The sequence below is a fragment of the Gordonia sp. CPCC 205333 genome (assembly GCF_048537885.1).
Taxonomy (GTDB): Bacteria; Actinomycetota; Actinomycetes; order Mycobacteriales; family Mycobacteriaceae; genus Gordonia.
Map to the genome: position 1 here is coordinate 633929 of NZ_JBCLVI010000004.1, position 56306 is coordinate 690234.

60 protein-coding genes, 3 tRNA genes and 1 riboswitch (2 of these 64 running past the window's edge) are annotated in these 56306 nt (G+C 62.9%); of the genes, 28 read left to right on the forward strand and 35 right to left on the reverse strand.

All coding sequences use genetic code 11. The annotated features are described in order from the left end of the window. Window positions 1–520: the 5' end (the start) of a citrate synthase gene (locus AAFP29_RS17475; RefSeq protein WP_419218660.1), read on the reverse strand. It extends 803 nt beyond the left edge of the window; 520 of the gene's 1323 nt are visible here — the first part of the coding sequence; its start codon is at window positions 518–520; its stop codon lies off the left edge, out of view. Between the two features lie 159 nt (window positions 521–679). Here AAFP29_RS17475 and AAFP29_RS17480 point away from each other — a divergent pair, with 159 nt between their 5' ends. The 3 genes from AAFP29_RS17480 to AAFP29_RS17490 all read left to right on the forward strand — a co-directional run bounded on the left by AAFP29_RS17480 (window position 680) and on the right by AAFP29_RS17490 (window position 3354). Further along, window positions 680–1321 carry a 5-oxoprolinase subunit B family protein gene (locus AAFP29_RS17480; RefSeq protein ID WP_419218661.1) on the forward strand — a complete coding sequence of 214 codons (642 nt, stop codon included), beginning with the start codon at window positions 680–682 and terminating at the stop codon, window positions 1319–1321. Then, on the forward strand, window positions 1318–2181 hold the full coding sequence (locus AAFP29_RS17485) for a biotin-dependent carboxyltransferase family protein (RefSeq protein ID WP_419218662.1): 864 nt from the start codon (window positions 1318–1320) through the stop codon (window positions 2179–2181). The genes AAFP29_RS17480 and AAFP29_RS17485 overlap by 4 nt, the downstream gene beginning before the upstream one ends. Window positions 2182–2307: 126 nt before the next feature. Beyond that, the gene (locus tag AAFP29_RS17490; protein WP_419218663.1) at window positions 2308–3354 is read left to right on the forward strand and encodes an oxygenase MpaB family protein; all 1047 of its coding nucleotides are present in this window, start codon (window positions 2308–2310) and stop codon (window positions 3352–3354) included. A gap of 36 nt (window positions 3355–3390) precedes the next feature. Here the strand turns inward: AAFP29_RS17490 and AAFP29_RS17495 are convergent, their stop codons facing one another. Both AAFP29_RS17495 and pdxH read right to left on the reverse strand, forming a co-directional pair. After that, window positions 3391–4665 carry an MFS transporter gene (locus AAFP29_RS17495; RefSeq protein ID WP_419218767.1) on the reverse strand — a complete coding sequence of 425 codons (1275 nt, stop codon included), beginning with the start codon at window positions 4663–4665 and terminating at the stop codon, window positions 3391–3393. Between the two features lie 7 nt (window positions 4666–4672). After that, window positions 4673–5395, reverse strand: a complete 723-nt coding sequence (gene pdxH, locus AAFP29_RS17500; protein ID WP_419218768.1) for a pyridoxamine 5'-phosphate oxidase — start codon at window positions 5393–5395, stop codon at window positions 4673–4675. Window positions 5396–5512: 117 nt separating this feature from the next. Between pdxH and AAFP29_RS17505 the strand changes: the two genes are divergently transcribed. From AAFP29_RS17505 to AAFP29_RS17535, 7 genes are all read left to right on the forward strand, one after another. Then, entirely contained in the window at window positions 5513–6631 is a 1119-nt protein-coding gene (locus tag AAFP29_RS17505) for a citrate synthase 2 (protein ID WP_419218664.1), read from the forward strand. A 35-nt stretch (window positions 6632–6666) separates the two neighbouring features. Continuing rightward, window positions 6667–6999: a DUF6054 family protein gene (locus AAFP29_RS17510; RefSeq protein WP_419218665.1), complete on the forward strand. Its 333-nt coding sequence runs from the start codon at window positions 6667–6669 to the stop codon at window positions 6997–6999. A gap of 276 nt (window positions 7000–7275) precedes the next feature. Continuing rightward, the gene (locus AAFP29_RS17515; RefSeq protein WP_419218666.1) at window positions 7276–7797 is read left to right on the forward strand and encodes a hypothetical protein; all 522 of its coding nucleotides are present in this window, start codon (window positions 7276–7278) and stop codon (window positions 7795–7797) included. Between the two features lie 4 nt (window positions 7798–7801). After that, a complete protein-coding gene (locus AAFP29_RS17520; RefSeq protein WP_419218667.1) occupies window positions 7802–8197 on the forward strand; it encodes a hypothetical protein in 396 nt (131 codons plus the stop codon). Window positions 8198–8233: 36 nt separating this feature from the next. Then, window positions 8234–9364 carry a phosphoserine transaminase gene (gene serC, locus AAFP29_RS17525; protein WP_419218668.1) on the forward strand — a complete coding sequence of 377 codons (1131 nt, stop codon included), beginning with the start codon at window positions 8234–8236 and terminating at the stop codon, window positions 9362–9364. A gap of 134 nt (window positions 9365–9498) precedes the next feature. After that, on the forward strand, window positions 9499–10506 hold the full coding sequence (gene sepH / locus AAFP29_RS17530) for a septation protein SepH (protein WP_419218669.1): 1008 nt from the start codon (window positions 9499–9501) through the stop codon (window positions 10504–10506). A gap of 11 nt (window positions 10507–10517) precedes the next feature. After that, window positions 10518–11357, forward strand: coding sequence for a DUF6928 family protein (locus tag AAFP29_RS17535; RefSeq protein WP_419218670.1), 840 nt, complete (start codon window positions 10518–10520; stop codon window positions 11355–11357). 6 nt (window positions 11358–11363) lie between these two features. Here AAFP29_RS17535 and AAFP29_RS17540 read toward each other — a convergent pair whose 3' ends face one another. From AAFP29_RS17540 to AAFP29_RS17555, 4 genes are all read right to left on the reverse strand, one after another. After that, entirely contained in the window at window positions 11364–12128 is a 765-nt protein-coding gene (locus AAFP29_RS17540) for an amino acid ABC transporter ATP-binding protein (protein ID WP_419218671.1), read from the reverse strand. A gap of 4 nt (window positions 12129–12132) precedes the next feature. Beyond that, window positions 12133–13956, reverse strand: coding sequence for an ABC transporter substrate-binding protein/permease (locus tag AAFP29_RS17545; RefSeq protein ID WP_419218672.1), 1824 nt, complete (start codon window positions 13954–13956; stop codon window positions 12133–12135). 45 nt (window positions 13957–14001) lie between these two features. After that, the gene (locus AAFP29_RS17550; protein ID WP_419218673.1) at window positions 14002–14304 is read right to left on the reverse strand and encodes a DUF2537 domain-containing protein; all 303 of its coding nucleotides are present in this window, start codon (window positions 14302–14304) and stop codon (window positions 14002–14004) included. 92 nt (window positions 14305–14396) lie between these two features. Further along, window positions 14397–15269: a TrmH family RNA methyltransferase gene (locus tag AAFP29_RS17555; protein WP_419218674.1), complete on the reverse strand. Its 873-nt coding sequence runs from the start codon at window positions 15267–15269 to the stop codon at window positions 14397–14399. A 55-nt stretch (window positions 15270–15324) separates the two neighbouring features. On the opposite strand from AAFP29_RS17555, the gene AAFP29_RS17560 reads away from it, so the two are divergent. Continuing rightward, window positions 15325–16536: a GNAT family N-acetyltransferase gene (locus AAFP29_RS17560; RefSeq protein ID WP_419218675.1), complete on the forward strand. Its 1212-nt coding sequence runs from the start codon at window positions 15325–15327 to the stop codon at window positions 16534–16536. 14 nt (window positions 16537–16550) lie between these two features. On the opposite strand, the gene AAFP29_RS17565 is transcribed toward AAFP29_RS17560, so the two are convergent. Both AAFP29_RS17565 and AAFP29_RS17570 read right to left on the reverse strand, forming a co-directional pair. Further along, a complete protein-coding gene (locus AAFP29_RS17565; protein ID WP_419218676.1) occupies window positions 16551–17060 on the reverse strand; it encodes a MarR family winged helix-turn-helix transcriptional regulator in 510 nt (169 codons plus the stop codon). 87 nt (window positions 17061–17147) lie between these two features. Then, on the reverse strand, window positions 17148–18632 hold the full coding sequence (locus AAFP29_RS17570) for an NCS2 family permease (protein WP_419218677.1): 1485 nt from the start codon (window positions 18630–18632) through the stop codon (window positions 17148–17150). 22 nt (window positions 18633–18654) lie between these two features. Between AAFP29_RS17570 and AAFP29_RS17575 the strand changes: the two genes are divergently transcribed. Next, entirely contained in the window at window positions 18655–18906 is a 252-nt protein-coding gene (locus AAFP29_RS17575) for a DUF2530 domain-containing protein (RefSeq protein WP_419218678.1), read from the forward strand. A 3-nt stretch (window positions 18907–18909) separates the two neighbouring features. On the opposite strand, the gene AAFP29_RS17580 is transcribed toward AAFP29_RS17575, so the two are convergent. The 4 genes from AAFP29_RS17580 to AAFP29_RS17595 are packed head-to-tail and all read right to left on the reverse strand — an operon-like array spanning window position 18910 to window position 24275. Beyond that, window positions 18910–19485 (reverse strand): phosphatase PAP2 family protein, encoded by a 576-nt coding sequence (locus tag AAFP29_RS17580; RefSeq protein ID WP_419218679.1) that lies wholly within the window; start codon window positions 19483–19485, stop codon window positions 18910–18912. 12 nt (window positions 19486–19497) lie between these two features. Continuing rightward, window positions 19498–20643 (reverse strand): acyl-CoA dehydrogenase family protein, encoded by a 1146-nt coding sequence (locus AAFP29_RS17585; protein ID WP_419218680.1) that lies wholly within the window; start codon window positions 20641–20643, stop codon window positions 19498–19500. A 26-nt stretch (window positions 20644–20669) separates the two neighbouring features. Next, window positions 20670–23495 carry a sacsin N-terminal ATP-binding-like domain-containing protein gene (locus AAFP29_RS17590; protein ID WP_419218681.1) on the reverse strand — a complete coding sequence of 942 codons (2826 nt, stop codon included), beginning with the start codon at window positions 23493–23495 and terminating at the stop codon, window positions 20670–20672. A gap of 9 nt (window positions 23496–23504) precedes the next feature. After that, on the reverse strand, window positions 23505–24275 hold the full coding sequence (locus tag AAFP29_RS17595; protein ID WP_419218769.1) for a DUF3027 domain-containing protein: 771 nt from the start codon (window positions 24273–24275) through the stop codon (window positions 23505–23507). A gap of 123 nt (window positions 24276–24398) precedes the next feature. Here AAFP29_RS17595 and AAFP29_RS17600 point away from each other — a divergent pair, with 123 nt between their 5' ends. Both AAFP29_RS17600 and AAFP29_RS17605 read left to right on the forward strand, forming a co-directional pair. Then, window positions 24399–26318 carry an MFS transporter gene (locus tag AAFP29_RS17600; protein ID WP_419218682.1) on the forward strand — a complete coding sequence of 640 codons (1920 nt, stop codon included), beginning with the start codon at window positions 24399–24401 and terminating at the stop codon, window positions 26316–26318. Next, window positions 26315–26848, forward strand: a complete 534-nt coding sequence (locus AAFP29_RS17605; RefSeq protein WP_419218683.1) for a DUF2771 family protein — start codon at window positions 26315–26317, stop codon at window positions 26846–26848. Before AAFP29_RS17600 ends, AAFP29_RS17605 begins: the two co-directional genes overlap by 4 nt. Window positions 26849–26883: 35 nt before the next feature. On the opposite strand, the gene AAFP29_RS17610 is transcribed toward AAFP29_RS17605, so the two are convergent. After that, a complete protein-coding gene (locus AAFP29_RS17610; RefSeq protein ID WP_419218770.1) occupies window positions 26884–27303 on the reverse strand; it encodes a cold-shock protein in 420 nt (139 codons plus the stop codon). Between the two features lie 211 nt (window positions 27304–27514). Between AAFP29_RS17610 and AAFP29_RS17615 the strand changes: the two genes are divergently transcribed. The 3 genes from AAFP29_RS17615 (at window position 27515) to AAFP29_RS17625 (ending at window position 29387) form a co-directional block, all read left to right on the forward strand. Further along, window positions 27515–27751: a hypothetical protein gene (locus tag AAFP29_RS17615; protein WP_419218684.1), complete on the forward strand. Its 237-nt coding sequence runs from the start codon at window positions 27515–27517 to the stop codon at window positions 27749–27751. Continuing rightward, window positions 27748–28281: a flavin reductase family protein gene (locus AAFP29_RS17620; protein ID WP_419218685.1), complete on the forward strand. Its 534-nt coding sequence runs from the start codon at window positions 27748–27750 to the stop codon at window positions 28279–28281. Before AAFP29_RS17615 ends, AAFP29_RS17620 begins: the two co-directional genes overlap by 4 nt. 237 nt (window positions 28282–28518) lie before the next feature. Beyond that, window positions 28519–28731, forward strand: a riboswitch (cyclic di-AMP (ydaO/yuaA leader). 5 nt (window positions 28732–28736) lie between these two features. Further along, window positions 28737–29387 (forward strand): transglycosylase family protein, encoded by a 651-nt coding sequence (locus AAFP29_RS17625; RefSeq protein ID WP_419218686.1) that lies wholly within the window; start codon window positions 28737–28739, stop codon window positions 29385–29387. A 72-nt stretch (window positions 29388–29459) separates the two neighbouring features. Here the strand turns inward: AAFP29_RS17625 and AAFP29_RS17630 are convergent, their stop codons facing one another. Then, the gene (locus tag AAFP29_RS17630) at window positions 29460–29660 is read right to left on the reverse strand and encodes a hypothetical protein (RefSeq protein ID WP_419218687.1); all 201 of its coding nucleotides are present in this window, start codon (window positions 29658–29660) and stop codon (window positions 29460–29462) included. A 74-nt stretch (window positions 29661–29734) separates the two neighbouring features. Between AAFP29_RS17630 and AAFP29_RS17635 the strand changes: the two genes are divergently transcribed. Both AAFP29_RS17635 and AAFP29_RS17640 read left to right on the forward strand, forming a co-directional pair. Next, window positions 29735–32026 carry a helicase-associated domain-containing protein gene (locus AAFP29_RS17635; RefSeq protein WP_419218688.1) on the forward strand — a complete coding sequence of 764 codons (2292 nt, stop codon included), beginning with the start codon at window positions 29735–29737 and terminating at the stop codon, window positions 32024–32026. 76 nt (window positions 32027–32102) lie between these two features. Further along, window positions 32103–33764, forward strand: coding sequence for a DNA repair helicase XPB (locus AAFP29_RS17640; protein WP_419218689.1), 1662 nt, complete (start codon window positions 32103–32105; stop codon window positions 33762–33764). A gap of 3 nt (window positions 33765–33767) precedes the next feature. On the opposite strand, the gene AAFP29_RS17645 is transcribed toward AAFP29_RS17640, so the two are convergent. Then, on the reverse strand, window positions 33768–34316 hold the full coding sequence (locus tag AAFP29_RS17645; RefSeq protein ID WP_419218690.1) for a hypothetical protein: 549 nt from the start codon (window positions 34314–34316) through the stop codon (window positions 33768–33770). Between the two features lie 69 nt (window positions 34317–34385). Further along, window positions 34386–35597 carry an alpha/beta hydrolase family protein gene (locus AAFP29_RS17650; protein WP_419218691.1) on the reverse strand — a complete coding sequence of 404 codons (1212 nt, stop codon included), beginning with the start codon at window positions 35595–35597 and terminating at the stop codon, window positions 34386–34388. 70 nt (window positions 35598–35667) lie between these two features. On the opposite strand from AAFP29_RS17650, the gene AAFP29_RS17655 reads away from it, so the two are divergent. The 3 genes from AAFP29_RS17655 (at window position 35668) to AAFP29_RS17665 (ending at window position 38093) form a co-directional block, all read left to right on the forward strand. Continuing rightward, window positions 35668–36819 carry a pyridoxal phosphate-dependent aminotransferase gene (locus AAFP29_RS17655; protein WP_419218692.1) on the forward strand — a complete coding sequence of 384 codons (1152 nt, stop codon included), beginning with the start codon at window positions 35668–35670 and terminating at the stop codon, window positions 36817–36819. A gap of 53 nt (window positions 36820–36872) precedes the next feature. Beyond that, a complete protein-coding gene (locus AAFP29_RS17660; RefSeq protein ID WP_419218693.1) occupies window positions 36873–37502 on the forward strand; it encodes an alpha-ketoglutarate-dependent dioxygenase AlkB in 630 nt (209 codons plus the stop codon). A gap of 93 nt (window positions 37503–37595) precedes the next feature. Then, window positions 37596–38093 (forward strand): hypothetical protein, encoded by a 498-nt coding sequence (locus AAFP29_RS17665; protein WP_419218694.1) that lies wholly within the window; start codon window positions 37596–37598, stop codon window positions 38091–38093. Between the two features lie 36 nt (window positions 38094–38129). On the opposite strand, the gene AAFP29_RS17670 is transcribed toward AAFP29_RS17665, so the two are convergent. From AAFP29_RS17670 to AAFP29_RS17695, 6 genes are all read right to left on the reverse strand, one after another. Then, a complete protein-coding gene (locus AAFP29_RS17670; RefSeq protein WP_419218695.1) occupies window positions 38130–38996 on the reverse strand; it encodes an oxidoreductase in 867 nt (288 codons plus the stop codon). 30 nt (window positions 38997–39026) lie between these two features. Continuing rightward, a complete protein-coding gene (locus tag AAFP29_RS17675; RefSeq protein ID WP_419218696.1) occupies window positions 39027–40157 on the reverse strand; it encodes an acyl-CoA dehydrogenase family protein in 1131 nt (376 codons plus the stop codon). A 4-nt stretch (window positions 40158–40161) separates the two neighbouring features. Continuing rightward, window positions 40162–41394 (reverse strand): acyl-CoA dehydrogenase family protein, encoded by a 1233-nt coding sequence (locus AAFP29_RS17680; protein ID WP_419218697.1) that lies wholly within the window; start codon window positions 41392–41394, stop codon window positions 40162–40164. A 144-nt stretch (window positions 41395–41538) separates the two neighbouring features. Further along, on the reverse strand, window positions 41539–43230 hold the full coding sequence (locus AAFP29_RS17685) for an adenylate/guanylate cyclase domain-containing protein (protein WP_419218698.1): 1692 nt from the start codon (window positions 43228–43230) through the stop codon (window positions 41539–41541). 161 nt (window positions 43231–43391) lie between these two features. Continuing rightward, window positions 43392–43943 (reverse strand): YceI family protein, encoded by a 552-nt coding sequence (locus AAFP29_RS17690; RefSeq protein ID WP_419218699.1) that lies wholly within the window; start codon window positions 43941–43943, stop codon window positions 43392–43394. Window positions 43944–44053: 110 nt separating this feature from the next. Then, complete coding sequence (locus AAFP29_RS17695; RefSeq protein WP_419218700.1) at window positions 44054–44662, reverse strand: NUDIX hydrolase; 609 nt, start codon at window positions 44660–44662, stop codon at window positions 44054–44056. A 171-nt stretch (window positions 44663–44833) separates the two neighbouring features. Between AAFP29_RS17695 and AAFP29_RS17700 the strand changes: the two genes are divergently transcribed. Continuing rightward, window positions 44834–45415 (forward strand): TetR/AcrR family transcriptional regulator, encoded by a 582-nt coding sequence (locus AAFP29_RS17700; protein ID WP_419218771.1) that lies wholly within the window; start codon window positions 44834–44836, stop codon window positions 45413–45415. 12 nt (window positions 45416–45427) lie between these two features. On the opposite strand, the gene AAFP29_RS17705 is transcribed toward AAFP29_RS17700, so the two are convergent. The 7 genes from AAFP29_RS17705 to AAFP29_RS17735 form a co-directional block, all read right to left on the reverse strand. Next, window positions 45428–45772, reverse strand: a complete 345-nt coding sequence (locus AAFP29_RS17705; RefSeq protein WP_419218701.1) for a nitroreductase/quinone reductase family protein — start codon at window positions 45770–45772, stop codon at window positions 45428–45430. Window positions 45773–45850: 78 nt separating this feature from the next. Then, window positions 45851–45924, reverse strand: a tRNA-Phe gene (locus AAFP29_RS17710). Window positions 45925–45979: 55 nt separating this feature from the next. Next, window positions 45980–46056, reverse strand: a tRNA-Asp gene (locus AAFP29_RS17715). A gap of 37 nt (window positions 46057–46093) precedes the next feature. Further along, window positions 46094–46166, reverse strand: a tRNA-Glu gene (locus AAFP29_RS17720). Window positions 46167–46252: 86 nt separating this feature from the next. Next, entirely contained in the window at window positions 46253–47455 is a 1203-nt protein-coding gene (locus AAFP29_RS17725; RefSeq protein ID WP_419218702.1) for a lipase family protein, read from the reverse strand. 243 nt (window positions 47456–47698) lie between these two features. Next, window positions 47699–48058: an ANTAR domain-containing protein gene (locus AAFP29_RS17730; RefSeq protein WP_419218703.1), complete on the reverse strand. Its 360-nt coding sequence runs from the start codon at window positions 48056–48058 to the stop codon at window positions 47699–47701. A gap of 50 nt (window positions 48059–48108) precedes the next feature. Beyond that, entirely contained in the window at window positions 48109–48381 is a 273-nt protein-coding gene (locus AAFP29_RS17735; RefSeq protein ID WP_419218704.1) for a GlsB/YeaQ/YmgE family stress response membrane protein, read from the reverse strand. A 99-nt stretch (window positions 48382–48480) separates the two neighbouring features. Here AAFP29_RS17735 and AAFP29_RS17740 point away from each other — a divergent pair, with 99 nt between their 5' ends. Genes AAFP29_RS17740 through AAFP29_RS17755 form a run of 4 tightly spaced genes read left to right on the forward strand, consistent with a single transcriptional unit; the run spans window position 48481 to window position 51175 of the window. Next, window positions 48481–49143 carry a DNA-binding response regulator gene (locus tag AAFP29_RS17740; protein ID WP_419218705.1) on the forward strand — a complete coding sequence of 221 codons (663 nt, stop codon included), beginning with the start codon at window positions 48481–48483 and terminating at the stop codon, window positions 49141–49143. A gap of 52 nt (window positions 49144–49195) precedes the next feature. Then, on the forward strand, window positions 49196–49465 hold the full coding sequence (locus tag AAFP29_RS17745) for an ArsR/SmtB family transcription factor (protein WP_419218706.1): 270 nt from the start codon (window positions 49196–49198) through the stop codon (window positions 49463–49465). Window positions 49466–49478: 13 nt separating this feature from the next. After that, window positions 49479–49874, forward strand: coding sequence for a VOC family protein (locus AAFP29_RS17750; protein WP_419218707.1), 396 nt, complete (start codon window positions 49479–49481; stop codon window positions 49872–49874). After that, on the forward strand, window positions 49871–51175 hold the full coding sequence (locus AAFP29_RS17755) for an amino acid deaminase (protein ID WP_419218708.1): 1305 nt from the start codon (window positions 49871–49873) through the stop codon (window positions 51173–51175). The genes AAFP29_RS17750 and AAFP29_RS17755 overlap by 4 nt, the downstream gene beginning before the upstream one ends. Here AAFP29_RS17755 and AAFP29_RS17760 read toward each other — a convergent pair. Both AAFP29_RS17760 and AAFP29_RS17765 read right to left on the reverse strand, forming a co-directional pair. Continuing rightward, window positions 51139–51963: an alpha/beta fold hydrolase gene (locus AAFP29_RS17760; protein WP_419218772.1), complete on the reverse strand. Its 825-nt coding sequence runs from the start codon at window positions 51961–51963 to the stop codon at window positions 51139–51141. The genes AAFP29_RS17755 and AAFP29_RS17760 overlap by 37 nt on opposite strands. 178 nt (window positions 51964–52141) lie before the next feature. Beyond that, window positions 52142–52642, reverse strand: a complete 501-nt coding sequence (locus AAFP29_RS17765; RefSeq protein WP_419218709.1) for an alpha/beta hydrolase — start codon at window positions 52640–52642, stop codon at window positions 52142–52144. Between the two features lie 419 nt (window positions 52643–53061). Here AAFP29_RS17765 and AAFP29_RS17770 point away from each other — a divergent pair, with 419 nt between their 5' ends. Further along, window positions 53062–53934, forward strand: a complete 873-nt coding sequence (locus tag AAFP29_RS17770; RefSeq protein ID WP_419218710.1) for a tyrosine-type recombinase/integrase — start codon at window positions 53062–53064, stop codon at window positions 53932–53934. Window positions 53935–54005: 71 nt separating this feature from the next. Here the strand turns inward: AAFP29_RS17770 and AAFP29_RS17775 are convergent, their stop codons facing one another. From AAFP29_RS17775 to AAFP29_RS17785, 3 genes are all read right to left on the reverse strand, one after another. After that, window positions 54006–54551, reverse strand: a complete 546-nt coding sequence (locus tag AAFP29_RS17775; protein WP_419218711.1) for a hypothetical protein — start codon at window positions 54549–54551, stop codon at window positions 54006–54008. Further along, the gene (locus tag AAFP29_RS17780) at window positions 54548–55597 is read right to left on the reverse strand and encodes a Tox-REase-5 domain-containing protein (protein ID WP_419218712.1); all 1050 of its coding nucleotides are present in this window, start codon (window positions 55595–55597) and stop codon (window positions 54548–54550) included. Before AAFP29_RS17780 ends, AAFP29_RS17775 begins: the two co-directional genes overlap by 4 nt. A gap of 515 nt (window positions 55598–56112) precedes the next feature. Beyond that, on the reverse strand, window positions 56113–56306 hold the 3' portion of the coding sequence (locus AAFP29_RS17785) for a hypothetical protein (RefSeq protein ID WP_419218713.1). The gene runs 115 nt beyond the window's last position; the window shows 194 of its 309 coding nt (coding positions 116–309); its start codon lies beyond the right edge, outside the window; its stop codon occupies window positions 56113–56115.

Below are 56306 nucleotides of genomic sequence, written 5' to 3' on the forward strand. Positions count from 1 at the left end.
TCGTCGACAGCTCGACCTGCTCGGGAACCTTCGGATCAAGCGAATCCTGATAATAGGCGCTCAGCGCGTTGACCGCGCTCGACAGCACCGGCATCGGATGCGCGTTACGCGGGAAGCCGTCGAAGAACCGCTTAAGGTCCTCGTGCAGCAGCGTATGCCGCTGGATCCGCTCGGTGAAGTCGTCGAGCTCGGACTGCGACGGCAGCTCACCGTAGATCAGCAGGTAGCTGACCTCGATGAACGTCGACTTGCCCGCGAGCTGGTCGATGGGGATCCCGCGATAACGCAGAATGCCAGCATCGCCGTCGATATAGGTAATAGCCGACTTCGTCGCCGCGGTGTTGACGAACCCGCCATCGAAGGTCGTCAGACCGGTCTTCGCCAGCAGGTTACCCAGCGCGACCGAATCACTGCCTTCGGTTGCTTCCAGAATCGGCAGTTCCAGCTGTCCACCGGGGTAGGTGAACGTCGCGGAGGGACTGTCGGACGCCTGGTCGGCTGGGACTGTTTCAGCAGACACACGAACCCCTTTACTCAGGTGAGAGTTGCAAGATACAAAGTAGCCTTTCACCGGATTCGCAGCGGAGACAGGGTCGCCCGTGTAACCTCCGCGTAATAGACGCGGCGGCTTGACCTGGAGTTACTCGATTCTCGACGTGACACTAAGTAGGTTAAAGGCGTGCGTGAGCGTCCCGCCGGTCCCGACGCGGTCCTTCTCGATTTCACCGGCCAGCCCACCCCGCTCGACGCCGTGACCGCCGCCGCCGACGCGATCAACCATGCCGTTGCCGCCGGCCTGTTACCCGACGTCACCGACGTCGTGCCCACGTCTTCGACGCTGCTCGTGCAGGCCAGCGCACCCATCGACTCGCTGGGCGTGCGCCGCGTCTTGCGCACCGCCACTATTCCCGATGACGACGAGCCCCGCGCCAGTTCGAGTATCGAGATTCCAGTCCATTACGACGGACCCGACGTCGACGAAATCGCCACACTTCTGCGACTCTCCCGGCGTGGTGTGATCGACGCCCACGCATCGACGCGATGGCGGGTCGCCTTCATGGGATTCGCACCGGGCTTCGGGTATTTGGTACCCGAGGGCGACAACCCGCTGTCCACTTTGTCGCGTCGAGACGAGTCTCGCCCGAGAGTCGCCGCGGGGTCGGTTGCGGTCGCGGCGGGATACAGCGCCGTCTATCCGACTGATAGCCCGGGCGGATGGTACCTGTTGGGACACACCGACTTTGACTTGTGGAATGTTACCCGCACTCCCCCGGCCCGGCTGGCTCCGGGCACCTGGGTCCGGTTTGTGACCGCACGATGACCGCCGTCGAAATTCTTACGCCGGGCCCATTCGCTACAGTGCAGGATCTCGGCCGGCCGGGCTATGCCTATCTGGGCGTGCCTCGGTCGGGGGCGGCCGACCGTGGGGCGTTACGACTGGCAAATCGCTTGGTGGGCAACGCCGAAGGCGCCGCCTGTATCGAGACGACGCTGGGCGGGCTGCGACTGCGCGCGGTCGGCGATGTGGTTGCCGCGGTGAGCGGCGCGATGGCTGACGTCGCCCGCAACGGCGTCGCCTACGGTCGCAACGCATCGATGCCATTGACCGACGGAGACGAGTTATCCATCGGCACAACAACTTCCGGGCTGCGCAACTACGTCGCCATCCGGGGCGGCATAGATATCGAGCCAACCCTCGGGTCGCGGTCGACCGATACTCTCGCCACGCTCGGACCGGCCACGCTGACCGCTGGGGCACACTTGCCGATCGGTCCGCACGACAATTCCTGGCCGGCGATAGGCGCGGCCCCCGTCGATGATCGACTGCCCGACGTCGTAGTGCTCGACGCAACCGACGGGCCGCGGGCCGACCGCGTCGACAACCTAGCGGACCTATTCACCGCGACCTGGGTGGTCAACGCGGCCAGCAATCGCGTCGGGGTGCGGCTGGATTGTCGCGACGGCGCTGCCGTTCGGCACCGTAGCGGTTTGAGCGAGTTGTCGTCAGAGGGAATCGCCCACGGGTCGATCCAGCTCCCGCCAAGTGGGCAACCGGTGATCTTCCTGGCCGATCATCCGGTTACCGGTGGCTATCCGGTGGTCGCGGTACTGTCCGCGCGGTCGCTGGACCGGGCCGGCCAGTTGGCGCCGGGGAATGTCGTGCGACTGCGGCGTGGGTAGCTGATGCCCGACCAAAACCTGCGGCGTCGGCGTCGCAGAGGGAGCATCTCCCTCGTGATATCCACATCGGCAGATTCCAGCCAACTTCATTGACACCAGCGTGAGACGAACATAGAGTTTCGTCTCATGACCCAGGTGCTGCCCGACCCGTCACTCAACAGCGGCGAACTGCCCCATGCTGTCGACTCCCCCGCCGTCGACTCCCCTGCCGACAAATCTCCCGACGTCACACCACTCGGCCCCGACTCAGCGACCTGGCGCTATTTCGGTGACTGGCGAGGCATGCTGATGGGCCTGTGGTCGGGGTCGATGCAGAACATGCACCCGAAACTCGCCGCCGGTGTCTGGGATCATTCCGACTTCTTCGGCGAACGCTGGCAGCGACTACTCCGGTCGATCTATCCGATCGGCGGCGTCGTCTTCGACCTGACCCCCGACACCGGCCACCAGGTACGCGACTACCACCGCGATATCAAGGGCACGATGGACGACGGCGGGCGCTACCACGCACTCGACCCAGATGTCTTCTACTGGGCGCACACCACCTTCTGGTACGGCAATGTCCGCTGCGCGGAGATCTTCGGACCGCCAATCGACGAGGCGACCAAACGGCAACTCTTCGAGGAGTCGCGCACCTGGTATGCCATGTACGGCGTGAGCATGCGCCCCTGCCCGGACACCTACGAAGATTTCCAAAAATACTGGGATCACATGTGCCGCAATGTATTACGTGACCACGCGGCAGTCCGCACGGTACTCGACATTTCCCAGCTCCCGCCGCCGCCGTGGATGTCGTGGATGCCGATGCCGCTGTGGAGGTTGCAGGTCGGGCAGGTTCAGAAGATGTTCATGTGGATCACCACCGGCCTCTACGACGCACCGGTCCGCGAGATGATGGGGCTGTCCTGGTCTGACCGCGACGAACGACGACTACGACTGTTCGGCAAAGCGGTCAACGCCGCGATGCACCTCGTTCCGACCCGCTACCGCCGCCACCCCCGCGCCCGCGACGCCGACGACCGAGTGAGCGGCCGAGTCCCGATCGATGCCCCCATCCTCGAAACCCCACAGCGCAATATGCCGTCGGATGCGCAACGGGACAACCCTATGCATTACTGCCCGGTGAATGCCCAGCGTCGGGCGAATCTGCCCTGGCAGGCTAACGAGGTCTAAATAGTCACTGCGGCGACGCGGGGTCACCGCAGCGACTTATCCGCGCATCCCTACGCGGTAGCGCACGAATGCCGGCACTGCCAGCGCGGCGATCACTGTTCCAGCAATGACCGCGATGCCGCCACCGGCGGTCGCGGCCGCGGTACCCACGGCCGCTGCCGCCACACCGTGCCCGACGTCCGCGATACGCGGCCCGCCCGCCACGACGACGATAAACACCCCTTGCAGTCGCCCGCGAACGTCATCACTCGCCGCTGCCTGCAACATCGACATCCGGAATGCGGCCGACGCCATGTCGGCGGCACCGCCGACCATCAAGGCCACCACCACAATCGGCAGGATAGGCAGAGTCGTGCCATGTGCGAAAAACAATGCGCCGCCGGCAACTGCGATTGATCCGCCCCACAACACGATGCAGACAATCACCGCCAGCCCCTGCCGCGATACCCGCGACACCCAACCCGAGAACACGCCGCCAATCACCGCACCGATGGGAATGGCGGCGAACAACAGCGCGTAGGCAAGGCCTCCTTCGGGTTTGTCACCGAAACTCTCATGCGCCATCTGTGGGAACAAGGCGCGCGGCATACCGAAAATCATCGCGATGAGGTCGACGACGAAAGACATCAGCAACACCGGATGCCCACCCAGATAGACGAATCCGTCGAGGACCGACCGCAACCCGACTGTCTTCCGGCCGCCGCCACCGTCACTCAACGGCTTCAACGACGGAAGGCTGATGACCGCCCACAGCGTCGTGAGCAGAGAGATCGTGTCGAAGAAGTACAGCAACGAATAGCCGAGGATGGGGATAAGGATGCCGCCGACCAACGGTCCGGCAATCGCACCCGCCTGCATCACCGTCATATTGAGCGAATTGGCAGCCGGCAACTCTTTGGCCGACAGCAGTCTGGGCAGCACCGCTGACCTCGTCGGCTGATTGACGGCGAAGAATGCCTGCTGCAACGAGAAGATCGCGAGCAAGATCCATACGTTGTTGAGCCCCAGAACAGCCTGCGCCCAGAACAGCGCACTACAACCGATCAGGCCGACGGTGGTAACCAGCAAGATGACGCGACGGTCGAAGGCATCGGCGAGAGCGCCACCCCACAGGCCGAAGACGATCAGCGGCACCAAACCGAAAACCCCGGTTAGTCCGACGTAGGCCGAGCTTCCGGTGATTTGATAAATCTGCGAGGGAACCGCGACCACGGTGAGTTGCGCACCGATGACGGTGACGATATTCGCCACCCACAAACGACGGAAGAAGTCGTTGCGAAGTGGCGCGGTATCCGCGAGGAATTGAGCCATCGCCGCGTCAGGGCTGCAATCGTTCGACGTGCCAACTGTCGTCGACCACCACCGCACGCACGCGATTATGCAGACGATCGGCACGCCCCTGCCAGAATTCGACGACCTGCGGATCGATCCGGTAACCACCCCAGGTCAGTGGGACCGGAACCGGCTGCGTGCCGTCGATGCCGCCGAACTGGTCGGCGATCGCCGCTGCTCGCGCCTCCAAGTCCTCTCGAGATCCGATCGGTTCCGACTGCGCCGATGCATAGGCCGACAGTTGCGAACCGCGCGGTCGCGAGTCCCAGTAGGCCTGCGTTTCGGCGGCGCTGACCTTGCTCACCGGCCCGCGAAAATGTACCTGACGTTCCAGGCCGATCCACGGGAATGTCGCGGACGCATAGGGATTCGCTTGGAGCGCTTGCCCTTTCGCGGAGTCGTAGCTGGTGAAGAACACCACGCCCGCCGCATCAACACCCTTACACAATACGGTTCGGGTCTGTGGATGGCCGTTGGCGTCAACGGTGCCGAGCACCATCGCATTCGCCTCGATATACGCCATCCCCCGCGGCTGCGCGGGTGTCGAGAATTCCGTACCACCGCCGCCCCGGATGACATCAGTGATCCAGCGGTTGAACAGCGACAGCCACGGCGGGTCGCCGACAAGCCACGTCACATCGAGATGAGCGGCCAGGCCGTCCGCGCCGGTCGACTGCTCATCGGCGCGGGCACCGTATCCGACCCGCATACCCGCGAGGTCGATCGAATCATCGGATGACTTAGGTGGCACCGTGCGTAATCTACTCGCATCACTCCAATGCCCGACGTCGGCTGCCAGTTGTCTTGATCCCATACAATCCGAGCCATGACCAACTCGGTACCGCAAGACTTCGTGCCCGGCCTTGAGGGCGTCGTCGCCTTCACCACCGAAATCGCCGAACCCGATAAGAACGGCGGCAACCTCCGGTTCCGCGGTGTCGACATCGAAGACCTGGTGGAGAACAAGGTGACCTTCGCCGATGTCTGGGCACTACTCGTCGACGGCAAGTTCGGCGACGGTCTGCCCCCGGCTGAGCCATTCCCGCTGCCGATCCACACCGGCGACGTGCGCGTCGATGTACAAGCCGCCTTGGCGATGCTCGCCCCCATCTGGGGTTACGAACCGCTACTCGATATCGACGACGCCACCGCACGGGAGAACCTCGCGCGGGCATCGGTCATGGCTCTATCCTATGTGGCGCAGTCCGCTCGCGGCATTCACCAGCCAGCGGTGCCGCAGCATGTTGTCGACGAATGCGACACGGTCACAGCACGTTTCATGACGCGCTGGAAGGGTGATCCCGATCCAAAACATGTCGCCGCGATTGACGCCTACTGGGTGAGTGCCGCCGAGCATGGACTTAACGCCTCGACGTTCACCGCGCGCGTCATCGCCTCGACCGGCGCCGACGTCGCCGCCGCACTGTCCGGGGCGATCGGCGCGATGTCGGGCCCACTGCATGGCGGCGCACCCGCGCGCGTACTGCCGATGATCGAAGAGGTGGAACGCACCGACGATCCGCGCGCCTTGGTGAAAGGCATCCTCGACCGTAAAGAGAAACTGATGGGCTTCGGCCACCGGGTCTATCGAGCCGAGGATCCACGTGCACGCGTATTGCGCCGCACCGCAAAGGAACTCGACGTCCCTCGCTACGAGGCCGCGGCCGCCCTGGAACAGGCCGCGCTCACCGAATTGCGCGAACGCCGGCCCGATCGCGCCATCGAGACCAATGTCGAATTCTGGGCTGCGGTCATTCTCGACTTCGCCGAGGTGCCCCCGCATATGATGCCGGCGATGTTCACCTGTGGCCGCACCGCGGGCTGGTGCGCTCACATTCTGGAGCAGAAACGGCTGGGCAAACTGGTGCGCCCCGCCGCCCTCTACACCGGCCCCGCGCCGCGGCGTCCCGAGGATGTCGAAGGCTGGGGTTTGATCAACGGATAGGTAAAAGACCGAACAGCAACTAGCCGGGGGAACCGATGGCCAAATACGAGAAGCTGATCCACGGCGACTTCGAGCGGGTGCTCAATGCCGTACACGACGGAATCCGGGCCGGTAGCTCGTCGGCAAGTTATGAGGATGGCAGCGACTTCGAGGCCAACGGGATCCGTTGTGCGGTAAGGGTTTACGAGCGCTACTCGATGGCCGGCAGCAATCGGGTCAGCATGAGCGTCACCCTGGTCGGGCATGGCGAGGATCTATTCCTCTCCGCGATAACCGCCGGCGGCAGCCAAGCGGTGTTCTTCAAGATGAACACGATGGGTGAGGAGGCGTTCCTGCGCCGACTTGTCGATGTCGTGGAACGGCTCTGAGCACGGCCTCACCCATTGGCCCACCCACTGAAATCTCGTCCCCCTCAACACACTCCGAGGGCATATTGCCCTCGCGTCCCACTGGCGGGGACGAGAATTCGCCCATTGCACTAGACGTCCCCCGGGGGCGCGCCCGCACCGGACGGCACGCGCCGACGAGGAAACTGATCGAAGTACATCGCATGCCGTTCACACCACATCAAGGGCGCAAACCCACTCGCGACCTCCGCTAGACTTACGGCGAAGCTGACTATCGCAAACATTGGGGGCGCCCGTATGACCGGTCCGAATCCGTACGAGTTGAACAAAGACGACCAACCCGCGACGAACACTCCGGGGCAACCCCACTGGCCGGCCGATCCGAATGTCGGCTACCAGCAACCCGGCTATAACAATCTCGTTCCCGGCCAGCCTTTGCCGGTGGACAAACGGCCCGGGGCGGTTATCGGAGCGGCCATCGTGCTTATCGCATTCGGCGTGATCGCCGGATTGCTTCGCGTGGTTGCCTTCGCCGTCACGACGGCCGACTACGGCACCGGCGCCGAAGCCGCTGGCGGCGCTATCGCCAGCATTGTCGGATTACTTGCCTCCCTCTTTGCGATCGTCGGCGGCATCATGCTGCTGACCAGTCGATCGAAGGCCGCGGCTATTACCGCAACCGTCGCCTCGGCACTGCTCATCTTCACGTGTATCGGCATTGTCGCCACCATCGCCGTGCCGATTCTGCTGTGGACTCAGGACTCGGCGAAGGCCTGGTTCGCACAGCAGCCGCAGGTGCCGCCGCCGTATCTGGGCTGAGCCGATGACTGAGCCGGATTCGGGTGAAGTCGCCGCTGCCAACATGCCTCCGGGCTCGGTGCTCGCGGCTGGCACAGTGCTCGTCGTCATCGGCGTTGTCGGTGGCGTTCTGCGGATGCTCACGACCGATCCCGCCGCCACCACCAGTTACGGTGCGCGTGCGGGAGCTCTCGTTGGGGTGGTCGCCGCGCTTCTGGCGGTCATCGCCGGGGCCATGCTGCTGCGCAGCCGGTGGCGGGGCTACGCCATTTTCGCGACCGTCGCGGCCACCCTGCTCATCCTCACCGGCATCGGCATCATCGCCACCATCGCGGTCCCGATCCTGCTGTGGACCCGGGACTCGGCGAAAACCTGGTTCGCGCCGGAACCGCCTATCGGGTTGTCACCGCGACCGCAGTGACAAGTGGCCCGCCGCACAGCACTAGACTTTGTAATCATGACCGACGCGATCACTATCCCCGCCGACCTCCTGCCCGCCGATGGTCGTTTTGGCTGTGGCCCATCGAAAGTCCGCCCGGAACAACTGCAATCGCTAGTCGATACCGGCGCATCGGTTTTCGGCACCAGTCATCGCCAGGCACCGGTCAAGAACGTCGTCGGCGACATCCGGTCCGGGCTCGCCGATCTGTTCTCGCTACCCGACGGTTACGAGGTCGTACTGTCCAACGGCGGCACCACCGCCTTCTGGGATGCCGCGGCATTCGGTCTTATCAAAGAACGCTCGCTGCACCTGACCTACGGCGAGTTCTCGTCGAAGTTCGCGAGTGTCGCCAAGAAGGCGCCGTTCCTCGGTGACCCCACCGTCATCTCCACCGATCCGGGCACCGCGCCCGACCCCGCTTCGATCACCGCTGAGCAGGCCGCCGACGTCGACCTGATCGGCTGGGCACACAACGAGACTTCGACTGGTGCCGCGGTTCCGGTCGTACGCCCCGCAGCCGCCGGTGACGCATTGGTCGCCATCGACGCGACGTCGGGCGCCGGCGGTCTGCCGGTCAACATCGCCGACGCTGACGTCTACTACTTCGCGCCGCAGAAATGCTTCGCGTCCGACGGCGGCATCTGGGTCGCGTTGATGAGCCCCAAGGCTTTGGCTCGCGTCGAAGAGGTCGCGGCCACCGGCCGTTGGTGCCCCGAGTTCCTCTCACTGCCGACCGCCGTCGACAACAGCAGCAAGAACCAGACCTACAACACCCCGGCCGTCGCGTCACTGTTGCTCTTCGCGAACCAGATCCAGTGGATGAACGGCAATGGTGGCCTCGACTGGTGCACCGCACGGACCGCGGACTCCAGCTCGCGCCTGTACAGCTGGGCTCAGGCGAGCGAATTCGCGACGCCGTTCGTCGACGAGGCGCACCGCAGTCAGGTCGTTGGCACCATCGACTTCTCCGAAGATGTCGATGCCGCCGCGGTGGCAAAGGTGTTGCGCGCCAACGGCGTGGTCGACACCGAGCCGTATCGCAAGCTCGGTCGCAATCAGTTGCGCATCGGCATGTTCCCGGCGATCGAGCCCGACGACATCAGCGCGCTCACGGCCAGCATCGACTACGTCGTCGGTCAGCTGTAACTCGCGTATCATTGGGAACTTCCGTCACCGACTAGGCCTGAACTGCGGTTTTCCGCGTGTCGGCATCGTGGTGCGCGACGGATGTGCACTACCGTGGACGGCAATGCGTCATCCGAAACCGTCAGGAGGAGCAGATGCGTGAACTTCGCGTCATCAGCGTTGAAGCCGACGGCGGTCACGTCGTGGTACAAGACGATGAGACGAAAGAGAAGTTCCGCATTCGTGCCGACGACCGCCTTCGAGCCGCCGCACGCGGCGATCTTTCCCGGCTCGGACAGATTCAGATAGAGATGGAATCGACGCTGCGCCCCCGCGAGATTCAGGCTCGCATCCGCGCCGGGGCTACCGTCGAAGAAGTCGCCGCGATCGCCGGGGTCTCACCGGATCGCGTCGAACGTTTCGCTCACCCAGTCCTGCTCGAACGCGCCCGGGCCGCCGAACTGGCCTCGCTGGCTCATCCGATTCGTGAAGACGGACCTGCGGTTGCGTCCCTCGGCGAGGTAGTGGATACCGCCCTGGCGGCACGCGGTCACAGTGCCGTCGCCACCGAATGGGACGCCTGGAAGGGCGACGACGGGTTCTGGGTGGTCCAGGTGCGATGGCAGGTTGGTCGCACCGATAACTATGCGCATTGGCGTTTTCATCCGGGCGCGCACGGCGGCACTGCCGACCCGCTCGATGACCTCGCCGACGAGCTGACCGACCCCGAAGCCGTTGCGGTTCAACGACGTCGACTCGCACCCGTCTCGGTGCCGCAGATGTCCCGGCCCGCGCATTCCCGAACGGTTGCCGAGTCGGTGACCGTCGATGCGGGCGCTGTTGTCGGGCGGCATCACGGCGAGGATGACACTGGCGAGTCCGTAGATGTCATCGATGCGCAGGTTGTCGACGACGTAGACGAGGTTCCCGAGTCCGCCGACGACCCATCCCCTGAGTTCGGCGGATCAACCGAGGAGACGTTGCAGCTCGGCTTCAGCGTTGTCGGTGAGAAGGCCGATCATCGGACCACCGACTCGGCGCAGGCCGACACAGGCACCGAATCCGCCGACGAGGCCAAGCCGCGGCGTCGGAAGCAGCGCAAACCGTCCGTCCCGGCTTGGGAAGACGTACTTCTCGGAGTCCGCAGTAACCCGAACAGCTAAGGTCATTGTCTGTGTCTAACCGCGCCCTGACCCTATGGCTAATCGACGATGACGATCCCGCCGCGCTGCTGCGGGGGCCGCTTCATAACGACGTCGCGCAGGCGCGCGAACTTGCCGCCCGTATATACGGTGACTCCGTTACGCTCGTCCCGCTCGCGGCGACCAACCTCGCCGCCGCGATGGCCGGAGACGATTCGCATGCCTTCGTCGGGTCGTTCGGATCCGCGTCGGTGATCGCGAGTCCATTATTCGCCACTCGGCAACCGTCGACACTAACCAAGACGGTGGCGTCGGTCGCACCGGCGAAGGTTGCGACGTTGCTACACACCGATCCGGTCGAATCCATCGGCGTCTTCGCACGCTGGGAGGACGGCGTTCTGCGCCGCAGCTTCTCGGCGAATCCCATTGACATATATGAGGATTCGGGGCTCCCGTTCGTGTTCGAGTCACCGTTCTGGGGCGGTGAATATCCACTGCAGTACGCCGAAGGCGTTGCGCCCCAACCCCTCGCACTGCCATTTCATCCCGCGCAGCTCGCCGAGCACGCCAATCGGGAATGGCTCGGGTTCCGGTTCACTCCGCCCGCGGTCGCCGATGACGTCGATCCGGCGCGAATTCCGGTGACCGCGTTCGCTATTCATCCGGCCGGCTACCAGCCGTCTGGCGACGACGAGCGTGCGTACGCGGCTAGTCTCGCGGCCACTCCAGCCACGGCCGCGCCGACGTCGGCGCCCCCGAACCAGTTGGCGACCGCATTCCACGGTGCCGACGGCGGCGACCCGGAAACCTCGGGAGAGGCCCCAAAGGGCGGCCGAGTCCGACGCTACTTCGGGTTCGGTTCCAAAGACTAGTAGCGCCTACAACACCTGCGACAGGAACTGCTGGAGCCGTTCACTGCTCGCATCGTCGAAGATCTTCTCCGGGGTACCAGATTCGACGACCTGGCCGTGGTCCATAAACACGACGTCGTCGGAAACAGTTCGGGCGAAACCCATTTCGTGGGTGACCACGATCATCGACATTCCACCGGATGCCAAGTCGGCCATCAACGCGAGGACACCCTTGACCAATTCCGGGTCGAGCGCCGACGTTGCCTCGTCGAAGAACATTACCTGTGGCGCCATTGCCAGTGCCCGCGCGATCGCGACGCGCTGCTGCTGACCGCCGGAAAGATTCCCCGGCCGCGAATCTGCCTTGGCGGCAAGGCCAACGGTCTCGAGCTGCTCAATGGCGAGTGCTCGCGCCTCATCCTTGGACAACCCGCGCAGTTTGCGCGGACCGAGCGCGATATTCTCCGCGACGGTGCGATGCGGGAACAAGTTGAAGTGCTGGAACACCATTCCGATCCGCTGACGCAATTCGTCCGGATTGTCGTTGAGTACCGAACGGCCATCGACGACGATGTCGCCCTGTTGCGGCTCATGCAACCTATTGAGCACTCGCAGCAAAGTCGACTTACCCGATCCCGACGGGCCGATTACCGTGGTGGTCTTGCCGGCATCAACGTTGATGTCCACGCCCCGTAACACCTTATTCGGGCCGAATGCCAGGTGAAGGCCGGTGCCCTGCAATGACACTGACTCTTTGGCGACTGTTGCCTTCTTCTTCTGATCGGTAGGCACTGCGTCATCCCTTCTCGACGACGAGGTCGGCTTCGACGGGGGCTAGCGTCTCCTGCTTGCCCGTTCGCAACCGTTTGTCGATGTAGTTGACGAGGTGTGTCAACGGAATCGTGAGGACCAGATAGACCAGACCGGCGGCGACCAGCGGCGAGAGGTTTCCGGTCTGCGCGTTGAGGTCCCGGCCGACGGCGAATAGTTCTCGCTGGGTGACCAGCAGACCGAGGAAGTAGATCAACGACGAATCCTTGATCAGCGCGATGAACTGATTCATCAACGCCGGCAGTACACGTCGTACGCCCTGCGGGATCACGACCAATGCCATCGACTGGCGGTAGCTGAAGCCGATGGCCCGCGATGCCTCCAGTTGGCCCGACTCAACGCTCTGAATACCGGACCGGAATATCTCGCCGATATATGCGGCGGCCATCAGCGCAAGTGCAACCGCGCCAAGCCAATACGGGTTGTTGTCGGTGAATCCGCTGACGATCGGTCCGACGCCCAGACCGACGATCAAGATGATGACCACCGCGGGCAGGCCGCGGAAGATGTCGGTGTAGATACGTGCCGGCCACCGCAACCATCGTGTCCGCGAGATGCCAGCTACCGCGAGCAGCATGCCCAGGACTGTTCCCAGCACCCCGGACACCAGCGCAAGAATCAGCGTATTGGGCAAGCCGGTCTTGAACAGATCGGGCAACGCCTTGCGATAGAGCTCCCAGTTGAAGAAGGTGTCGCCGAGTTGCTCGAACGTCGACTTGGGCGCGGCGGCCTCCTCAGTCGTGTTCTGCGCGTTGGTTTTCGCGATCGCCGCGAAGTCGGGAAGTTTCGGCGCGGGCGCCGCCTTAGACCCTGGTTTCCAGCCCTCGGGCAGTACCCGCGGAACCCAATCCGAGTACAGCTTCGCGTACGTGCCGTCGGCGATGACGGCGTCGAGTCCGGAGTTGAGCGCGTCAGTCAACGCTCGATTGTCCTTGTTCACGGCCCAGCCGACGAAGTTGTTGACGCTGAACGTATTTTGCACGATCGAGGTGGGATCGCCGGGCTTGATCGCCCCCTCTGCCTGCTGCGATGGGGCGACCCACGCATCAATCTGGCCGCTCTTGAGATTCGCGTACGCGGTGGCGTAGTCGGGGAATTTGACCGCCGACAAGTGCAACGTGTTCTGCACATAGTCGTCTTGGACCGTGCCCTGGACGACGCCGATCCGCACATCGGGCTTGAGGTCGCCGAAACCCTTGATATTTCCGCCATTCGGCGCGACCAGTGAGAAATAGCCGAAGTCATAGCCGTTGGTGAAACCGACCGTCTTTCGGCGATCGTCGGTGGTGGTGATCGACGACGATCCGACGTCGAATCGCTTGTTGGCGACCTGGGAAAGCAGTCCCGCGAACTCGGTGCCGGAGAATTCAACCTGCAGACCAAGTTTGGCACCAACGGCTTTGAGCAATTCATTGTCGAAGCCGGTGAATTGTCCAGAGGAGTCGACGCAGATACTCGGCGGCGCGTCCGACAGGGTGCCAACTGACAGTTTGCCCGACGTCAGTAGTCCAAGTGCGTTCTTGTCGATCTGATCCAGCGGCTTGGTCGTTGGGGTGGTGTATTTATCTTCGGCCGCATTTCCCGACGCCGCGTCCAAATTGGTCGGAGCCGAAGCCGCCGAGCCGACGCCGGGGGGCGCGCAGAGATCGGTCGATGCCGCATCATCACTCGACCCGCAACCGGCGAGTAGCACCGCGAAAAACGAGACGATTACGGCAAGGACTGCGAGTCGACGAGCCCGATGAGAACGGGGCGTCGCAGGGCCTGCTGGAGGCACACGGGTAGCCATAGGTAGTGACCCTAACGGGGCGCGACACTTTAAGCCGACTTTCGCTCAGCCGTGCATAAAAGCCAAAACCGCCGCAGAACCGAACCCGGCGAGCAACCCGAGCAGTGTGCCCCACGCGATCCACCGCCAGACCGCTTTGACTCGGAGCTCCCATAGGGTGCTCGCCAAACCGATTGCGACGATCGCGATCACTGCGACTGCGGCGAGTTCACTGATCGAATCGACGAGTTCGAAGATGCCGAGTAATACTCCCGCAGAGAAAACGAGCATGACGGCCGCGACGGTGAGCCCCAGCACCCAGGGTGTGGGTTCGCGTCTTGTTGATTCCCGCGCGAGTTCCAGGCTCACGTGTGCGAGTGTGCCCTAGTTCACGCCAATGGAGCAGGAACGAAACGCGATTGTCGCCAGATCGTTGTGACCTCGATCACCCACTATGCCGCCTATCCTCGGCCGACGACGCGCACTCGCTCATAAAACGAGATCGCCGCCGCCGTCGCGACATTCAGCGAGTCGGTACCCCGACTCATCGGGATGCGGGCCCGAATGTCACTGGCGCGCATAGCCGTTTCGCTGAGTCCAGGACCTTCCGCGCCGACGAGAAAGGCTACCCGATCGGCGTCGACCGCCTGCGCCAGCGGCACCGCCACCGGATCGGGTGTTAGCGATATGGTCTGAAATCCGTTGTCACGCAGTAGTTCAAGCTCCCGCGGCCACTCCGGCAACATCGCGAACGGCACCAGCAAGACATGTCCCATCGACACCCGCACGCTTCGCCGATAGAGCGGGTCGGCGGTGCCGGCACCGAATAGCACCGCGTCAACACCCAGGCCCGCGCCGTTACGGAAGATACTGCCGATATTCTCATGGTCGTTAACCCCCTCGAGCACCGCGATTGTGCGGGCCCGGCCGATGATCTCGGCCGGATCGAGCGGTTCGGGGCGTCGGGCGACACCGAGTACCCCGCGATTGAGATGAAACCCGACGATCGTTGCCATCACCTCGGCATTCGCCCGATAGAAGGGGATAGCGTCGGGGTCGTCGGTGATCACGAGGCCGCCGTCGAGAGCGCATAACTCGCGCAGTCGCTTGTCGACTCCCAGAAATCCATGCGGCGTGAACCTCGACGCGATCATGCGCTGCGCGACTAACACCCCCTCGGCGATGACAAGTCCCTTGCCGATCCGACCGCCGGGCAGAACTGGCAGATCTGGGCGACGATCGACGGAGTTGAGGTCACGGAAGTCGTCGACGCGTGGATCGTCGGAGTCGGTGACGTCAACGACGGTGACCGCCAGTCGAGGCGAAGTACTCATGGGATGAGAATAATTGGTTGGCATGCGGGCGAAGTGAGGCAATACTCTGGGTTATATGCCTGAGCTAACTATGCGTCCCGCGACCGATGGCGACTGGGAAGACATCTTAGTCGCCGACGCTCGCGCATTCGCGATGACAACACCTATCGATGATGCTGCGCGAGAAGAGCTTTCGAAACTTCTGACTAATGACACCATGCGGGTGGTGCGCGACGGTTCACTTCCGGGTGCTCCGCTAGTCGGGTTCAGTACCTACTTCCGGATGCAGATCACCCCGCCGGGCGGCACGCCGACACCCGCCGCAGGACTGACTTGGGTGTCGGTCGCCGCGACGCACCGACGGCAAGGAATCCTGCGGATGATGCTCACCGACCTGACCAAGCAATGGCGTACCGAGGGATATCCGTTCGCGATCCTCACCGCGACCGAGGCAACGATCTACGAACGTTTCGGGTTTGGTGTGGCAGCGACCATCGATCACGTGAAAGTGCCGACCGGAGCGGGCTGGCGAGGCGAAGACACCTCCCGGGGCAGCACCTTCTACGGCACGACCGAGCAAGCCGCCCAACTGATTCCAGAGATCCATCGTCGCTGGGCGGCGCAGCACCCAGGGGCGATCACGCGGGTATCCGGCTGGTGGACACCGATTTTCGCCGACCGCCCGGCCGAACGTCGGCCCGACCACACGCAAATGTTCTATCTCATGCACGCCGACGGCTATGCGATGTACCGCCTACACCGGGGTGACGGTATTCCTGAAGTCGAGGTCATTGAGATTGTCACCGTGACCGACGACGCCCACACCGCCCTATGGCGAGTGCTGACGAACCTGGACCGCACCAGCACGGTGAACGTCGACTTGGTGACCGACGATCCGCTTCCCTGGAAGCTCAGTGATTTTCGATCTGTCCGAACGGTCGCACGCGATGACACCGTCTGGGTACATATTCTCGATGTCATCGCCGCGTTGAGCGGCCGACGCTACGCCGCCGACCTTAGTCTGATCCTCGAAGTGACCGATGAATTCGGTTCGGCCGGCGGACGATTCGCCGTTGCCGTCGACGGCGGCAAAGCTACCGTCACGCGGTCGGACGCCAGCGCCGATGTCACGTTGTCATTGCCGACTCTCGGCAGCCTCTATTTCGGCGGCTACCGCGCGGCGGATTTCGCACGGGCCGGACGGATCCGCGGAAGCATCGACGCGATTCGGTCGCTCGATGCCGCGTTCGCCACCGAGCGCATCCCGTCAACCGGGACCTTCTTCTAGAGCATATGCCCCGGCTAGATACCCGACCGGTGGGTGGCAGGTTGGCGCACCGCCCGCACCGGGCCCTGATTGTCCTCGCCGGTGATGATGGTGCCGATAATCCCGACGGCTTTGCGCAAAGTTTCGCGGTCGGCGGGGTTCAGCTCGTCGAGGCGATCGCTGAGCCATTCTTTACGAGCGGCGAACTCCGCGGCGACAACCTCGACGCCGTCGGGCGAGACGTTGACGATCGCCTGCCGGCCGTCGGACGGGTGGGGCTGACGTTCGACCATGCCGAGATCGGCTAGCGAGGCGATGACACGCGTCATCGACGGTGGCTGCACCCGTTCGGCGGCTGCCAACGCACCCGGCGACATCGGGCCTTCTTGATACAGCGTCGCCAGCGCCGACAGTTGCGTCAGCGATACCAATCCGCTCGTTCGACGTCCTCGCAACCGACGTGCGAACCGAACAACTGCGAGCGACAAGTCGCCGGCGAGGCTTCCATCGGGAATGGCGTCGACACTGCTCAATGCTTCGTTCACTTGCTTAGCCTAGATCAAGTTTTGGCAAACTTACGATATTTCATGAGACTGCCAGTCCCAATTTGGTCCAAACGAACTACACTGGCGTTAGTTTAGTAAATCTGAAATTGGCCCTCGCACAAAATACAGCACGAAGATCAATGCGACTCCCCAGAGCAGCGGATGCACCGTCCGCCACTTGCCCTTGGCCGTCGCGAGCACCACCCAGGCGATGAAACCCAGGCCGATTCCGTTGGCGATCGAATAGGTGAACGGCATCGCCACAATCGTCAGGAACGACGGCAGCGCATACTCAAATTTCGTGAAGTCGATGCTTCTGACCTGCCCGATCATCAACGCGCCGACGATCACGAGCGCTGGCGAGACTGCCTCGAGCGGAACGATCTCGTATAGCGGCGTGAAGAACATCGCGATCAGGAACAGCACCCCGGTCACCACATTGGCCAGACCCGTCCGCGCCCCTTCGGCGATACCCGCGGCCGATTCCACGAAGACGGTATTCGACGATGCCGACCCCACACCACCGGCAATCGCGCCGGTTCCCTCAACCACCAGAGCCTTTCCGATACCCGGCAGGTTGCCCTTCTCGTCGGCCAGGCCACCCTCCTTACCCAAACCGGTCATCGTGCCCATCGCATCGAAGAAATTCGACAGCACCAGCGCGAAGACCAACACCGAAGCCGATAACATACCAATCCGCGTAAACGCGCCGAATAGATCAACGTCGCCGACCAAGCTCAGATTCGGCAAACTGCCCAACGAACTCGGCAATTCGGGAACCGACAGGTTCCATCCGTGCGGATTCTTGGCGCCCGATCCGAGTCCGGTAGTCGCCTCGATGATGATCGAGATGACCGTGGTGATCACAATCCCGATCAACAGGCCGCCGGGCACCTTCCGCACCACCAGCACACCCATCAACAAGACGCCGATACAGAAAATCAACGTCGGGTAGGTCGCGATTGAATTGTCGATCCCCAACTGGACGGGCACCGTGGTCTTCGCGGCGTCCGGAATCCGCTTGACGAATCCGGCGTCGACGAACCCGATGAATGCGATAAAGCAGCCGATGCCGGCGGCGATGGCCGCTTTGAGTTCATCGGGGACCGCGTTGAACACCGCGGTCCGGAATCCAGTAACCGCCAACAGCACTATGATGATGCCGTCGACGACCACCAAACCCATTGCCTCGGGCCAAGTCACCTGTGGCGCAATCGAAACCGCCAGCAGACTGTTGATGCCCAGACCGGTCGCGATGGCGAAGGGATAGCGCGCGACCAAGCCGAAGACGATCGTCATCACCCCGGCGACCAACGCCGTGACCGCCGCGACCTGGGCCAGCGGCAGCACATTGCCCAACACGTCGGCGTTCTTGGATTCGCCGGGGATACCACCGATGATGATCGGGTTGAGCACCACGATATAGGCCATCGTGAAGAAGGTGACGACGCCGCCGCGCGCTTCACGGGCGAGTGTCGAACCTCGCTCGGTGATCTTGAAATAGCGGTCGACCGCTCCGACCGATTGCGTCCCTGATGTGTCCGGCTGCTCGCCTGGCTGCTGATCTGCCACGAAGAGAAGTTAACCTGATGCGATGAGCGACGCAGCGGATCAGGTACCTCAACTCCCGGCATCGTTGCGCGCGCCGGAGCCGGTGATCATCTTCGGAATGGTCGGTTGGCTGGTCGCGACTATCGTCGTATGGGTGACCGGCATCGGTGACGAGCGACTGTTACGGGTCTGCTGGGTTGGCCTGGCGGTTGGCGTTCTCGGCACGACGATCTTCGTCGTTCAGCGCGCTGGAGCACGTCGCGGCTCGAAAGGCGCCCAGGAAGGCCTGGAGTAGCCCCTAAACCGGTTCGGCTTCACCGCCGGGCAGCCTCGACCGCCACCATCTCCAGATCACCAGACACAGCGCCACCCAGAGTGCGCCGATGCCCCAGCCCGCCAGCACATCGGTCAGCCAATGGACACCGAGATAGATGCGACTGACACCGATCAACACCGCGAGCGCCGGCGCGGTGCCGATGATCCACCGATGTTCGCGCACCCAACTACTCAGATGGAACGCGGCTACCGCGAAAAGTCCATAACACACCGCGCTCATCATCGAATGTCCAGACGGGAACGAGTGGTTACCGATATCGATGAGACGGTCGGGTTCCGGCGGACGCTCGCGGCCGAAGATCGCCTTGAGCGCGACCATCAGCAGATATCCCGATAGTGATCCCGCGCCGACGAGAACCGCCGTCGCGTAGTGACGCCGGATCGACAATCCGATGACGACCGCTACGACGATGATCGTCAACGGAATCGTGTTGCCCAGGAAAGTCACCGTATGTGACAAGGTGATCCACGGTTCCCCGCGTCGTTCGGTCACCCATCGGTATACGTCGACGTCGACGCTGGTCTGTTCGAGGATCACGCGGTCACCGAATCACTTCGCCAGCGATCGTCCGATGACCAGACGCTGAATCTGATTGGTGCCCTCGAAGATCTGGGTGATCTTCGCCTCACGCATCAGCCGTTCGACGCGGAAGTCGCGGGTATAGCCGTAGCCGCCGAGTACCTGCACCGCATCGGTTGTCACTTTCATCGCGGCGTCGGTGGCAACGAGTTTCGCGGTGGCCGCGGCTCGCGAGTAGTCCATCCCCGCGTCGCGGCGGCGGGCGGCGTCGAGGTAGGTGGCGCGCGCGGAGTCGACGGCGGCAGCCATGTCGGCGAGCAGAAAGCTCAAGCCCTGATGGTCGATGATCTTGCGGCCGAAAGCTTCTCGCTCCTTCGCATATGCGACTGCCTCGTCCAGGGCCGATTGCGCGATCCCGGTTGCCACCGCGGCGATACCCAGACGGCCGGAATCCAAGGCGGAGAAGGCGATTCGCAACCCGTCACCTTCAGATCCGAGCAGGCGATCTGCCGAGATGAACGCATTCTCATAGGTCGCCGACGTCGTCGGTACCGCATGCAGCCCCATCTTCTCCTCGGGTTTGCCGAAGGACAGTCCTTCGGTGTCGCGAGCGACGAGGAAGCACGACACCCCCTTAGACGACCGCGCCTCGCCGGTCCGCGCGAACACGTTGTACTGATCAGCAATGCCGCCGTGGGTGATCCACGCCTTGGTGCCGTTGATCGAGTAGCCGCCCTCGACGGCGGTAGCCTTGCACGCCACTGCGGCCGCGTCCGAGCCCGCTTGCGGCTCGGACAGGCTGTACGCGCCAATCAGCTTGCCATTCAACATATCCGGCAGCCATCGCTGCTTCTGCTCATCGGTTCCGAAGGAGAACAATGGGTGACAGGCCAACCCGTGCACGCTGACCGCCACCGCGACGGCAGCCCAACGCGCGCCCAATTCCTCCAGAACCTGTAGGTACACCTCGTAGCTTTGCCCCCCGCCGTCCCATTCGGTTGGGTATGGCAGGCCCAACAGTCCAGCGGCGCCGAGTTCGGCGAACAGCCCCTCGGGATAGGTCTCGGATTTTTCATGTGCGTCGACGATCGGTGCCATTCGCTTGTCGGCGATGTCGCGGGTCAACTCGATCAGTGCGTGTGCTTCGTCGCTGGGAAGTAGGCGTTCAACGGGCATCCCGGCCTCCAGTTAGTTTGAATTAACTAGGACATCATAGTAAAGCGCTGGAGATGTGTCACCCCCGCGCTGTCGATCCACCAGGAAACGTCGACGTCACGGGTGGAATCGTCATCACGAACCCGCACCGTCAGGCGATCATGCAACCGCACCTCGCCACGCAGGACCGGTTGACTTCGTTGGGCGGCGAACGACAGTGCCTCGACACTGGATGACCAGGTGGCGACCGTCCCCGGCTCGGCGATCTCCGTGTCGAGTCCCTCCGACGCCAGCCGCAGGTCGAAGGCATCGGCGATCGCCTCCGCAGCCGTCGGCTCCACCGGAATGCCGACCACGACCACACCCGTCGGCGGCGCGACCTGAAGCAACCACGGCTGATCGACGACCAGTGCGGTCTCTCCCACGACCGTTCCGTCAAAGGCGCGCACGGCACCCGGATCGGACAGCTCGGCCAGATCGTCGATAGTGACGATCCCATCGTAAAGCGCTTGTGCCAGAGCCGAATACGCTCCGATTGACTTCCCGGGAGAAATCGTTCGCGTACGATCGCCGAGGGCTTCGACGATGGCGAGCGCGGTAGCCTTCGCGTGCACCGGTACCTGCGCCAACGCGCTAGCGAACGAGTCGGCGTTCGGGTGATCGAGCACATCGAGGACTTCGTCGAGGTCGACCTCCCCCGGCGCACGCCAGCACGCCAACTTGCGACCATCAATCCGGGCGAAAGTTCTTAGCCACCAACAGGTGTAGCCGTCAGCGTCCACCAAAGTCGCCGCGATATCCGGGTCGGCCGCCAACAATCGCAACGCATCGCGCCAGCGGTCCTCGGCCACCAGATCTAGATCACGGACCGCCCACAGTTCGGCGGGAGGTGCCGCCAATTCGTCCCACCAGCGATCTTCATCAGGCAGATCATGGTCAGGGCCGGTCGGCAGGTCGTCGTGGAGTAGACAGAACCCCCACCCGACGCCGAGTCGTCGCAGAGCCTCGACGCCGTGTCGAGCGACAAGTTCCTCGTCGACCATCCCGAAGGGTGAATCGGCCACCAGCACTTGGGCCAGTGGACTATCCGGCAAGAGCAGTTCGTCAGCTCTCGCCAGTTCGCCGTCGGCATCGCGAATCGGTAGGCCCGCCAGCCATTTCGGGATGTCGGCAGCGGGGTCTGCGGCGATCAGCGCCAACACATCGGCGGCCAGCAGATCGGCGGTGTCATCAAAGTCCACGTCGTCGAAGGCGTCGTCGAGGGCCTCGACCGCACTGCGCAGCGAATCCGCTGACAACATCTCTGATACCGAAACCGGCAGTGCCCCTAACCTTTCCAGCAGCGGATGGACCGCAGCGTCATCGACGGTTGGCAACCAGCTGCCGCCCGCCACCCCAGGCGCCGACAGAAACAGGCCGCGCGCACCGAAATTCATCCGCCCATCGGAACGCGGAATAGGCAGGGCGCCGAGTTCTTCGACGTCGTGCGCGGAGCTGACATACGGCGACAGCGCCTCATACACTCGCTGCCACCAGCCCGGCGCCTGTTGTACCGACGCGAGTTCGGCCGCCAGATCGGCGAGCGAGATCGCGGTGGCACCAACCGTACGCAGCCGCGCCAACAAGCGGGTCTCGGACAGTTCGGGGGCGACGAGGTCAGCGAGGACCTGCCCGATCAGATCGCCCAGATCGGTTGACATATCGGGGAATACCAATGCCACCGCGCCGGCGATGTCGAGATCCTCACCGTCGGCGACATGCGCCCGCGGCACCCACCGTTTCGCTCGCAGTGCGGTGGTGATCGCGTCGCGCAATGCCGCATCGATGTCATTGCGGGCGAGTCCTCCGGCAGGTATGAGCAGCGCTCGATGCGCCGGCCCGATCGCACGAACCAACTCAACGAAACCCGCTGCGGCCACGCCGATATCAGTCCCCGGATACAACTGCCGACGATCCGGTGTGACCGCGACCGAGGCGATACATCGGGCCGGCAACGACAATTCGATGTCGGTCTCAGTTGGCGCGCGCAGAAAGTCATTGACGTAGGGATGAGGCACATCGTCGACGATTTCGATCAGCCAACGGGTGCCCGGTGCGCCATCGGTCTGGTCGGGCGGCGCCGTTGACTGGAGCCAGTGTCGCGTATCCCCTTGTCCCGCATCAAGTATGATCTCATCAATTCCGCTCGCCAGAGTGATCCGGCGTCGGATAACGGTCCGATCCCCCACCGAGATCTGTTCCAGCGCAGGAAGTTCCAGCAGTAGATCGGCAACACTCGACGACATAGCGTTGAGTAATACCGCGGCATCGACGTCGTCGCGGAGGCGCAGTACCACTGCGGTGTCGAACCCAGCGGGCGGGTGCGTATCGATCGGCCAGGCCATTCGCAGTAAGGGAGCGTCCGCGGCGTCGGCACCACGCGCGGCACGTCGTCGGTCGAAGACGATCGATCCACTGCCCGAACGTATTTCAACCGTGTCGGCGACAGTGGCGACCGCCGAGAACCCGACGCCGAAGCGCCCGACCACTGCCGCGGAATCCCTATTCTGGGAATGTTTCGGCGATACTCGCACGGCGAGTAGTGAGGCGACGCCCTGCGCACTCAGCGCCTCGCCCGTGTTGGCGACGACCAGGGTGCGCTCATCGTCGAGCCAAACGCTCACTCGCCCTTCGATACCCGCGGCGGTCGCGGCATCGGCGGCGTTCGCCGCCAGTTCGATAAACAACCGATCGCGATAGCCGATAGCTACCAGATCATGCTCGGTCGCACTATCTTCCGCGAGGCGGGTCGGTGAGGAACGCCAGGCCGACAGGGTTGAATCCCGAAGTGCCGCAAGGCCAAACGGGTCGGCAGCTAGCGCGGAGTCGGCCACCCGACGACGCTAGGACGCGCCGGCTGTGGCATCGGCGACGATCTCGACTACGCCGTCATCATATGCGTCGAAAGCAGGCGAACCCTCGCCGGACGGGCCGACGACATCCGAATGTGCGCCACAACCGTATTCGGCCGAGACGATATGTCCGTCAGCGGCGTACTCATTGGTACACGCACCGAACGCCGCGCGCAGCGAGCCGGCCAGCGGTGCGTAGAACCCACAACTGGCACAGTGGTAACGAGCCGAGGTCGCCATCTCCGAATGGGGACCGAAGCCACCGTCGAACCAGCGTTGCGCGGTGTCGGCACGACCGGCCGCGCTGAGTACTCGCTTGCGACCCAAGCCGAGTTCACCGGCGACAGAAGCGATATCGTCAGGATCGGTCTGCTCGGACTCGAACCGGAATTCGTCGCCGCTATCGATCTGATTGGGCACCAATCGCGGATCGTCGGCCGGCGCGGCGAGCAGATCACCTGGCGACATATCGCCGGACCGGATGCGCTCGATCCACGGAATCCAACTCGGCGCGAGCAGCGCACCGTCGCTGGGTAGGAGTGCGACCTCGCTGACCGTGACGTCGTCGGAGCCGGGAACACCGGCCACCACGACACACCACTGCCAGCCCTGATACCCCGGAACATCGGCGGCGAAGTAGTGGGCGACAGCGCAGTCCCCCTCGACCGTCGACGCGAGATGGTCTCCCGGCCGTTGGCCGTCGGCGATCAGCGCATCGCGCGCAACATCGACAGCCGCGCTCAACCGGTCATTCTCCAACACAGAACTCACGCCATCCAGTGTGCAATATCCGCCCGGGAAAGGCACATCGCACCTGCCGATCGCACCATCGGATCGCCGGGGAACCGTGGGGCAACGCCCCCTTGTCAGTGGAATAGGGAACAATTGACTTCTGTGAACGCACGCAATGGGCGGGGACGGCCCAATCAGCATCCGGGAGCGGCGAACTATCCGCCGGACGCCCCGACGCGTGCCACCCGTGGGCGTCGTCCGGCTCCGGCCGAACATGACGCGGCCGAGCGTCGTTCGCCATCTGATCGCAACGCCTACCGCACGCCGCGAACGCATAATCCGCACCTGCCGCCGCTCGATGAGACCACCGAACAGGTTCATTCGACGCCGGCAATGCCGAACACCGCCAAGCAGAGCGCGGCGGGCGGGCCAAAGAAGATCACGGTCACCCGCGTCGCCGCTGCCCGCGGTCGTGAACTGACTAACCGGGGTATCGGCAAGATTCATCAGGCGGTGACCGCGGACGGCGCGGATCGGTCCGGGCTGACCGCGCTGACCCTGCCGGTCATCGCGAATGCCGCGGTCGACGCCGCGATGACGGTTGCGCTGGCCAACACCCTGTTCTTCGCCGCGGCATCGGGTGAATCCAAAACCGGCGTCGGGCTATATCTACTGCTCACCATCGCGCCATTCGCGCTGATCGCGCCGCTGATCGGCCCACTACTGGACAAGCTGCAGCACGGTCGTCGGATCGCGATGGCAGCAACGTTCGGTGTCCGAGTAATACTCGCCCTGCTCATCATCTCGAATTACACCTGGGACAGCGTCAGCGGTCAGGTGTCCTACGACCCGTGGGTGCTCTACCCCTGCGCACTTGGCCTGCTGGTGCTATCCAAATCGTTCGGTGTGCTGAAATCTGCGGTCACACCCCGTGTTTTGCCGCCGACCATCGACCTCGTGCGCGTCAACTCCCGACTGACCACATTCGGCTTGATCGGCGGCACCCTCATTGGCGGCGCGGTTGCCGGAATCTTCGAATTATTGCTGGCCAAGGCACTGCCGATCCACATTCCCGGCGCATTGCTGTGGCTGGCGGTCGTCGCCTGCGCCGGCGCGTACCTGTGTATGCGGATCCCCAAATGGGTAGAGAGCACCGAGGGCGAGATCCCCACGACGATCACCTACCACGGTGAACCTGCCGCGACAGCACCCCGACAACGGACCGGTACCGGCGAGGGCAAGACAAAGCTCACCGCCAATGCGATTGCGCGAACGATGCGCCAGCCACTCGGCCGCAAAGTCGTCGCCGGACTATGGGGTAACGGCACCATCCGAATACTTACCGGATTCCTGACGTTGTTCATCGCGTTCTATGCGAAATCCAATCAGAGTGGCGACTCCAGTTGGGCTCAGCTGCTCATGCTCGGCGCGGTGGGCGGCGCGGCCGGCGTTGGCAATCTCATCGGCAATGGAGTCGGCACCCGACTACAACTCAAGAATCCGCCGGCCATCGTCGTGTGGGCAACGGCATCGTGTTTCGCGGTGACTGTCCTCGCAACAGTTTTCGGCAGCGTGGTGGTCGCTGCTGTCGCGGCATTGGTCGCATCGGGAACCAGTGCGATCGGCAAGGTATGTCTGGATTCATCGATCCAGACCGATCTCCCCGAAGAGTCGCGGGCCTCCGCGTTCGGACGGTCCGAGACGGTCCTGCAATTGTCCTGGGTGCTTGGCGCTTCCCTTGGCGTACTCCTGCCGTCGAACCTGAAAGTCGGCTTCGGTGTGGTCGCCGTATTGTTGGCAATCGGACTTTTGCAGACGGTGCTGACCACCAGGGGAAGCACGATGATCCCCGGATTCGGCGGTAAGCGTCCCGACATCGCGCAGCCGACCGGCGGCATCGACCTACCGCCGCATGTGCAGCGCGCTCGCACGCAGGCGCCCCGACCGCCGGAGGCTCCACATCAGCGCGTGGCTGGCGATACCCCTGCTCGCCACCCCGGCCCGACGTCGGCACCGACGCGCGCGCACCAGCCCGGGCCGACAGACCTACCGCCACATCGAGGACGATCGTGAATTTCACCGCCGCAGAAAAGAAGATCCTGGCTATTCTCGCGGCCGTCGTCGCGCTGTTCGGTGCGATCGTCGTCGGCGGTGCGGCACTGTTGGCACATCAGACCGAATCTGATCACCGGCCCTATCTGCAGATCGCCGTCGGCGACGAGTTGACGCGGGTGTATCCGATCGTCTGGTGCGATGTCCTGATGCGTGACTGCGATCCGCCACTACGTAGCAAGGCGACCCGGACAAAGTCACATGTACCGGTCAACGTCGGGCAAACGGCGCTCGTTTCGGTATCGGCGGATATCGCGGACAGCCCGTGGGCATTGATCGCCGAGTACTACACACCCAACGGCATCGTGCGCGATGAGCCCATCTACCCCAGTAATACGCAATTCACCGTTGCACTGCGATCGACGGTTGAACGCACCTTGATCAATATCGAAGTGCAGGCGCCGTCGGCGATCGAGAGCCCGCAGGGATTCGTGGTCCGCGGGTTCCTCGCCGCCGATACCACGCCAAAGAGACCGACCGCCGAACAGTAATCTGCTCGACGGTCGGTATCGGGTCTATTCGATGCCTAGTGTTCGAGTTCGCGGGCCACGGCCCGCACCACCTCGGAAATACGTTGTGCCGTCTTGCGATCCGGGTAGCGGCCCTGCCGAAGGTCAGGCTGCACCTTGCTCTCGAAGAGCGTGATCAGATCCGCGACCATGCCGTGCAATTCGTCTGGCGAATGCCGCTTGACCGCAGCTTCTTTGCGCGCGGCGTCGCGACTGTTCTTGACGACGCTGGGCGCCGACTCCAGAATCGTCACGGTGAGTGCCTGCGGTCCACGACGGCCCGCCGCCATCCCGAACTCAACGCGCTGACCGGGCTTTAACCCGTCAACACCCTCCGGCAACGCCGACGAGCGGACGTATACGTCCTCGCCGTCTTGCTGCGACAAGAAGCCGAAACCCTTGTCCGTGTCGTACCACTTCACCTTGCCGGTAGGCACTGTGCTCACCCTTAATCTGTGCTTGATCACTCCCGCAGTTCAATTGGCCTGCGGGACCTTCACGACAAACGCGCCCTGACCCATGACAATGAGCAAAGGCGCGTGTTGTTGCGACCAGTCTATCCAACGTCGTCCACTCCGGTCACCCCGGTTTACGCATCGACTGTCTCGCTGGCCGACTGCCGCATACGCGTGCACTACCGTTGATTTCATGCGCTCCGACCGCTCCAACCGATTGCTGCAACTTTCCATCGCGATCTTTGCGATCGGGCTGGTAGCGATAGTCGCGTTGTTCGTGACGCCGCTCGTCGCCGACGGTCGGACCGCACCAACCCTCGTCTACGTACTCACGATGTGTGCCCCCGTCGGACTTGTGATCGCACTGATCGCAACAGTCGTGACGGGTCGCTCTACAAAACCCACCGACAAGAAACGGCGTTCGGCATGACCGCAGATTCGACTCAACTTTCCCTGACCCCCACCACTGACGGCACAAGTCTCCGACAGGCATACAGCGCCTTCCCGTCTGGCGTCGTCGCAGTGTGTTGTCGGCTCGACGGTGAGCTGGTCGGGATGGCCGCGAGCGCGTTCAGCACAGTCTCACTGGACCCGCCGCTGGTCTCGCTCTGCGTGCAGAACACGTCGACAACATGGCCAAGGTTGCGCGGCGTCACCTCGATCGGAGTCAGTGTGTTCTCCAGCGATCAGGCTGACTTGTGCAAACAGCTGGCCGGTCCGGCCGAGCATCGATTCGACGACATCGATCCCCTGCACGCGGGTTCCGAAGCCGTCTTCATCCCGGCTGCGGCCGCGTCGCTCTCGTGCAGCCTGTACAACGAGATCCCCGCGGGCGATCACACACTCGTCCTGTTGCGCATCGACGCCCTGCATGCCGACCCCGGCGTCGAACCACTTGTGTTTCACGCGAGCACATTCCGCTCGCTGGAAGTCCGCAAGCGCGTGTCGCAAGCCACCTAATGCCTGTGACGTTTGTCACATAACGACTGCATAACGGATCGGCTACAAACGGGGCATCACTGGCGTGAGCAGGTAAGACGTTCAGACGACGCCGCACCCGGGGAAACACCCTTAAAAATCACTTGCGCCGCTGGGGTGATCCACCCGCTATGAACCCGTAGGGTTCAAAGCGACCACCAGCCAGGTTGTCACCCAAACCTAAAAACGAATCAGCTGGCCGCGCCGAGCCTTGTTCCGCCAGCTGGGTCGCACAACTGCAATTCAGGAACAAGGACGGGGGACCCATTCTCCCCTGAGACCCGGTTCTGATGTATCGCATGGGTAACGCCCAAACGTTACGACAGATCCTTGGGGTGTAGCTCCGCAAACGGCTTCCAGCCGCACGTGGGGCCGGGCAACCTCTCGCTCGAACCCGACAGCTGACTTCGTAGGCGCGTGGAGAGAGGAATACCACTATGTCCGGACGTCATCGCAAGCCGACCTCCACCACAACCACCAAGACCTTCGCCAAGGTCGCCCTCACCGGAGCCGTCCTCGGCGGCGGAGCGGCGATGCTCTCGGCCGGTAACGCCAGCGCCGCCACCGATTCCGAGTGGAATCAGGTCGCTGCCTGCGAGTCCGGCGGTAACTGGGCGATCAACACCGGCAACGGCTACCAGGGTGGCCTCCAGTTCAGCCCGAGCACCTGGGCCGCCCACGGCGGCACCCAGTACGCCCCCTCGGCGGATCAGGCGACTCGCGAACAGCAGATCGCCATCGCCGAGCGCGTTCTCGCGACGCAGGGCAACGGCGCATGGCCGACCTGCGGCGGAGTTCTCTCGGGCCCGACCAAGCGCGACGCTCCGACCACCGCGCCGTCGAACCTGAAGACCCCGAAGACCGACAAGGCCGCGCCGCAGAATTCGCTGAAGACTGCTCCCAACGCCAAGGACACCACCGAGGTGAAGAAGCAGGTTGACGACGCTCTCACCACCGCGGGCAAGAAGGGCACCGTTGACCCGGCGGTGAAGAACCTGTGGACAGCTGCGAAGAACAGCGGCTACCAGCTCGACAAGGGCCAGCTCGACTTCTACAACAAGAACAAGTCGCTGCTGCCCCTCCCCTGAACGGCCTAGCGCCCCAAAGACAAAGGGCCCTGCACGAGGTTTTCACCCGTGCAGGGCCCTTCTCCAATTCTTCTACCTGTTGACAACCGTCTTGGACTGCACAAACGGCAGATCCTCAACCGGGAGCGGGAATTCCGTACTCCCGAACGGAGACAACGCACCCGATACGTTGGCGGCGAATTCCGAGACGGCATGCTCGCCATCGGTGTTCGGCCAGCCGTTGTCGACATATTTACTCTTGGCAGCCGCTGCTGCAGGTTCCTTATCAGCCACGTCGGTTATTGTGCCATGCGCTCGGTAAGTAAGGTTGATCGAATGAGTGTGAAGCGGTCGGTGGCGGTCATTCGATGACGCCGAAGTCGCTCGCCATCGAACTAGCCGACCGCTCCGACGACGAGCTGGCCCTTCTCCTGGCCGCCCGTCCCGACCTCGCCTCACCACCGCCGCAGGGCACCGGGGTACTGGCCCAACGCGCGCTGTCGGCGGCGTCGATCACGCTGGCCGGGGAATCGCTGGATCTCCTCGCGGTAGCCGTCCTCGACGTGGTGGCCACCGCCGACAAACCCCCGACGCCGGCCGCGGTTGCCAAGGCGCTGACCGGCCGGGCCGAACCAGCCGACATCGCCGAGCGAATCACGCTGCTGACCGAACGGGCGTTGTTGTGGACCGACGGCCGACGGCTCGTCGCACCTGCCCATGCACCCTCGGCAATGCCGTGGCAGGGACGGCATATCACCGCGCCGACGGCCACGCGTACCCCGCAGCAATGGCGTGCCGAACTCGATCAGCTCCCGCAGCCGCAGACCGCACTTCTCACGACACTGTCACAGGGACCACCGCTGGGCCGCAGCCGCGACGCCGCTCCAGGTAGCGACCCGTCTCTCCCGGTCCCGACGCTGCTGGCGGCTGGCATGCTGGCCCGCATCGACGACCAGACCGTGGAAATCGTGCCGGTGGTCCGCCAGTTACTGCGCCACGAGCCACTGCTGCGCCTCGATGACTTACGCGCCCCGTCGTTGACGCCGACCGGCGAGGAGTCTCGATTCACTCTCGTCGACGTCGACGCCGCGGCCGGTGGCGAAGCCCTCGAACTCATCCGCCATTCGACGCTGCTGCTTCACCTGCTCGGCGAGACTCCGGCCGCCGTACTGCGATCGGGCGCGATGGGTATTCGTGAGTTGCGTCGCCTCGCCAAGTCCACCGGCCTGTCATTGACCCGCGTCGGACTGATCATCGAACTGCTCGGCTATCTGCGATTCGTTGACGCCGGATATCCCGATCCGACGCCCGCGGTCGGCGCCGATGATTTCGCCTGGGCGCCAACGCATGCGGCCGATGGGTGGCTACGCCAAAGCACCGAACGCCAGTGGCAGGCGTTGCTCGCCACCTGGCTCCGGATGCCTCGCCGCGCCTGGCTGGTCGGCCAACCCGACCGCGACGGCAACGCATTACCCGCATTGTCGACCGAGGTCTACGACGGCCAGGCCGCCGCCCTGCGGATGACGATTCTGACCGCGCTGAGCGAAGCGTTGCCGGGCACAAGCGTGTCGATCGACGATCTCACCGCCTATCTACTCTGGCGCCATCCCCGTCGGCTCCGCCAGTTCACCCGAGCCCTGATATCCGAAAATATCAGGGAGGCAACGGAATTGGGGCTGGTCGCACATAACGCGCTGAGCAGCGTCGGACGGGCCGCGCTCATCGCGCCACCCGCCGAGTCCGATGCGGCGATCTCGTCGGCTATCGACATCTCCCTACCGAAACCGGTGGACCACTTCCTCACCCAGGCCGACCTCACCCTGGTCGTGCCCGGACCGATGACACATGAACTCGCGGATCAGGTCGAACTGGTCGCTGACCTCGAATCCGGCGGTGCCGCTTCGGTTTACCGCGTCACCGAAGCGAGCGTGCGGCGAGCACTTGACGCCGGCCGCAGCGGGGCCGAACTGATCGCGATGTTCACCACCCACTCGTCGACGCCGGTCCCTCAGGCATTGAGTTATCTGATCGAGGATGTCGCACGACGTCATGGCAGCCTGCGCGTCGGCATCGCGTCGGCATTCGTCCGCTGCGAGGACCCCGCGACGATGGCAGAAGTGTTGCGCAGCAACGCCGCCGAAGCGCTCGCGCTGCGGGCACTGGCACCAACGGTCGCAGTGTCGGGCGCATCGGTGCGCGACGTCATCGACGAGTTGCGCAGTGCGGGATTCACTCCAGCCGGTGAGGATTCCTCCGGCGCCCTGGTCGACTTGCGGCCGCAAGGCAGCCGGATCCGCGACACCCGCGCCCCCCGGCAGTCCGATCCGCGGCGCCCAGCTCCGACGCCCGCGCAACTCAAGCAGATCGTGTCGCGGATTCGGTCGGCCGACCGGGCGAGTGCGACACCGCGTAAAGCATCAGCGCCGGTACGGGCGAGCGGTAGCGGCGAATCGGCCGTAGCGCTGATCCAATTGGCACTACGCACCGCCCGACAGTTGCGCATCGACTATGTCGACGCACACGGTGGAGCGAGCCGGCATATCGTTCGGCCACGGTTGCTCGGCGCGGGGCAACTCGTCGCCGCCGACGTCGCCACCGACGAGGAGCAGCATTTCTCGCTACACCGGGTGACCAGCATCGAATTACTCGACGAGAAGTAGGTGCGTGGGGCCCTCGTCGGAGATCGGTGAGGACCCTCACCTGACAACATCGCCGCACACCTGGACAATGGATCGGGTGACTGATGGACCCTTGATCGTGCAATCGGATAAGACTCTCCTACTGGAGGTGGATCATGCCGACGCCGGCGCCGCCCGTGCCGCGATCGCCCCGTTCGCCGAACTCGAACGCGCACCCGAGCACGTACACACCTACCGGGTGACCCCGCTCGCGTTGTGGAACGCGCGCGCTGCCGGCCACGACGCTGAGCAGGTGGTGGACGCACTGGTCACCTTCTCGCGGTACGCGGTACCACAACCGCTGCTGATGGATGTCGTCGATACGATGGGCCGCTTCGGTCGACTCCAACTGGTCAAACATCCCGCGCACGGTCTGACCCTGGTCAGCTTCGATCGCGCCGTGTTGGAGGAAATCCTGCGGCACAAGAAGGTGGCGCCGATGCTCGGCGAACGCCTGGACGACGACACCGTGGTCGTACATCCATCCGAGCGCGGACGTCTCAAACAGATTTTGCTCAAGGTGGGGTGGCCGGCGGAAGATCTGGCGGGATATGTCGACGGCGAAGCGCATCCGATCGCCCTGGCACAGGACGACTGGCATCTGCGCGACTACCAGGCGCTGGCCGCCGAATCGTTCTGGGCTGGCGGCTCCGGCGTCGTCGTATTGCCCTGCGGTGCAGGTAAGACGATGGTCGGCGCGGCGGCGATGGCGCAAGCCTCGGCGACGACGTTGATCCTGGTGACCAATACCGTTGCCGGCCGGCAGTGGAAGCGGGAATTGATCGCCCGGACATCGCTGACCGAGGAGGAGATCGGCGAATACTCCGGTGAGCGCAAGGAGATTCGTCCGGTGACCATCGCCACCTATCAGGTGATGACCCGAAAATCGAAGGGCGAGTACAAGAATCTCGATCTCTTCGACTCTCGCGACTGGGGGCTGATCATCTACGACGAGGTGCATCTGCTGCCCGCGCCGGTGTTTCGAATGACCGCCGATCTACAGTCCCGACGTCGACTCGGACTCACCGCGACACTCGTCCGCGAGGACGGGCGCGAGGGCGATGTATTCAGCCTGATCGGCCCGAAGCGGTATGACGCTCCGTGGAAAGATATTGAGGCACAAGGCTGGATCGCGCCGGCAGATTGTGTCGAGGTCCGGGTAACACTCACCGACGACGAACGCCTCCAATACGCGGTGGCCGAGCCGGAGGAGAAGTACAAGTTGTGCTCGACGGCGCATACCAAGGTCAACGTCGTCAAAGCGATCCTCGACCGACACCGTGGCGCGCCGACCCTCGTTATCGGCGCGTATATCGATCAGCTGGAAGAACTCGGAGAAGCGTTGGGCGCGCCGGTGATTCAGGGTTCGACGAAGAATAGGGACCGGGAAGTCCTCTTCGATCAGTTCCGCTCCGGCGAGATCCAGACCTTGGTGGTGTCGAAGGTGGCGAACTTCTCCATCGATCTCCCCGAGGCATCGGTCGCCGTGCAGGTGTCGGGCACCTTCGGGTCGCGCCAGGAAGAGGCACAGCGACTCGGGCGACTGCTACGGCCGAAACGCGATGGCGGACAAGCACATTTCTATTCGGTGGTGTCGCGAGATACCCTCGACGCCGACTACGCGGCGCATCGTCAACGCTTCCTCGCCGAGCAGGGATACGCCTACCGGATCACCGACGCCGACGACCTACTGGGGCCGGCGATCGGCGAACAGACGTAAGGGTCAGGCAGCCGCTTCCAGGCAGAATCCGAGTGGCTTCGGCTGCGCATAGTTGACGGCCTGCTGGCCGGCCGGGCAGGTTGCCGTGCCCTCGGTGCGACTGACCACGCGATAGGCGGTGGTCCCGGTTTTCGGTGTCGCGGAACACTCGATGCGCCGATAGTCGGCTAGCGTCGCGCTACCGGCGGTCGGAATCTGGTAGCACGTGTCGGCCGCGAAATTCGATGCCACGCAGAGTTTTTCGGAATCATTGTCGAAGGTGATATGCGAGTAGTTCTGATCCGCACACTCCTGTCCGGCCGGCACCACCGATGCTGCGATGAACGTCAGATCGCCGCTGGTATCGCAGCTGGCTTTGAAGACCTCGACCTTGCCGTCCTTAGGCTCGGTGCCGATCCTCACGCAACTACCGACCGGGGCATCCCCGGCCTTGGTGATCGCGTCTGAGCCACCGATCGACACACTGCCGCTACACCCGGCAACCAACACCATCGCCGCGCCCGCAACGAGCGCTGCCGACACACGTTTCACTACTGAGCGATAAGTCGTCATGGCGAAAGTGTGGCACGCACCCGAGTCCGATGCGCCCGTTTCGTGGTTATGAGTCAGGCGGCTGACTGCTTAGCGAAGCTCACTGACCAGCGGATACGCCTTCGGGTTGTCCAGTCTGGGCACAGCGCGCTCCTTCAAGAAGCGATCGAAGGTGTCGCCGATCAGCGCTCGCTGAGTTGCGATCGCAACCAGACGAGGAGCGGTACCCAGACTCAACCCACCGGGAATGGCGAGAAACGGCACATCGGGTACCGACTGCGGCACAAAGGCGGCGACGTCGGTGAAGCTCGCGTGTCCGGAATCGGCGAGGCGGTACACCCTCGACCATCCACCGCTAACCCGCGTGTTCGCGAGGTAGGGCAACCACCATTTGGCACGTGCCTCGGCGCTGTTAGCATGCAGTGAACTAGCCAGATGTAGGACCGGGCGCGACGACGGGCGGGTAACGATCGGAGCCGCGGGAGTACCGACACGTAACGCTCCGTCGACATTCACCGCGGCACCGGTGCGCTTATCGATACGAGAGACCTCTGCGGCGACGGCGCCGCCCATCGAATGCCCGAAGACGCCGAGCTTGGCCGGATCGATCACGCGGCCAAGGCCGGCCGGCAATGCCCGACGGTCAGCGTCGATCACGTGCCCGGAATTCCAGCGTCTGGCCTGCCCGAACAGATACCGAACGTCGGCGACGCGGGCCGCGACTGACTTCCGCTGGGTGGTTTCCGAATAGCTGTCGGTGACTGACATGCCCACAACGCGGCCGTCGGGAAAGACCGTCGCGGCGGCGTCGCCGGTGTGGTCGACCGCGACCACGACATATCCGCGGCTCGCCAGATCTTCGGTCAGCGCCGTGTAGACGAATCGCGGGGTCAGAAATCCGGGCGAAAAGACAACCACCGGAAGAGATTTCACATTTCGCGCAACCGGCGCGTCGAGATAACCGTTGGTTCGGGTGCCGACCAGTCGGGTGACATCGAGCCCACCGGCCCTCGCGATTGAGGCAGCGTCAGCGGTTACATAGGGTGCCCGCACGTGGCCGCGGACATCGTCGGCCGGGTAGGTGATGGTCACTGGAAGTTCGCGCCGGCCCGGTCGCCACGGATCCGCTCGACCAGCGTCGACGAATCGCGCGACATGGACGCCGACTCGATACGGGCCGGTTGGTGCTGGAATAGGCGACACCGCAGCGGTCGCGACGGTCTGGCCGCCGATAGCCGGCACCGCGACGAATGTAGCAGCGGCTGCGAGCAGTACCGACAGAACGGACGAAATTCTCCTCATGAACTCAAGATGTTAGCGCAGCCTAACGCGCTGTACTTCTCGAGTGTGTCGAAGGCGGTACGGTGATCCGGTGACTGTCGAGCGACTTAGACCCTTTGGAGAGACGATTTTCGCCGAGATGTCAGCCCTTGCGGTTACCCACGGCGCGATCAACCTCGGCCAGGGTTTCCCCGACGCCGACGGCCCGCCCAGCATGCTCGACGCCGCGCAGCGGGCCATCGCCACCGGCCATAATCAGTACCCGCCGGGACTGGGCGTACCCGCGCTGCGCTCCGCCGTCGCCGCTCATCAAGAACGGCTCTACGGCCTGGAATACGATCCCGACACCGAAGTGCTCGTCACCGTCGGCGCAACCGAGGCCATCGCCGGAGCGGTCGTCGGTCTCGTTGAGCCCGGCTCGGAGGTGGTACTCATCGAGCCCTATTACGACGCTTACGCGGCAACCATCGCGATGGCCGGAGCGGTCCGACGCAGCGTCCCCTTGATCGCCGACGGCGACGGGTTTCGCCTCGACCACGCCCGGCTGGCCGAAGCGTTTAGCCCGAAAACGGCTGCGATCATTGTCAATTCGCCGCATAACCCCACTGGCACCGTATTCTCAGAGGCAGACCTACGGGCCATCGCCGACCTATGCGTGCGGCACGACGTAATCGCCATCGCCGATGAGGTATACGAGCACCTAGTGTTCGACGGTCGGACGCACACATCGATCGCGAGCTTACCGGGTATGCGCGAGCGCACCGTCCGAATCTCCAGTGCCGCAAAGACTTTCAACTGCACCGGCTGGAAGGTCGGCTGGCTGTCCGGCCCGCCCGACCTGGTGAAGGGCGCCCGCTGCGCCAAGCAGTTCATGTCATTCGTCGGCAGTGGACCGTTCCAGCCCGCGGTGGCCCACGCACTCAATACCGAAATGGAGTGGGTGAGCCAATCCGCGAAGTCGTTGCAGCGCAAACGCGATCTGCTCAGTGACGCCCTGGCCGACGCCGGATTCGGCGTACACCGCAGCGAGGCAACGTATTTCGTCTGCGCCGACCCGCGGCCGCTCGGCTATTACGACGCGGCAGCACTGTGCCGGGAACTGCCCGAACGCATCGGCGTCGCGGCGGTGCCGGTCAGCGCATTCGTCGATGACCCCGAACCCTGGAAACATCTGGTGCGCTTCGCCTTCGCGAAGGACGACGCCTCGCTGATCGAAGGCGCGCGCCGCCTGGCGCGGCTGTAGACACACCGCCGCCAAACTCGAACATTCATTCGACTACCTGCTATTCTGGCGATATGTCCACCGGGCTACAAGGTTCACTCTTCGAGCAGCCGGCCGATGCGCCGGCGCTGAATCCGTTGAGCCGCCGAGGAACCCGTCGAGAACTCTCCGACGGCGCATGGATTGATCTACATCCGCACTGGCTGCGCGGTTCGGACATCCTGTTCGAGAAATTGCGTGCCGATGTACCCTGGCGCGCCGAGCACCGGCAGATGTATGACCGCGTGGTGGCGGTGCCGCGGTTGGTCAGCACCTACGACCAGACAATGCCACTTCCCGACCCTGTGCTGGACACCGCACGCACCACCTTGAGCGAGCACTACCGGCACGAACTTCCGCAAGGATTCGCGACTGCCGGAATGTGTTTCTACCGGGATGGCAACGACAGCGTCGCATGGCACGGCGACAAGATCGGCCACAGCGCCACTCGAGACACCTTGATCGCGATCGTGTCGGTCGGTACGGCTCGTCCTCTACTGTTGCGTCCGGCTGACGGTGGCCGGTCGATACGTCTCACCCTCGGCGCTGGCGACCTGCTGGTCATGGGCGGGTCCTGCCAACGAACCTGGGAGCATGCGGTGCCCAAGTCCCCGAGCGTCGGCCCAAGAATTAGCATCCAGTTCCGTGAACTGGGCGTTTGGTAGCAATCGGACGTTTCCGGCCGAATCGGGATGCCCAGCCATGGCGTGGTTTAATCGTTTCGTTATAAACGACGTCGACGCCTGGGAAGTTCTCGTATGAAGCACAAAGTCGCAATCGCAACACTCGCCGCCGCAGCAGCTCTCACCGTATGTGCGGCTCCGGTACACGCCGAAGGATCGAGCGATATCTTCGGCAGCGCGGGAAGTTCCGACCTTGGCTCGTCATCGAAGAAACAACAGCACTATGGCAAACTCGGTCGGGCCGATGCACCCAACGGCGTGCGCTCGATCAACGTCTGGGTACTGCCTGGCAACGGTGTGAAGGCCGTTGAAAGCGGTGTCTACCCAAGGAATTCACAGATCGGCGTCAAGTGGAATTCCGTCATCCAAACCGGCGAAGAAGTCGGCAGTGATGAATGCAAGATGACCGTGAAACTCACCGGCCCCAAAGTGACCGCGAAAAACGGAACCGCGAAGTCCAAATTCTGCACATCTCGCAAGCTATTCAGGCTGAAAGCCGCCGGTGACTACTCGATCACCGTCACCGATGCCGTATCCGGGGCATCGAATGCGATCAAATTCACGCTGCGCTAGACGACGCCGGGTGAGCGGCGCTGAAGTTACCGCCGCTTACGCCACCGAGACACCGGTCAGCTTCGTTGACAGGTCCCACAGCCCATTCCTGGTGCCTTGGTTGTTGGCCCGCCGGTTGTACTTCGATACTGCCGGTGGACCAACCATGATCCGCTTGGGGCCATAGAACAGTCCCGACTTCGCCTCCGGCGAGGTAGCCGCGAAAAGGGTCGGCAACGCGCCGGCTTCGGCGGACTGCGCGAACGGCGTCTTGTTGCCGATCGCCATCAACTGGTCCATGAACGACTCGGTGTGTCCCTGTAGACCGGTGTCGGCATAGCCGGGATGAGCAATCATCGACCCCACCGACGATCCACTCGCCTCCAGGCGCTTCGCGAGTTCCTTACCGAACATCAGGTTGGCCATTTTGGAGTCGCCGTAGACGCTCCAGCGCCGGTATCGGCGCTTGTCCCAGTTGAGATCGTCGAGATTGATGCGACCGAGCTGGTGCATGAACGACGACAGCGTCACCACCCGATCGGTCACCTTGTCCAGGAGCAGACCGGTCAGCGCGAAGTGGCCCAAATGATTTGTGCCCATTTGCATTTCGAATCCGTCAGAGGTTCGCCGTTCCGGCACCGCCATCACGCCCGCATTGTTGATCAGCACATCGACGGTGTCGACGCGAGATCCGAAATCGCGGATCGACGCGAGGTCGGATAGGTCGAGTTTCTCGACGCGTGCGCGTTCGCCCAACGTGTCCGCGAGTGCCTGAGCCGTGGTGAGATTGCGGCACGCCATCACGACGTTCGCGCCGGCCCCGACGAGCGCGCGCGTAGTCTGTTCACCCAGCCCACTATTGGCGCCGGTGACCACGAAGGTCCGGCCGCTCTGGTCAGGGATATCGGCAGTAGACCAACCCATCGGTTCTCCTTATGAAGTCTCGCCCGGGATTTACACCGTCGGCCGAGTCAGCCGGGTGTATCGATCTAGATGGTAGTCGGTTGAACCGAACTCGTACTGCACAGCGGTGAGCCGCTTGAAATAATGACCGACGGCCAGTTCCTCGGTCATCCCCATTCCACCGTGCAACTGGACGGCATTCTGTCCGACGAATCGCGCCGCCCGCCCGACGGTCACCTTTGCCGCCGACACCGCACGCGCTCGATCGTCGGCCTGCGCGGAAAGGTTGAGCACCGCGAGAAGTACTGCGGCAGAGGCCTGTTCGACTTCGAGGAGCATATCGACCAGTCGATGCTGCAACGCCTGGAAGGTGCCAAGGGCCTGACCGAACTGGTGGCGCTGTTTGCAGTATTCGACAGTATCGTCGAGCACCTTTCGCATCGCTCCGACGGCCTCGGCGCTCACCGCCGCCGCCCCCTCGTCGACGGCGGCCGACAACAGGCCATCCACTTCGACGTCGGTCAACAGTGCGGCGGCCGGCAACCTGACGGCGTCGAATACCAAATCCGCCGCCAGTCGATCATCGACAGTGCGCACCGGGTGCACCGTGAGACCGGACGCTGGCGTATCCGCGCTGAATTCGGTGACGAATAGCGCGACACCGGAATCAGTGCGCGCGCTGATCAACAGGTGCGTGGCCAACGGCGCGCTGGGAACGACGATCTTGTTGCCGCGCAGCACCCAGTCGTCGCCATCGCGTTCGGCGACGGTCGAGATTTCGCCGAGTGCTCCGGAATCCTGTTCGACAGCGGCCAGTGCGACCACGGCGTCACCCGCCGCGATCTTCGCCAATAATTCGACGGCGGCGTCGGTACCGATCCGGCCGAGCAATCCACCCGAGACGACAACGGTGTCGACATACGGCTCCACCACCAGTCCGTGGCCGAGAGCCTCGGCGATCACCATGAGTTCGGTTGGGCCACCGCCCATTCCACCCGCGCTTTCCGGAATCGTGGCACCCAGGATTCCCAACTCGTCGGCGAAGGCACGCCAGATGTCGGGCTGCCAGCCGGCACCCGTCTTCACCGCCGCACGACTGGTATCGAGGTCGTATCGGGTGGCGAGAAATTTGGTCAGTCCGTCACGCAGCAACTGCTGCTCTGCGGTGAGAGTGAAATCCATTGTGTTACAGCCCCAATGCTGCTTTAGCGAGGATATTGCGCTGAATCTCGTTGCTACCGGCGTAAATTGACCCGGCGCGGTCGTTGAAGTACCGCAGCGGCGCAACCGCCTGCCACGGGTCACCGCTGACATATCCGTCGTCGGGCGGAGTGTATTCACTGATCGGGCCGCCGGGTACCGCCGCATGCGGCTGGTAGACCCGCCCACGCACACCCGCCGCTGTCATAGCCAGTTCGGTGATCGTCTGACTTAACTCGGTCGCCAGGATCTTCCCCATTGATGACGCTGGACCGGGGTTCTTTCCGGCGGCAACGGCGGCGAGAACCCGGTACTCGAATATCTCCAACACCTGAGTTCGGATCCGCGCATCGGCGAGTTTATGTGCGAACAGGGGCGAATCGATGAGTGGTCCGCCGCCGGCGCCCGGCTGATTCGCGGCGGCGCTGGCGACATTCTCCAGCATCACCTGCAACGCAGGGGCAGCCGCGCCGCCGCCGCGCTCGAACTCGAGTAGATATTTCGCAACGGTCCAGCCGTCGTCGATCTGCCCGAGGACCCCGGTCTTGGGTACCCGCACGGCGTCGAAGAACACTTGATTCTGCACCTGCTCGCCCGACGTCATCACCAACGGGCGAATTTCAATACCCGGAGACGTCATATCGATCAGCACAAAGGTGATGCCCTGTTGTTTGCGTTCCTTGCGTGAAGTCCGAACCAGCGCGAACATCCAATTGGCTTCGCCCGCATGCGTGGTCCAGATCTTGCTGCCGGTCACCACGAGGTGATCGCCGTCGTCAACGGCGGCCATCGACAACGCCGCAAGGTCCGAACCGGCTTCCGGCTCGGAATATCCCTGGCAGAAGAACACCTCTCCGGTCAGGATGCGCGGCAGAAAATAGTCCTTCTGCTCGTCGGTTCCAAATGCCATGATGGCATGCGAGACCATGCGAATTCCCATGGGAGACAGTGCGGGAGCCCCGGCAAGAGTTAGTTCCCGGGAAAAGATGTAGTGCTGAGTGAGGGTCCAGTCGCAACCCCCGTAGCGCACCGGCCAGGCTGGCGCGTCCCATCCGCGCTCATGAAGTATCGCCTGCCAGGCCATACTTGCCTCGTGATCGGAGTAGACGCTAGTCATCAGCCGCCCCGCTCGCCGCAGATCGGGTGTCAGATATTCGTCCAAGAATGCTCGGACCTCGTCACGAAAATCGAGTTCGTCGGGTGACCACTCCAGATCCATCTGGCTCCCTTCACAGGTTGAGGAGCCGCTCGATAATTCTGACAACGGCCGTTATCGGATAATGCTAACCCGCGACACTATTTGTCAAGCCGGTCCGACGCCAGTGGATACACGGCGCATGAAACCCGCAGTCAACCAAACCACTCAGTGGACACCACGCCGAACAATTGCCTGATACGGCGCTCGGACAAGGTCACCGATAATGCTGCGTTGCGCTGTCCCACGTATGCGGGGCATGTCGTCGGGCGCGAAGAGTTCGGTTGGCTCCGAGCGTCCGCGCAATACGCGGGTCGACAATAGCGACCAGCCGGTGGAGCCGGGACCGGCCGCGGTTATCGCGGTGCCACTGGCCAGGACCGGTACGCCTTCCCGTTTAGCGGCGTCGGATAACCTCGCAGATTCGTTGACCGGGTCGCCGATCACCGTGTACTCGTACCGCGTCTCGGCGCCGATATTGCCAGCGAAAACGGTTCCGTAGGAGACTCCGATCCCCCACCTGATAGCGAGTGATCGCGTCAACTGCGCGGCGAGCTCGCGAGCCGCGGTAAGTGCGGCGTCAGCTGGCGAGTCGAGCGCGACCGGCGCACCGAAAATCGCCAGGGCGGCGTCGCCCTCGAATTTGTTGATGAAGCCGCCATGTCGCCCGACGACGTCGGCGACGATCGTGAAGAAACGGTTGAGCACCGCGGCGATGGCTACCGGGTCATGTTGTGCGGCAAGTCGAGTGGAGCTGGTGATGTCGACGAAGAGCACACCGACGACAGTCTTAGTCCCCCGCGCGGCACCGCCACCTTCGAGGGCCTGCGCCGCAACGGTGTCGCCGACGTGACGCGCGAATAATTCACGAACTCGTTCACGCTCTTCCAACCCCTCGACCATTGAGTTGAATCCGTGCTGCAACACACCCAGTTCAGACATGTCGTATACAGCAACCCGGGTGGACAGGTCACCCTCGTCGACCCGCTCGACCGCCTTGCGCAAGTCGATCAGCGGGTCAGCTATCGCCGATCCGACGAGCAAAATTACCCGGATGCCGGCGGCAAGACTCACCAACGCCAAAACCAATGTGGCCCAATCGACTCGGCCGGCCACCGGCGGCAGCCAACCGACACCACGGCCGACGTTGATCATCAGCAGACCGGCCATCGGGACCACCGAACTGACCGCCCACACCACGATCATGCGTTTCGCGACGCTGTGCACTACGTGGCCGATCGGGCTGTCCCGCAACGCGATTACCGCAAGAGGTCGGGCAGCACGCTCGATGAAGACATAGGTGATACACGCGCTCGATACTGCGGCCAGCACGAATCCGCCTGCGACAGTAATGAATTGGATCGACGCGAGATGGTGATTCCAAATCGCGTAGACCAGTAGCGCCGATCCCCACGCCGCGAATGTCGCGTACACCTGGTGATACGGAATGGCGATGACCGCGCGGCGGCGGGCGCGGTCAGCCGGTTCCCCGCTGATGAACCAATTCAACTGAGGCCGGAACAGCACGACCGCCAAAACAGTATTGAGAATGACACTGACCACCAGCGCGGCGGCGACCATGGTGATACTAGGCAGCTCGGCACCCGACCACGACAACTCACCGCCATTAAGCGAGAACACCACCATGACCATGGTCTCGACCCCGATGAGTGCGTTTCCACCGATTGATGCGATCCCGGCTACCCACGCGGCGTGACGAGCCAGACGCGCACGTTCGGCAAGCGTGAGTTTGGACCATTGCCGCTGGTCGAAGTCGAGAACGCCGCCCGTCACGAGCAGTCGCTTGGCCCGGGCGCTCGCATCGACCACTGCGGCGCGCACGGCGGGCGACTGGGGCATTGCGCATCTCCTCCAGCGGCCGGTCTCCGGTGATCGATCGGCGGTGCGCGATCTTCCGTTTACCCTACCGGCGAAACGCCGCTGACCGGGTCAGCACTCGTGGTGCCGGCCCGGTCAGTGTCGTTTACCGCGTGTTCCGCGGTCGATATTTGCGCGCAGATTTAGGCGGCGGGCTGGCCGGCCTCGATCTCCAGGGTGATGGTGATCTTGTCGCCGATCACGACGCCGCCACCTTCGAGGGGCATCTCGATATCGATGCCGAAATCCTTACGGCTGAGGACCGTGGTGGCCTCGAAGCCGGCGACCGGTCCGTGTCCCATCCCGGGATTGACGCCGTTGAACTCCAGGTTCAGCGTGACCGGCTTGGTCACACCCTTCAGCGTGAAATCACCCTCGAGGACGTAGTCGTCACCCTTTGGGGCAACCGAAGTCGAGACGAATGTGGCGGTTGGGTGGTTTTCGACGTCGAAGAAGTCAGCCGACCGAATATGGCCGTCGCGCTGCTCATTGTTGGTCGAGATCGATGCGACCGAGATCTCCGCGTTAACCGACGGGCTGCCGTCTTCGGCGATGCTGATCGCGCCGGAAAAGTTCTCGAAAGTGCCGCGCACTTTGCTGACCATCAGGTGTTTGACGGAGAAGCCGACGGTCGAATGGGTCGGGTCGATTACCCAGTTGCCGACGGCCAGGGGCGAAGTGGTTGCTGCAGTCATGGTGAGCTCCTTGAGAATTCGGGTTGTCTGGGCGGGCGACGCTGTCTCACCCGACACTAGCTCAAACGGACTGCAGTCCGCATCGATTCCCGACTCTCCGGCGCGCTCGCCTACTTCCACGCGAAAACCGGCTGCTCCAACTCATGCACGCGGGTGTCCCGACCGGCCAGCACCACTTCCGCAAACTGGTAGACGACAGCCGCCGTCGGCGCGTGGACCAGCGAGTTCGCGATGGGAAGCTGTATGACCGGCCGATCGGACTCGGCAATCGAGATGAAGCGCGGCGGAACGCCCAACTCATCGAATGTGATAAAGAACACATTCGATACCTCGTCTCGATTCGGGGTAATCGCGGGATCGTCATCGGCCCAGCAGACGATGGGCGTCATTAGATATCCCGACCGCGTCTCGAAGTCGTCGAGGACCCCGATCACCGCGTCCTCGTCCAACTCAATGCCGAGTTCCTCGTTCAGTTCCCGCAGAGCCGCGTCAACCGGCGTCTCGCCCGGATCGAGCCGGCCGCCGGGCAGCGCGAACTGGGCGGCGTGATTGCGCATCGACGCGGGACGTTTGAGCACCCAGATCCCCGGAACTCCGGCCCGATGAACCACCGTGATCGCGACAGCCGAGGCCCGCAGACGACCGTCAGAATTGTCGATTTCCCACCGCGGCCAGGCGGAGAGCCGATCGCGCGCGCCGGACCGGGTGATGTGAGCCATGCGTCTGGTCTACAGGACGGGGCGGCAATCCACCTCATTCACCCGGATCCACCTCGTATATGCGACGAGGTGAATTCGAGTAAACGAGGTGGATTTGGACCGCCGAGCGGTGTCGGCATCCGATGTGAGAATGTCACTCACATGACTTCTTCGCGCGCTGGTACCAAAGGTATGCCGCGAAACGAGCGTGAGTCGCTCATCATCGACGCCGCGTGCGCTGAATTCGGCGAGTCAGGTTTCGTGCGGACGCAGCTGACCGCGATCGCCGACCGGGCGGGCGTATCGAAAGCATTAGTGCTCACCTATTTCGGATCCAAAGAGGACCTATACGCCACGTGTGCGGAGAACGTCGGAAAACGCCTGCGCCAAGCAATCGCGGATGCGATGGCCCAGACCCATGCCGATACCACCGACATCGGAGCCGAGACCGTACTGGCCGCCATATTCGGGGCTCTCGCCGACCGACCGACCGACTGGCATCTGGTATTCGACCGCAGCGCGCCTGAGGGAAGCGCGGCCACCGTGAAATACACCCAGCAACAGGAACTGCGCGCGCAGGCGGCCGCGGGTGGCACACGTGGATTCCAGATCCTCGGTTTGCGCGATGCCGATGACTTGTCGGCCGCCGCACTGGTGTGGGAATACTCGGTGACCGCGCTCATCGAATGGTGGATTCGCAACCCCAGTCAGACGGCAAAGGAAATGACCGCTCGGTCGCAGCGAATCCTCGCGGCGCTGATTGGGTCACCGTAGGGACAACTCAGTTCAGGCCTCGAAGGTGACTTTGACGCGCACACCGCGTTTCTCATCGCGCTGGGCAACCGCGGTGCCGGTCCGGGCTGTGTCGCCGATGGCCACTGTGATCGGGGCCGGATCGGGATAGAAATTGCGCCACCAGGTCTTGCTGTCGGGCATCATCACGCCGATGATCAGCGAGTCGTCGTCCCTCTTCTGATAATTCACCGGAGTGCTGAACGTCTTCCCCGTCCGTCGCCCGGTGTAGGAAATGACAGCCATCGACTTGGCCAATCGATCGCCGACCACCGGCGCGGACAGCAGCGGGGTGACCGCCTTGTTGAAGACTTTCGCGGCATTCTGAAAGAAACTCACGAGGTCGAAGGTACATGGACCTTCCGCGAAACTGCCCCAGATACGATGAAAGCCACCTGTCACCAGGTGGCTTTTCTGTGGCCAGAGTCGGGATCGAACCGACGACCTTCCGCTTTTCAGGCGGACGCTCGTACCAACTGAGCTACCTGGCCGGGCGGCACCGGCATGCGCCGAAACCTAAAATCACCGGCGTTTGCCGGTGATTTTTGGCGACCTTGACGGGACTTGAACCCGCGACCTCCGCCGTGACAGGGCGGCGCGCTAACCAACTGCGCCACAAGGCCTTGCTGCCCGACGAATCGCTAAGCGATTCGCCATGCGTACCCCCTACGGGATTCGAACCCGCGCTACCGCCTTGAAAGGGCGGCGTCCTAGGCCGCTAGACGAAGGGGGCCGGTGTTCTCCGTTTGGGAGCTGAATTAGCTTATGACACGACTGCCACGATTTACAAATCGTCTGGTCACACCCGATTTTTGCGATTCAGCAGGTGGCAACCGGTCGCCGGTCGAACAGTGCTGTGAGGAAGCTGTCCGCCTCTGCCTCGAAGGGAAGGAACGCCTTCGCGTGGCTATCACCGGCATAGCGTGAGTAGTGCGCACGCACCCCCTTGGCGCAATAGTTCGCGGCCAGCCGCGCGACGTCGGCGGTGATCATCACGCCGTCGCCGGTCGGGTCGGACTGTCCCACGCCGAGCAGCATCGGCACCCGCGGCCTGCCGATCGTGCCCATCACATTGCGGGCGATGGCTCTGCTCACCGACGGCACCTGCAGCAGGCTCGTGTAGGGGGCACGCACCATGTCGGCATTCGTCAGGCCTGGATATTTGCCAGCGAACGATGCGATACACCCGTTGCGAACCTTCTCGATCAAGTACCGACCGCGTTTCGACAGAAACGATGCGACGTCGAGGTTGTAAGTACGGCGGTAGACCTCCACCAGCGCCGGTATGACGCCGGCCCAGTTCTTACTACCGCTGACATAGCCAAGGTTATGCGCCAGATCCACCGGCAGCCCTCCCGCGGCGGCCCCGACGATCTTCAGCTCGGGCGCATAGGCCGGTGCCAGTTCCGCCCCAAATTCGGTTGGCACCGACCCACCCGAGTATCCAAGTAACGCGACCGGCGTCGACGACGGCAGTCGCAGCAAGCTTTCGGTCGCCCGGACACTGTCGAGCGCTAGTCGTGCGGACTGACGCGCGATGGTCCACTCTTGTTGCTGGCCTTCGTAATCCGGGACCACAACGGTGAATCCGCGGGCAAGGTATTCGATGATTTTCACTTGCTCAAGACGTCCCGCTGTTCCCGGCTTGTTTCCCTGCAGGGTGTACGACGGATCGCATTGCGAACCAAGCCCGTCGTAGGCCATGTGAAATGACAGGAGACGCGTCTTCTTGGCCGTTCGCGGACGCAGGACCGTGGTCACTCCGGCAATCGGTTGATTGTTCTCCCCGATGCTGCGGTAGAGCACCTGAGTGGCGGCAACCGGAACCACTTGCCCCTCGGATACGAATTTCACCGTGCGCGACCGCAGAATCTGTCCCGGCGCTTTGCCAGCGAGATTGCCCCCGTAGCGGTAGAAGGAGTCGCCTGATGGCGGTACCGCCCGAGCGGCAGGAGCGACCGTCAGGCCACCAGCGACCAGGGCGATGGCCACCACGACCACACCGACTATTCGACTTGTCATTTGCCGCCACCTCCGCTGAGCTTGCCCACGCTCAACAGTGACCGACGAAACCGTTGACTGAGACCCGAATCATCAACTTCGCCAACGCGAATCGCCGCTACACCGGACGACTTGATCGCCCCCGGTGTCTATTCCGCCCGATTACAGAACCGTCGGGAAATTCGTCCGAATAAGTGGGCGCCTAGGGCAATATGCCCCAGGCATCTAGCTATTCGGACGAATTTCCCGAGATGGCGAACCCGGCTAGACGCCAGCGTCGATGCCGGTTGAGGCGACTCCCTCATGAATAGTCGACAACAGCTGATCGAAGCGAGCCCTCGTGTCGCTCGACGGCGCGACCGTGTCGAGCTTCTCGCACAATGCCGCCGCGAGGTCCCGGAGCTTGGTATTCGTCACCTGCGACCGCCACACCAGCAAATCAAACGCACGCTGATCGTCGAGTTGGTACACGAACCTCAACACACCTTTGGCCTGCTCGATCAGCATTCGCTGCTCGACGACCTCGGCGATCCGGTCCAACGTCGACTGTCCACAGTCCTGGGGCACTTCGCCGCCGTCGCGGAATTCCGCACTCGCCGAACATGTTTCGGATTCAAGTGTCATGACATCCCGATCCCTACGGCATCGCGCAGATCACACTCCGATGGCATCACTCAGGCAGGTCGACGCCCCGTGATGAGTCGCACCGCGAATAGCAGCAGGCACGCACCCGCCAAGCAGGTCAAGAAGCTGAAGAGCCAGCCACCGCCAGCGACGTCGACTCCGACAAGGCGCAACACCCATCCGCCGAGCAGTCCGCCGACGATACCCACGACAACATTGAGCAGGACTCCTTGTTGCGCATCGGTTCCCATAAACTTCGAAGCAATCCATCCGGCGATACCGCCAAGGACAATCCAGCCGATAATGCTGAGCGACAGTGTCATTCTCGATTCCTTTCCTCACCCGCTAGCGAGAACCGTACGGAACTGGGCACGTCATGTCTTCACCCTCAGGGGTGTAGTTGGAACCAATATGATTGTGTGATGACACCGATTCGAGTAGCCCTGGTCGACGACTACGAAGTAGTCGTACAGGGTCTGGCGACGATGCTTCGCTCGTACCAGGACCGCATCGAAATAGTCGAACTGAATACCAACACCGACGTCAGCGAGCGAGTCAATATCGCGCTTTACGATTCGTTCGCGAATCCGCAGGGCGACCGTGCGGAAGTGCGTCGACTCACCGCCAATCCGCTGGTCGACAAAGTTGTCGTCTACTCGTGGAATCTCAACGCGCAGTTGATCGATGCGGCATTGGCGAATGGGGCTAGCGGGTACATCGCGAAAGGATTGCCCGCGGCCTCACTCGTCGCCGCGTTGCTGGCCGTGCATCGCGGCGAGAGAGCGGTACACCTCGATCGCACCGGCACGAAGGTCATCGCTGGCGACTGGCCGGGCCGCGAAGAAGGGCTGACTCAGCGCGAATCAGAGGTCCTGGCTTTGATCACCCAGGGTCTGAGCAATGCCGAGGTCGCCGATCGCGCCGGGCTCTCGATCAACTCGGTCAAAACATACATCCGCAGTTGCTATCGACGAATCGGCGTGACAACCCGTACCCAAGCGGCCCTCTGGGGCGTTGAGCACGGCTTCCTCCCCGACCGTCGTCGACTCAACCACAACGAGATCGACGACCCGACTATCAACTGACCCCCTCGCGCCCGGGTTGACAGGCAAGTAAACACTTGCCTATTGTTGGCGAGTGTCCGACATCTACCGTGCCATCGCTGATGCGACTCGCCGGCAGATCCTGGACGAACTCGTCGCAGTCAACGACCTGACACTGTTCGACATCTGCACCCGAGTAGCCACCAAGTACTCCAATACCGCTACCCGACAAGCTATTTCGCAGCATCTCACAATCCTCGAAGAGGCCGGTCTGGTGCATTCGCGGCGAGTCGGCCGCACCAAGATTCACACAGTTGATACCGACCCACTCAAAGCCATCGCCGCGCGCTGGCCCACCGATTGAACGGAGCAATATCATGCGTCCACGCATCTATGTCAGCAGTGTCTTCGTTGACGATCAGGCGAAGGCCCTGGCCTTCTACACCGAAAAACTCGGCTTTGTCGTCAAGAACGATATACCGATCGGCGCCGCCCGCTGGCTCACCGTAGTCAGCCCAGACGCACCGGACGGCGTCGAATTGTTGTTGGAGCCCAACGAACATCCGGCCGCTCTGGCATATCAGCAAGCTCTGGTGGAGGACGGGATCCCGTGCACCTCATTCATGGTCGACGACGTCGCGGCCGCCTATGCCGAGTTGGTGGCCAATGGCGTTCGGGCACTGGGTGAACCTGCCGATATGGGCACCACCACAGCGATAACCGTCGACGACACCTGCGGCAATCTGCTCCAGTTCGTGAGCATGAACGAGTGACTACTTTCGACGCCGCGCGCGTGGACGCACTGCGGGACACGGACTTACCGATTGGAACCAAAGGCCTGCCGTTGAGTTCTGCACCTCAGTCGCTCGCGGCGTTCGCCGATGCTGGCCATACGGTGATCGGCGGCGATCTCCCCATGCCGGTCGCGATCCTTCGACGACGCGACCTGGAGTCGAATATCACTGCCATGCAAGAGTTTTGCGACGCTACCGGCGCACTACTCGCACCGCACGGCAAGACGACGATGGCGCCGCAGGTCTTCGCGCGGCAGATCGAGATCGGCGCATGGGCGCTGACCGCGGCCACTCCCGCACACCTGCGCCTATATCGGGACTTCGGCGTCGGACGCATCATCTATGCGAACCAGTTGGTCGAGAAGAACGTAATCTCCTGGCTGGCAAGCGAAATCGCATCCGATGAGGGTTTCGACTTCTATTGCCTGGCGGACTCCGTCGCCGCCGTCGACCTCCTGGAATTGGAACTCGCCCGCTCGGCGTGCCCACGGCCAGTCAATGTGTTGATCGAAGTTGGACATGCCGACGGACGCTGCGGCATTCGTGATGTGCCTGCGGCACAAGATGTTGCGGCCGCGATAGACAAAGCACCACATTTGCGCCTGGTCGGTGTTGAGTGTTTCGAAGGTCTTCTCCCCGGCGGCGGTATCGATACATCGGCGGTGGACGAATTCTTGGTCGCCGTACGAGCTATCGCAGGAGCGCTCGTCGAAACCTCAAGTCTGCGATCAGCGTCATCGATTCTCATCACCGCGGGTGGAAGCCTATGGTTCGACCGGGTTCTGACGACATTCGCGAATCCAGGGTGGCCGGTTCCGGCGCGAATCGTGTTGCGCAGCGGGTGTTACGTAACTCAGGACGGCGGGATGTATGACCGGGGCTCCCCGCTGGCCGGTCGACGAAACGGTGAAGCATTGCTACACAACGCGTTAGAGGTGTGGTCGACGGTCCTATCCCGACCCGAACCGGGTTTGATTCTGACCTCGATGGGACGGCGCGACTGTTCGTTCGACGCGGGACTTCCGGTGCCGGTCAAGATCGTTCGACAGGGCAGCGGTTCTGAATCGCCGCACCGACTCGAATCACTCAGCGGTGCAACAACGCTGAAGCTCAGCGATCAACACGCACACGTCGCGGTGCCGACCGCCGCCGACATCAGCGTCGGCGACCTGATCTGCTCGACGGTGTCGCATCCATGCACCACCTTGGACAAGTGGAAGGTACTGGCCGTCGTCGACGACGACTACCGAGTTGTCGACGCGGTACTGACGTTCTTCTGAACAGTACCCACGGTCACCGCTTCGACAGCCTCCACGAGTCTCGGGACGAATCTCTGCGCTCCCAAGACACAACATGCGTGTCCGCCGTCGACATCGAACCGTCGAGCTCCGGGGATCCCGTTTACGAGCAGTTCCTGACGTTCGGGCTCGACTACGCGATCATGCGTGGACACCACCACCGACGTCGGCACGTCAATCTCGCCGAGCCAGTCCCGGGAGTTGAACTCCCCCAAACCATTTCCAAACCGAGACATTTCAGCGAGCGGCGTTGAGAAGAACTGTCGCAGCGCCCACATCGAGGTATGCGCGTCGGTGTCCTCGAGTTTGGCTTCCGTGGGATGAGGCAACAACCGGTCGACCGTATGTAGCACGCGTCCACTGCGATGAGCCTTCGCCTGATGTTCCGGCTTGCTTGTCGAAAAGAAGGGGCCGGTGGAACAGAGCACCAGACCGTTTACCCGGTCGGAGTGGCGACGCCAGGCTAGCTGCGCGATGCCACCGCCCATTGAGAAACCCGCCGCGGTGAACTCGTCGATGCCGAGTACATCGGCCAGAGCGACGACGTCGTCGGCGCAGTCGGTCAGCGTGAAATCGTCGGATCGGATGCCGCGCCCATGCCATCGAGCGTCGAGGGTGATGACTCGATAGTTCTCGTTCAGAGCCGGGATACTCGGATACCAGCACAGCAGGCCGGTGGTCAGGACCGAGTGCAATAAGAACACCGCGGGCGCATCGCGTGGGCCGGTATCGGTGACGTAGGTCGAGCCTCGACCAGCCAACTCGACCATCGAACCGGCCGGGACCGCGTCGGCGGGATATGGACGCAGCACATGCCCAAAGGCGCGTTTGGCTGGACCGAAGACATTGGCGCTCACTTGAACCAGGCTACTCGCGAGACTGAATTCGCACTGTGAAGAGCGCGGACCGCTGGGCCAAGTATCGGAATCCGGTGAGCCGAAAGGAGACTCAGTAGGAATACGTCTCGATATCGGCGACGATTGCGGACTGGGCTCCACCGAATTGATGTCCGCCTGCGATGTGCTCGACAACGCGCGCCGACGGCAGCCGCGCGGCATGCGATGCCAGGTGCGAGAACGACACAATCTCGTCGTCGCGGCAGTGGTGCAGCGATATCGGGACGCTGGGCTCCGGGCCGTCGAACGCGTAGTCGGGACTATCCCAGCCCGCCGGACTCCAGTCGGGCATCGCCAACAGGATCGCTGCGGATATCGGCCAATCCTGTTGAGCCAGAACGTGAAGAAGTATCGAGGCCCCGAACGAATGCGCCACGACGATTCTCGTACCGGACTCGGTTACCGAGTCCCGCACGACGCGCGCCCACGTCTCGACGGACATATCGTCGTCGGGCAGATGCGGCAGGAGCAGCGCGCCGTCGGTGGCGTCGGCGAGTCCTTCCGCCAAGGGCCGATCGTCGAGGTATCCGCCCGCTCCATGGATGAAGAGCATTCGCGACTCCTTACCGGGCTGACGACCCTGCGAATCCACCTCGTTTACCCGAGTTCACCCCGGTCAAGGACCGAGGTGGTTCCGGGTAAATGAGGTGGATTTGTGCCGACAAGCCTAGTCGATCTGGTGCCCCCTCTCGGGCTCGAACCGAGGACCTGCGGATTAAAAGTCCGTCGGACTCGCGCCCATTCCCGATGTGTCGATGCCGGACGCGGCATGACCGCGATCCGGGTCGACCGTCAAGCGCGCGGCGGCTCCCCTACCCGCGCACCACGTGCACCGCGGCTACGAACAAGGTCATCCGAACGAATGAATGGATCAGCCTAAAGGTGCGTAAACAACTGTCAAAAGCAGGACAAGCCAGGGCAATTAGTGCAAATGTAATCCGGCTGACTGGTACGACCGTGCAAAATCAGCCGATGCACACGACATTGACGGTGGGGCTCTCGGATTGGGAGGTCTGGCAGCACGCGAAACGCCTTTCGCCAATCACGATCACCGAACGAATCCGAGTACTCCGCCGCTTCCACATCGAGACCGGCGTGCAGCCCGCACATGCCGACGCCATCGACATTGTGCGGTGGATCGCCGGGCACGACGAGTGGTCGGACTCCACGGCCGCCACCTACACCTCGTACCTTGCGGCGTGGTACAACTGGCTACAGATCGACGACCGCCGCGCCGACAACCCGATGATCAAGGTCGGCACACCGAAAGTGCCAGAACGCGAACCCCGGCCAATCGCCGACGCCGATGTTCCCCGACTACTCGCCACCCGAATGTGGGGGATCAACGCGCGTAATGATTTTACTCGCGCTGCTCGCCGGACTACGCGCACACGAGATAGCGAAGATCCGCACCGACGACTCGACCTAGGCGCTGGACTGCTCTGGGTGACAGGCAAGGGTCGAAAACCCAAATCCATTCCGCTACACCCCATTCTGGCCGAGATCGCTGCCCAAATGCCGCCCACAGGGTGGTGGTTCCCGATGCGCGGCCATCCCGGCGAGCACGTACACCGCAAGAGCGTCTCCGAGGTCATCAGCAGGACAATGCGCCGCGCAGGTGTGAAGGGCACACCGCACGCATTGCGGCACTGGTACGCCACGAGCCTGCTGGACGACGGAAACGACCTCCGAGTGGTACAGGAATTGATGCGCCATCGAAGCATTGCATCCACCCAGATTTGCACCAAGGTTTCCGACCGGACCCAACGTAAGGCCACCGCCAACCTCGACCTATTTCGTGAACGCAACCGGAATCCGCTCACGCCTCTCGATGAGACCGCGTAAGCCCGATTGCCTATGGATAGTGAAGCGGCTTTCGGCGCGGGACTAGACAGCGAACGATAACCACTTCCGAATCAGGCTTTGTACAAATCTATCGGCGCGGTCGAACCAACAGGAATTACGTCTATCCGAGACGGAGAAAAGACGCGCTCCAACGATTCGACCAATGATTGACTGTCGATATCGGAAAGATATTGCCGGTGCACCGATAGGCTCATGATCGGCGTCTCGTTGAAGACATGACTCGGTGTCGCAAAATGATCTGCCGGTTGGTTAGGAATCATGAAGGTTACTTGATTTCTGTGGCCAGCTCTGGGCTCGTTCCATATCATGTGGAACCAGTACCCCACGTCCATGGCACCGAATACCTCAGGCTTTATAGTCGCACCATCGTATCCATACTGAAGGTTACCGTGCGCTTCGTCCCAATTCGCACCCTCACCGTACCAATCTTGTAGTAGCGCAAATGCGTCCGAGAGTGCCCCGAGCGCAGCGTTTGCAAGCTCGGCGGCCTCCAAACGGGTGAAAGCGCTCGGTGCGACCCTCACCCGATACAGCGAACTGTGGGGATTGGCATAAGTTTCTACGGGTTCACCGCCCGCAGGCGTCGAATCTGTCAATTTGGGCGACCCTTCGGCGCGAGGTGGAACTTGATAAAGTTCGTGCCCGCCTGACCGGCGGCACTCACAAAGTAGTCGATTGAACCTTGATTCTGAATGTACCAGTCAACGCTTGCGCCAGAACCTCGGGCAGCGTCCCTCTGTCGAATAATCTGGCCGAGGGTCTTTTCATGGGTTTTTAGCCCCCATGGAACGACCGCCCCACCTTGGTCGGCTAGCCAAGCATAGTTTCCCTTAGCCTCCAAGAGGTGTTTTCCCCCGGACTTATCGATATAAAATCCATCGAAGTGGGCTCCGTTTACCTCGTACACCCACGGGACGGCCGTATGAGTTACAGACTGCTGATAGTAGCGCGGGGTCGATTTCATGCCGGACTCGCTGCCGATGTACACCCAACGGCCGGGACCTCCGTCAGTTTGCCCGGGGGACGGGATTCTGATGGGCTGGACTGTCCCCGGGACGTTAACGATCGTAGTATTGCCCCGTGAGTCCACGGCGACCGCGCGCTGATGGAAATTGATTACGTCCCCCGCGTTGACATCCTCGATAACCCCGGAGAAGGTGCGGCCTCTGAGAATGTAATGCGATTTCGCATTTTGGCCATTCCGCGTCACCGTCACGCCGTAGGTGGCATATTTCGCGCCGGGCGGTATCACAGGCGTGTCATGCCACACGATCTTGCCGTGGGTTGACCCAGGTGAATCGGGAACGAACTGCATCTCGCTGCCCGGAATAGGACCCAATATCGGATCAACAATCGCGATGGGGTCGCCGGGGTAGATCTGGACCGGATCGTCAGGACCTGGCCCTGCCAGCCCACTCGCGAGGTGTTTCGAGCCGCCTAGCCCGTTGCGGAGAAACGCTTGAAAGAGTGACGGCACCGATCTTGTCAGTTGGGGCGTATTAACTAGGCGCGGAGAATACCTACCAAAAACACTGTTTCGCGCCCGGGGGCGCGTCACGGCCAACGCGGCCGCCCCGCCGACCAGCCACACTGCCAGCGGCACCGATGGTGATGTGGGCAGCGGAGCAGACTCCACGTTCACCTGCGGCAAATTACTCGTGGGAGTGGGTTGCTGCGGGCGCGTGGGTGTGGGCTTGTTTGGTCGGCGTGCTGGTGCGGTAATCGGAGTCCGCTCGGCCGGCGCTGCCGGGAGCGTTGCGGGTGTTTGACGTGGTGGTTGGGCCGGTTGTGGGGTGGGTGCCGGGGCTCGTTGACCAGGGACCGGGACGATTGGTGTGCCGTTGCCTTCGCCGGGTCCCGGGCCGGGGTTGGCTCCGATGTTGGGTCCGCCGGTTGAATTGTTGCTGCCGGTGGTTGTCGGTGGTGGTGTGTTTTGAGTGGGGGGTGGCGTGTAGGTGGGCACGCTGATGCACGGCCAATTCGACCCATACTGGGCGCGCATCTGATCACACAATGCGTCGGCGCGGGCTTGTGGTTGGTCGGTGACGACGCTGAACGCAGCGACGCCGCCAAGACCCAGAACCGAAAAGGCCAAGACGGCGGCGGCGGTACGTCGGAACCACCAGCGCGGCTGTTTGTCGTTCCGTTTGTGCGTGCTCATCGGTTACCCACGATCGCGGAGAGGATAGCATCGGCGCCGGTCCAGAACCAGCGGCCGGCGATAGACATCACCAGGAAGAACACCAGGAATACTGGGATCGGTCCCCACCGGTCCGACCAGCCGGACATGTTGGTCAGATTCGCCGCAGCAACAATCAATAGGACTGTCCCGGCGACGAAGAGTACGACCT

Coding starts and splice junctions, on each gene's coding strand:
- AAFP29_RS17485 (WP_419218662.1), top strand. CDS start 1,318: ATGACCGCCGTCGAAATTCTTACGCCGGGCCCATTCGCTACAGTGCAG.
- AAFP29_RS17490 (WP_419218663.1), top strand. CDS start 2,308: ATGACCCAGGTGCTGCCCGACCCGTCACTCAACAGCGGCGAACTGCCC.
- AAFP29_RS17495 (WP_419218767.1), bottom strand. CDS start 4,665: ATGGCTCAATTCCTCGCGGATACCGCGCCACTTCGCAACGACTTCTTC.
- pdxH (WP_419218768.1), bottom strand. CDS start 5,395: ATGCGGGTCGGATACGGTGCCCGCGCCGATGAGCAGTCGACCGGCGCG.
- AAFP29_RS17505 (WP_419218664.1), top strand. CDS start 5,513: ATGACCAACTCGGTACCGCAAGACTTCGTGCCCGGCCTTGAGGGCGTC.
- AAFP29_RS17510 (WP_419218665.1), top strand. CDS start 6,667: ATGGCCAAATACGAGAAGCTGATCCACGGCGACTTCGAGCGGGTGCTC.
- AAFP29_RS17515 (WP_419218666.1), top strand. CDS start 7,276: ATGACCGGTCCGAATCCGTACGAGTTGAACAAAGACGACCAACCCGCG.
- AAFP29_RS17520 (WP_419218667.1), top strand. CDS start 7,802: ATGACTGAGCCGGATTCGGGTGAAGTCGCCGCTGCCAACATGCCTCCG.
- serC (WP_419218668.1), top strand. CDS start 8,234: ATGACCGACGCGATCACTATCCCCGCCGACCTCCTGCCCGCCGATGGT.
- sepH (WP_419218669.1), top strand. CDS start 9,499: ATGCGTGAACTTCGCGTCATCAGCGTTGAAGCCGACGGCGGTCACGTC.
- AAFP29_RS17545 (WP_419218672.1), bottom strand. CDS start 13,956: ATGGCTACCCGTGTGCCTCCAGCAGGCCCTGCGACGCCCCGTTCTCAT.
- AAFP29_RS17555 (WP_419218674.1), bottom strand. CDS start 15,269: ATGAGTACTTCGCCTCGACTGGCGGTCACCGTCGTTGACGTCACCGAC.
- AAFP29_RS17560 (WP_419218675.1), top strand. CDS start 15,325: ATGCCTGAGCTAACTATGCGTCCCGCGACCGATGGCGACTGGGAAGAC.
- AAFP29_RS17575 (WP_419218678.1), top strand. CDS start 18,655: ATGAGCGACGCAGCGGATCAGGTACCTCAACTCCCGGCATCGTTGCGC.
- AAFP29_RS17585 (WP_419218680.1), bottom strand. CDS start 20,643: ATGCCCGTTGAACGCCTACTTCCCAGCGACGAAGCACACGCACTGATC.
- AAFP29_RS17615 (WP_419218684.1), top strand. CDS start 27,515: ATGCGCTCCGACCGCTCCAACCGATTGCTGCAACTTTCCATCGCGATC.
- AAFP29_RS17620 (WP_419218685.1), top strand. CDS start 27,748: ATGACCGCAGATTCGACTCAACTTTCCCTGACCCCCACCACTGACGGC.
- AAFP29_RS17625 (WP_419218686.1), top strand. CDS start 28,737: ATGTCCGGACGTCATCGCAAGCCGACCTCCACCACAACCACCAAGACC.
- AAFP29_RS17635 (WP_419218688.1), top strand. CDS start 29,735: ATGACGCCGAAGTCGCTCGCCATCGAACTAGCCGACCGCTCCGACGAC.
- AAFP29_RS17645 (WP_419218690.1), bottom strand. CDS start 34,316: ATGACGACTTATCGCTCAGTAGTGAAACGTGTGTCGGCAGCGCTCGTT.
- AAFP29_RS17650 (WP_419218691.1), bottom strand. CDS start 35,597: ATGAGGAGAATTTCGTCCGTTCTGTCGGTACTGCTCGCAGCCGCTGCT.
- AAFP29_RS17660 (WP_419218693.1), top strand. CDS start 36,873: ATGTCCACCGGGCTACAAGGTTCACTCTTCGAGCAGCCGGCCGATGCG.
- AAFP29_RS17665 (WP_419218694.1), top strand. CDS start 37,596: ATGAAGCACAAAGTCGCAATCGCAACACTCGCCGCCGCAGCAGCTCTC.
- AAFP29_RS17670 (WP_419218695.1), bottom strand. CDS start 38,996: ATGGGTTGGTCTACTGCCGATATCCCTGACCAGAGCGGCCGGACCTTC.
- AAFP29_RS17675 (WP_419218696.1), bottom strand. CDS start 40,157: ATGGATTTCACTCTCACCGCAGAGCAGCAGTTGCTGCGTGACGGACTG.
- AAFP29_RS17680 (WP_419218697.1), bottom strand. CDS start 41,394: ATGGATCTGGAGTGGTCACCCGACGAACTCGATTTTCGTGACGAGGTC.
- AAFP29_RS17685 (WP_419218698.1), bottom strand. CDS start 43,230: ATGCCCCAGTCGCCCGCCGTGCGCGCCGCAGTGGTCGATGCGAGCGCC.
- AAFP29_RS17690 (WP_419218699.1), bottom strand. CDS start 43,943: ATGACTGCAGCAACCACTTCGCCCCTGGCCGTCGGCAACTGGGTAATC.
- AAFP29_RS17695 (WP_419218700.1), bottom strand. CDS start 44,662: ATGGCTCACATCACCCGGTCCGGCGCGCGCGATCGGCTCTCCGCCTGG.
- AAFP29_RS17700 (WP_419218771.1), top strand. CDS start 44,834: ATGCCGCGAAACGAGCGTGAGTCGCTCATCATCGACGCCGCGTGCGCT.
- AAFP29_RS17725 (WP_419218702.1), bottom strand. CDS start 47,455: ATGACAAGTCGAATAGTCGGTGTGGTCGTGGTGGCCATCGCCCTGGTC.
- AAFP29_RS17730 (WP_419218703.1), bottom strand. CDS start 48,058: ATGACACTTGAATCCGAAACATGTTCGGCGAGTGCGGAATTCCGCGAC.
- AAFP29_RS17735 (WP_419218704.1), bottom strand. CDS start 48,381: ATGACACTGTCGCTCAGCATTATCGGCTGGATTGTCCTTGGCGGTATC.
- AAFP29_RS17740 (WP_419218705.1), top strand. CDS start 48,481: ATGACACCGATTCGAGTAGCCCTGGTCGACGACTACGAAGTAGTCGTA.
- AAFP29_RS17750 (WP_419218707.1), top strand. CDS start 49,479: ATGCGTCCACGCATCTATGTCAGCAGTGTCTTCGTTGACGATCAGGCG.
- AAFP29_RS17760 (WP_419218772.1), bottom strand. CDS start 51,963: ATGGTCGAGTTGGCTGGTCGAGGCTCGACCTACGTCACCGATACCGGC.
- AAFP29_RS17765 (WP_419218709.1), bottom strand. CDS start 52,642: ATGCTCTTCATCCATGGAGCGGGCGGATACCTCGACGATCGGCCCTTG.
- AAFP29_RS17770 (WP_419218710.1), top strand. CDS start 53,062: ATGCACACGACATTGACGGTGGGGCTCTCGGATTGGGAGGTCTGGCAG.